This window comes from Streptomyces sp. NPDC057137, from assembly GCF_042670825.1.
Lineage (GTDB): Bacteria > Actinomycetota > Actinomycetes > Streptomycetales > Streptomycetaceae > Streptomyces.
In genome coordinates this window covers 1-51814 of the sequence record NZ_JBHUUW010000057.1, presented here as the reverse complement: position 1 = coordinate 51814, position 51814 = coordinate 1, and the positions used below count along the sequence as shown (strand labels likewise).

The window sequence follows — 51814 nt, the reverse complement described above, 5'->3', positions numbered from 1 at the left end:
TGCTCAGGCGGGCCGTCCGGCGTACCGGGAGACCGACCCCTCGTCAGCCCCCGGAGCGGGGGCGCCAGCGGCGCCACCACGGGCGGCCCTGGGGGGCGGCGCCGCTGCTCCACGGTGTCCACGGGAACGACAGCAACGCGAGGGCGCGGCTGCTCCGGGGCGGCTGAGGTGGCGGTTCGGGTACGTGGGGCAGGGACGTCGTCGCCGGGACCGCCGGGATCGACACCGCGTCCGGGCGGGGGACCGCGCTCACCTCTATACGGCACGGGCGGCCGTTCAGTGGGATCTCGACGCGCTGCTCGGCCAGATAGCGACTGCGCGCCACGCGCGTCTCCCGCCGCAGGCCCTCCTGCTCCCACACCACCAGGACCAGGACCGCGGGCTCGGGCCAGCGGAACCGTAGCTCCGCCGTGCCGGGAGCTGCGCGTCGAGCCGTCAACTCCTCAACCGCACCCGGCCGTTCGACCAGCACGCTCGGACCGGCCACCGCCCTGTCGCCGAGCACGCTGACCGCCGTCATCCGGACCCGGGTCCGTACCTCGGGCAGCACGCTCACCGGGCCGTCACCCGGCTCCGACCGCGCGGCCGGAGTCCCTGACACATCGTCACCCGACGCGATGGGCAGGCCCGGCCACTCCACCAGACGGCCGTTCCCGCGCGCCGGCGGACGCCAGTCGACAGTCACCGTGCCGTCCTCAAGGCGCCGTACGGTCACGTCCTCCACCGGCGACGGCCACTCCACGGACGTCGCCGCGACCCGCAGACCCGGCGACCACACCAACTCCCCGCCCTCGCCCGGCAGATCGGGCACCGCCGGATAGCCGCAGGAGATCTCGTACAGATACGTTCCCGGCCGCAGCGGGCGGTCCACGAACCCCTTCCGCCCGGCCGGCACCAGCAGCCCGTCCACCGGCACACCGTCCGTCGGCTGCTCGGCGACCTCCGACCGCCCCGCCCGGCGCGCCGTCGAGCGCACCGCCCTGAAGCCCGTGGCCGCCGGGTGCGCACGCCACTCCAGCCGTACGCCGTCGGGCACCGGCACCGCGCGGACCTCCTCCACGTCCGGCACCAGCAGGACGGCACCCGTGACGCGCGGGACGCCCGCCAACTGCCCCCGCCGCAGAGGCAGTACGGCGTACCGCACCCGCCTGCCGATGGGGGCGTCCAGGTCGAGCACCGAGAGCGAGGTGTCCGGGTACGGCACCTCCACGGCCTGCTCCGGGGCGCCGTCCACGAAGCGCAGCACCCGGTACGACACCGGGCCCCCGAGCCGGGAGGTGTCACGCGGCAGCCGCGCGGCCGTCCACGTCAGCGTGACGGCCCGCCGCTGGACGCTCACCCGCACCGTCGAATCGGTGGGCGTCCGCGCGTCGGGCGAGTGCAGCTCGTCCGCGAGCAGTGTCGCGGCGCCGAGCAGCCCCGCCATCGCCCCTTCGTCGTCGGCCGCCCGCCGAACGGCCGCCAGCCAGGACACCGTCGCGGCGCGCAGCTCACCGAGCCCCCCGAGCCGCCGCGCCTCGTCCATCAGCCGGTCCACGGCCGCCGCCCGCTCGGTCAGCCGGGTCAGGAAGTTCGCGAGCACATGGTCGCGCGGCTGCGGCGGCAGGAGGTCCGCGATCCGCAGTGCCTCCCGCAGCCGCTCACCGGGCCAGACCTCGTTGATCGACTCGGCCGCGACCCGGACCGGCCCCTTGCTGGGAAAGTCCGCCGCGACGGCGGACGCCAGAGGCGCGGCGTCCCCGCTGTGCACACCGAGCGCCTCCGCCGCCTCGGCGGTCGGCCCCCCGTCCCGGTCCCTCAGCTCCCGGCACACCTGCCACAGCACGATGCGGCGCGGCCCCATCGGGTCGTCGCGTACGACGGTCTCCATGGTGTCCATCAGGGCCGCCGCCGTACCGCCACGCGGATCGGAGGACGTACGCCACCGCTCGGCCGTCTCCTGAATGTGGCGCAGGTCCACCCGTGTCCACGCCCGCCCCCGGGCGGGGAACCACAGGCCGTCCAGGATCCGGAACCCGTCGTCCGTCGCCGCCTTCGGCAGCGTCGCGAACACACTCGTCCCCGCCTCGACGGCCGGTCCCCGCAGCAGATCTGCGGCATGCCGGAACCCCAACCGGCCCATCACCGAGTCCAGTTCGGCGAATCCGCGCATACCGGGGAACTGCGGCAGGACGGGCAGCGGCAGCCGCCGCCCGTCCGTACCGTCGCTCGCACCCTCCGTACCGTCGCCAACGCCTTCCGCCCGTGCGCCGGGCCGCCACCGCTCCACGCCGTGGGTCCTCTCGTTCGTCGCGGCTCTCCGGCCGCCCGGTTCAGCGGGGCGAGGTGTAGAAGTAGATCCGGATGATCGCCGAGTTCGCCGGCTCGCCGAGATCGTGGAAGTCGTCCGTTGCCGTCTTCTTGGAGAACATCCCCGGACGGGCCTTGCTGAGCAGCGAGTTGACGCGGTGCGCGTACTCCGTACCGCCCTGGCTGCCGCCGAAGGTCAGGACCAGCGCCGCCGTGCGCCCCGGCCACTTCTTCGTGCCCTTGTTGATCTGGGCGACGATGTCCTTGCTCTCACCGCCCTTCACCCGGATCTGCTGCGGCTTCAGCTCGACCGACCTCGGCCCGGCGGGGGACGGAGTCGGCGAGGGCGACGGGGAAGGGGAGCTGGACGGCGACGGCTTGGCGGCGGGGCGGGCGGCCAGCGGGTCCGGCCGGTCCGCCATCGACACCAGGGCGAGCACCAGCACGAGGTCGGCGAAGAGCCAGCCGGCCAGCATGACGACGCCGGGCCGCCCGCCGCGCCGTACGCGTCCGGCCAGTTGGCCCACCCGGCGTACGGGACGGCTCACGGACCCACCTCGTCCTGCGGCGGATACGACGGACGCGCCGGACCCTGCCCCGGGATGCCGGGCGTGGTCCGTGTGGTCGGCGCGTCAGGTACGGATCCCGCCCCGCCGCCGTGGGAACTTCCGTTCGCCGCGCCGCTGTTCGCCCCGCCGTTCGCACCGTTCGCACCGTTCGCGCCGGTCAGCAACAGCCGCTCCGTAGGCGTGTCGTACTCGAAACCCGCCCCGGACGCGCGCCCGCCCGCGAGCGTCGGCGCGGACGCCGGGTCGGGCGTCACGCCGTGCTCCGAGTCCGGCGCCGCCACGGGCCCCACACCGCTGCCGTTCTGAGGGGCCGTCAGCCCGAGCAGCCCGGCGTCCAACCGGGCCGCCGCGTCCTGCCAGTGCGCCGCCGCCGCGTCCCAGCGCTCCGTGGCCTCCCGCATCCCGTCGACGGCGTCGTTCGTGCGCCCGGTGCTGTCCACCAGTGCCTTCGACGCGCGCTCCGTGGCCTGCGCCACCGACTCCGACTTCGTGGCCAGCGTCTGCTGCGCGGCGGCGAGCGCCTTCAGCGACGCCTCCACCGTGTCGCCCGCCGACTTGACGCGGTCGGCGATCCGGCCTGCCGCGGCCTGGTTCTCCGTGCCCGCCTTCGCGGTCGCCGCCTGCCCGTCCCGTACGGCCGCCTCGATACGGTCCGCGGCCGTCCCGAGCTTCGGCAGCTCGCCCGTCAGCGCGAGGGCGGCCTTCTCCAGCGAGGTGGTCGCGTCCTCCAGCGCCTTCGCCGAGTTGACCAGCGAGTTGTGACTGCGGTCGGCGCGGGACGCCAGCGACTCCATCCGGGTGGCGGCCTTGCTGAGACCGGCCGTGAACTGCTGCGGAGAAGCCGCGCGATGAGGTACGAGGGACAGCTGGATCCGGGTCAGCAGGGACGCCAGCCGGCCGAGCAGATACTCCTGCTCCCCGTTCAGCTTCGCCTCCACACGGTCCGCCCGCGAACGGGCGCGCGCGTGCCACACCGAGAGCACCACCAGAAGGCTGATCAGCACGACCGCCATCAGCGCCACGTTCTCGAACCGGCCCGACGACGAGAGATGACCGCCGAAGCCCGTCTGCCACAGCTGGAGGAACGGCCGGGTCGCCTCCTTGGGATTCTCCTGGCTCAACTCCCCGTACGCGCGGACCGCTTCCCGCAGCCCGAACCAGGTGATGAGCAGCGGGACGAACACCAGCACGCCCAGCGCGGCCTCCAAGAAGCCCTCGCGGACGGGCCGTTGGCGCATCTCGTCGCGCACCGTGCGTACGAGCGCCCCGGCGCCTGCCTTGGCCGCGAGCGCCACCCGGAGCTGCGCGAGGAGGGGTGCGCGACGGGCCGGTGGCGGCTGGGCGAGGCTCTCCGGGCGTACGTACGCCTGCACGAGATCCACGTCGGCCCACCGGTCCAGACGTGTCCCCTGCTCCAGGTCATGAGCGAGGTCGATGAATTCCGCACTGCGCAGTTCGAAGGCGGGCTCGGCGGCGAGGATCCTCAGTTCCGCCGCCAGTTTCTTCTGTTGTGGGTCCGCCTGCGCCGTGTTGGGTGATACCTGTGCCAACCCTGTTTCCCCCTGAATCGGGTGTTCCCCGTGACCGTGCGCCGTCGTGCGGCCCGGTCGCCCGCCTCGCCGTGACCGTATGGGGGACGTCCCCGAGATCACGTTGGTTCCAGGCCGAGTTGAGGATCCCACATACGGCACTTCCGCCATGCCACGATCCCCCAGGTACCCGCCGTTGACACGGACACGGGGCGGATCTACGTTCTGACAGAAAGCGCTTGCTCCAACTGGTCCGAAGGGGAGTGTTGACGACGTCCCGCACCGGCTCATCCGCAGACACGGACACAGGTGGAACGACCGGCTTCGCCGGGCTGCCCGGCGCCGTCGCCGTGTCGCACCTGACCGTGTACGACTGGGAGGCCGCCGACGGCCTCTCCGGTGGCACCCCACATCTGCATCTGACCTGCTCCGAGGGGTACGTCGTGACTGCCGGGCGCGGCGCCGTGCAGACGCTCACCGCCGAGGGATTCGCCAGCACCCCGCTGGAGCCCGGCGCCCTGGTGTGGTTCACCCCCGGCACCATTCACCGCCTCGTCAACGAGGACGGTCTGCGGATCGTCGTACTGATGCAGAACAACGGACTGCCCGAGGCCGGGGACGCCGTGCTGACCCTGCCGCCGGAACACCTGACCGACCCCGAGACGTACGGGCGCCTCGTACGCGTCCCCGAAGGCACCGAGGCCGAGCAGGCGGCGTTCGCCCGGCGGCGGCGGGATCTGGCGGTCGAGGGGTTCGCGGCGCTCCGCGCGGCGTGGGACGCCGGGGACGAGAAGCCGCTGCTGGACTTCCACCGGGCGGCGGGCGCACTGGTCCGGCCGAGGCTCGACGAGTGGCGGGCGCGCTGGGAGTCCGGCGCGGCGGAGGCCGCGCGGCAGACCGGCGTCCAGCTCGACCGGCTCGCCGAGGGGGACACGTCGCATCTCGCCGACGCGCGAGTGCGTGCCCGACTGCCGGAAGCGCGCGGGAAGTTCGGGATGTGCGGACGGCTCGACACGTACACAGTGTGAGGCGGCAGAGCGGTGCGCCGGTCGGACCGGCGCACCGCCTCGCGTCGAATCAGTCGGCGTAGACCTCCAGTTCGGAGAGCTGTGCGGCCGGCCAGCCGGTGTTGCCGGTGACGGTCACCCGTACGTAACGGGTCGCCGTCCCGGGCAGGGCGACGGTGGCGGTGTTGGCGCTCGACGGGTTGAAGGTGACACCCGCCGATGCCTTGAGCGAGGTGTAGGTCGAGTTGTTGGTGCTGCCCAAGACGCTGAGGGTCTGCGTACGGGTCTGCCACGCCGCGGCGGGCGGCAGCTTCAGCACCAGGCGGTCGACGTTCTTCGCCGCTCCGAGGTCCACGGTGATGGACTGCGGGAACGAGTTGTTGGCGCTCTCCCAGTAGGTGTTGGCGTTGCCGTCCACGGCGTTGCCGGGGCCGTACGTCTGCGCCTGGCCGGTCGCGGTGACCGGACGGCCCTGAGCGAGGTTGCCCTCGTCACCCGGCGGGTCGGTCGGGGGATCGGTCGGCGGGTCCGTCGGGTCCTCGGGGTCCACCGGCCCACCGGGCACACCGCCGTTGGTCCACTGGGGTGCGGGCCACACACCGGTGCAGGCGGGCGGGTTGGAGTACCAGCCGGAGTTGCCGCTGCCCACCTGGGTGATCTGGAATCCGGCACCCACACAGTTGTGGATCTTGTTGGACTGGGCGATGTTGGTGGCCTTGACGTTCTCGAACGTGGCCTTGCCCGGTGCCTGGATCTGCAGCGCGTAGGTACCAGCACCGTCGATCTTGATGTTCTTGAAGTTCAGCCCGTTCGTCGCACCCTCGATCAGATGGATCGCGGCGTAGGAGCTGTCGAGTATCTCGGTGTCGGTGATGTTGATCGTGGCGTTGTTGATGGGCTCGTTGAGCCCGCTGAACCACACCGCGCCGACGCCGAACTGCCAGTTGAAGTCGTTGTTCCCGGCCCGGATCAGTGTGTTGCGCGCGGCGGTGTGGGTGCCCGAGACCGCCGTGCCCTGACCGGAGTTGACGCCTGGATAGCGGTTGGCGATGTGCAGGCCGCCGCCGTTGGTGATGGTGTCCGACATGACGTTGTCGGAGATGGTGATGTCCTTGCCGCCGTACGTGACGATGTTGTTCGCCAGGATCGGCAGGATCACCGTGTTGAAGGTGAACTTGTTGTTGACGTTCGGGATGTTCTCCGCCCACATGGCCAGACCGTCGTCACCGGTGTTGCGGACGAAGGTGTTGGTGACGGTGGAGTTCGTGACGCCGTAGTGGAAGTTCACCCCGTCGGCCGTCTGGTCCAGGATGCGGCTGTTCTTGATGGTGAGGTTGTTCATCGGACCGTCCACCCAGACACCGCACTTGGTGTGCTGCATCCAGATGTTGTCGATGACGGAGTTGGACAGCGCCCCACCGATGGCGTTGACCTGGTCGTTGTCCACACGCTCACGGATGTCGCCGATGATGGCGAAGTCCTTGAGGGTGACGTTGCTGCTGCCGCCCTGGTTCGCGTACTTGCCGTAGACCCCGACCGCCTTGCTGCGGTCGGTGGGGTGACGGCCCTTCAGGACGCTGTACCAGGGTCCGGCTCCGGCGAGTGTCACCTTGTCGACCACGATGTGGTCCTGGATCTCGAAGTTGCCCTGCGGGATGTAGACGGCTCTGTTCTGCGCCTGCCCGGCGGCCACCGCCGCCTGGAACTTGGCGGTCGAGTCGGCGGCGCCCGTCGGGTCGGCGCCGAAGTCGGCCACGACGTCGAGTGCGCCCGAGGGTTTGCCGATCGGAGCGGCCACCTGCTCGAAGTCGGCGAGGTCGATGGTGAACGTCGGTGACTGCGCGGTCGACGACACCTGGAGCCGGACCTTGGTGCCGGTCGCCAGGGTCGAGCCGAACATGGTGCGCGTCTCGTCGTAGAAGTGGTGGGGGTTGGTGTCGCCGGGGTTGTTGTTGAACGGGTAACCGCCGTAGTACCAGCCGTACTTGGAGGTCACGGGCACGTTCTTGAGCTGGGTGCCGTTGACCCGCACATCGATCCCGGCGTCCCGGCCGGTCCCCGCGGAGTTGTCGGGCAGCGAGTAGCGGAAGGTCATGGCGTTGGCCGGCTTGGTGAGGGTGAACTCCACGTACTCACCGACCGCGTCGAGCGTCACGGCCTGCCGTCCGGAGGCTTCCGAGGGAAGCGATCCGTACAGCCGGTTGGGGCCGATCAGGGTGCCGTTGGTGGCGGCGTACTCGGCCTCGTGCTCCACGAAGGGCACGGTGGCGCCACGGCCGGGGATACCGACGGGTGAGGGGGCGGGGACTCCGGCGGCCACGGCTGCCGGGGCGGCGGACATGACGACGACGGCGGCCGTCCCGGCCACCGCCGTCGCGAGAGCCAGGGAGGCGGAGAGTGAGGCGGATACGCCGCGGCGGAACAGGCGGCGTCTTGGGGGAGGTGTCACAGACATACGTCCTTGCGGCTCGTGGGGACTCTGCGGACGCGAAAAGGCTAGAAGTGGTTCCGCAGGAAGTCTATGAATCTGCGCAAGAAATGAATGCCTGGTTAGAATTCTTATGCGCCCTACACTGCTGGATTCCCGCCATATATACGCAAGTTGGCCTCTGCGGTGATCATGTGTCACCCCAACTCCGTTGATCGCGAAGGTGTTTCGAGGGACCTCCGGCCGCCTTCCGGGCGCAAAACTCTCTCTGATCACAGCAAGAAGCGTTGCCGTGCCAGACGTCCACAGCAGCCCCTTGCGCACCTCTTGTGAGCCCTCCGCGATCGGCTCTACGATTCTTGACACGGGACATGAAACGATTCAATCAAAGGGGCGGGCATGGGCATGGGCTGGACACGCAGAGGTCTCCTGGGCACCTCGGTGGGCGCGGGCGCCGGGATCGTCTCGCTCGCCGCGGGCCCGGTGGCCTCGGCCGCCACACCCGGAAAGGGCGACAAGCCCCGGCACGGCCGAGGCGGCGGGCTGCGCGTCGTCGCCGCGAAGGTGGAGTACGCGGAACACGTCCTCGGCACCGACAACCCTGCCCCCCTCCTCGCCTGGGAGCTGACCGCCGACGGCCACGGCGCCGGGCAGCGCGCGTACCAGATCAGGGCCGCCACCGACCCGCGCGACCTCGCCAAGGGGCGCGAACTCCTCTGGGACACCGGCAAGGTGACCTCCGACCGCAGCGTCGCCGTCCCCTACGCCGGGCCCGCGCTGCCGCCCCGTACCCGCTGCCACTGGCAGGTCCGCGTCTGGGACGGTGACGGCGACGTCTCGCCCTGGAGCACGGCCGGCTGGTGGGAGACCGCGCTCGGCGACGAGAAGTGGGGCGCCCGGTGGATCGGCGCCGACGCCGGCGCCACCCCCCTCGGCCTCGAAGGCGCCTCCTGGATCTGGTCCAAGGGCGCGACCACCGGCGACGCCCCCGCCGGACCACGGTGGTTCCGCGCAGCCCTCGACCTCCCTACCGGTATCGGCGTCGAAAGCGCCACCTTCGTCGCCACCGCCGACGACGACTTCACCCTCCACCTCGACGGCGCCCAGGTGGCCCACGCGCCCCAGCAGCAGGACGGCTGGCGCACCGGCAGGACCGCCGATGTGACCGAAGCGGTCAAGGCGGCCGGGCAGCGCGTCGTCCTCGCCGCCGTCGCCACCAACCGAGGCGGCGCCTCCGTCAACCCGGGCGGATTCATCGCCCGCCTCGTCGTGAAGACCACCGACGGCCAGACCCGGGAACTCGTCACCGCCGACAACTGGCTGACCTCCGAGACCGAACAACAGGGCTGGCAGCGGCCGGACTTCGACGACAGCGGCTGGACCGCCGCCACCGTCCTCGCCCCGTACGGCGAAGGCCCCTGGGGCGACGACGTGTCCGTCTCCCGGCCCGAGGCCCCCGCGCCGCTGCTGCGCCGCGAGTTCGCCGTACGCAAGCCCGTCACCCGCGCCCGCCTCTACATCAGCGGACTCGCCTACTACGTCGCCGAGTTGAACGGCCAACCCATCGGCGAGCAGGTGCTCGACCCGGCCTTCACCGACTACGACGAGACCGTCATGTACGCCGTGCACGACGTGACATCCCTCCTGCGCCGCGGCGACAACGCCATCGGCGTCACCCTCGGCCGCGGCTTCTACGGCATGACCACCCCCAACGTCTGGAACTGGCACCAACCGCCCTGGCACGGCGAACCCCGCCTGCTGTGCCGCCTGGAGGCCGAACACTCGGACGGCACCCGTACCACCGTCGTCTCCGACACCGACTGGCGCATGACCGAGGGCCCCACCCTCACCAACTCCCTCTACGCCGGAGAGACATACGACGCGCGCCTCGCCCCCAAGGACTGGACCCGGCCGGGCTTCGACGACCGCGCCTGGCGAGCCCCGGGCACCCAGCAGGCACCGAAGGGCGCCCTGCGCGCCCAGCCGCACGACCCCATCGAGATCATCGACACCATCACACCCACCAAGATCAGCGAACTGCGTCCCGGTGTGTACGTGGTCGACATGGGCCGGACCACCGCCGGCTGGACCCGACTGACCGTCAACGCACCTGCGGGCACAGTGGTTTCACTCATCCACGGCGAGAAACTCAAGGCCGACGGCAGTGTCCACGCCGAGACCGGACATGTACCGGGCCGCTTCCAGCGCGACGAGTACATCTGCGCGGGCGGCGGAAAGCCCGAGGTGTGGGAGCCGTCGTTCTCGTACAAGGGCTTCCGCTACGTACAGATCGAGGGCCTGCCCGCCCGCCCCGAGCCGTCCGACGTGCTCGGCCGGATCGTCCACACCAAGGTCGACGAGGTCAGCGCGTTCTCCTGCTCCGAGCCCTTCTACGAGACGCTCGACAAGGCGATGCGCCGCACCCTCCTGAACAACCTGCACGGCATCCCGACCGACACCCCCATGTACGAGAAGAACGGCTGGACCGGCGACGCCCAACTCGGGGCGCCCACCCTCGCGTACGACTTCGGCGTCCACCGCTTCCTCGGCAAGTGGCTGGACGACCTGAAAGACAGTCAGAACACCGACGGACAACTGCCGGTGATCGTCCCGAGCGGCGGCTGGGGCTACGGCGACCTCGGCCCGTCACCCGAGTGGACCACCGTCTACCCGTTCCTGGTGCGCGAGATGTACCGGGTGTACGGCGACGACCGGATCGCCCGGCAGCACTGGCCCGTCCTCACCCGCTACCTGGACTGGGAACTGGACCGCCTCGTGGACGGCCTCGCCATCACCGCCCTCGGCGACTACCTGCCGCCCGGCTACGGCGGCAACCCGCCCGAGGACACCCGCCTGACGGCCACCGCCTATCTGCACCGGGCGCTGGTGGGCACCGCCGAGATGGGTGAGCTGCTGGGCCACGACGACGTGGCGAAGCGCTACCGCACGGCGGCCAACGGGCTCAAGGACGCCCTGAACGCGGAATTCCTCAACGACGCCGGGCACTACAGCACCGCGAAGGACCCGGACTACCGGCAGACCTCCAACGCGATCCCGCTCGCCTTCGGCCTCGTCCCCGCCGGCGCCCGCGCCTCCGTCGTGGACAGCCTCGTCGCCGACATCACCGAGCGCGGCAACCACCTCAACACCGGCGCGCTCGGCACCAGCGTGCTGCTGCGCGTCCTGTCCGCGCACGGCCACCCGGACGTCGCCCACGCCATCGCCACCCAGCGCAGCTACCCGAGTTGGGGCTACTGGTTCGACAACGGCGCCGACACCATGTGGGAGATGTGGCACCTCGACTCCCGCTCCCGCGACCACTACTTCCAGGGCACCGTCACACAGTGGCTGTACGAGAACGTCGCCGGCCTGCGCCCCGGCGACGACGGCTACCGCACCTTCACCGTCCGCCCCGACGCCCGCACCGGAGTCAGCTGGGCGCGCACCTCGATCCGTACGGTACGCGGACCGGCCTCCGTCGCCTGGTCCAAGGTCGGCCGTGACCTGCGGCTGACGGTCAAGGTGCCGGTCGGATCGAGCGCGGAGGTCCATGTGCCGGCCGAGCGGAGGGACAAGGTGACGGCACCGAAGGCCGCGACGTTCGTCCGCACGGAGCCGGGCTTCCAGATCTACCGCGCGCCCCACGGCGCGTGGGACTTCGTGGCCCGGGGCTGATCCGGAGAGCCGGTCGTCCTCAGTCGCCGGGTTGTCGAGCCGGCGCGGCGATTGAGGACAGAACACTCAGCAGGCCCGCCGACCGAGGGCGGAACGCCCGGCCCGTCCGGCGACCCAGGCCTAGGGGGTGTCTTGCCGATCTTGCCGGGCTCGCGGTCCCTGGCACGCACGCTCTCCCCCGTAGCCCCCGAGGGGGGCACGGGAGGTGCCCCCTCCGTTGTCGGTGGAGTCGGGGAGGCACGGCTCCCGCCATGCCTCCCTCCTCCGCCTTGCGATCGCACGCACCAACGTGACACCAGGCCGCTGCGCGGCGGGCGCTCCCTGATCCGGCCTGATCGACAAGACACCCCCTAGGCCCTGTCCGGGCGCCGCCCGAGGGCCCCGGACCGCACGGTCCGGGACCCTCCAAGCGTGGTGACGGAGCGTCAGCTCCGGTGCCCGCCGCCGGCGCGCGGCATCGAGGACTCCCGTACCACCAACTCCGGCTGGAGCACGATCCGTTGATGCCGGTGATTGGCCGCCGACTCGCCGGTCTCCTCGATCAGCAGCTCCGCCGCGAGCCGCCCCATCTGCGAGGCCGGCTGGCGCACCGATGTGAGCGGCACAGCCGCCGCCGACGCGAACTCGATGTCGTCGTACCCCACGAGCGCCATCTCGTCCGGCACGGCCACCCCCGCCCCGTACATCGACTGAAGCACCCCCAGAGCCAGCAGGTCGTTCGCGCAGAACACCGCGCTCGGCCTGCTGTGCAGCCCCAGCAGCCGCGCCCCGGAGTCACGCCCCGCCGACACGTCCAGCCGCTCCGCCTCCACCACCCGCAGCCGGTCGGCCGGCAGCCCGGCCTCCTCCAGCGCCAGCAGCGCGCCCGCCCGCCGGTCGCGGCACTGCGCGAGATGCAGCGGCCCCGACACGTACGCGATGTCGGTGTGCCCCTGGGCGAGGAGGTGACGTACGGCCAGCGCCCCGCCGGTCACATCGTCCACGGACACCGAACAGCCCTCGCTGCTCGGTACCACTCGGTCCACGAAGACGAACGGGATGTCCTGCCGTCGGAAGCCCTCCAGATTCCGGCCCGTCTCGTCCGTCGGTGTGATCAGCACACCGCGCACCCGCTGCTCGCTGAACAGCCCCAGATACTCGGCCTCCTCGCTGCTGCTCTGCGCGCTGTTGCAGAGCATCACACCGAGTCCCGACTGCCGGGCCACCCGTTCGGCGCCGGTGGCGACGTCCACGAAGAACGGGTTCGCCATGTCGAGCACCAGCAGCGCGATGATCCGGCTGCGGCCCGCCCGCAGATGGCGGGCCGACTCACTCCGTACGTAGCCCAGACGCTCGATGGTGGACAGCACCCTCGCCCGCGTCTCCTCGGCCACGGAGTCCGGCCGGTTGATCACGTTCGACACCGTGCCGACGGAGACGCCCGCCACCCGGGCGACGTCCTTGATACCCACCGATTGCGCCATCAGTCAGTGACCTCCACCAGCTCCAGACCGCTCAGACCGCCCAGCGCGCGCAGCTCCGGAATGATGTCGCCGGTGGCGAGCGCCCAGTGGTGCCCCACTCCGCTCGCACTCCACGCGTCGGTCCACTCGCCCGGGTCGCGGCCGAAGTCGACACGCGATGTGGTGTTGCCGATTTCCAGCAGCGGGCCTTCGACCACTTTACCCACCGCGGCGACCAGCCTGTAGCGACCGTCCCTGGACTGGCCGAGTCCCACGAGCGTCACCGGCCCCTGCCGGACGTCGCACTCGACGGACACACCCCAGCCGCGTTTGCCGTGGTAGACGCCGAGGCCGCGCAGCACCGGCCGACGCGCGCAGACCGTCAGGTTGGCGGGCCCGTCATGGCCCATCTCCACCACGCCGTCGCGGAAATTCAGCGCCTGCAGCTCGGTGAAGGTGCCGCCCGCGCCCAGCCGGTCCGTGATCAGCATGGCCAGTGATGTGCGCAGCTCGTACTCCCCGCAGGTGGGCACCCCACGCGCCGTCAGCAACGAGGAGCCGAGGATCATGCCCGCGCCGAGCCGTTCATGGATCTCACCCTCCAGACCCCGGTGGTAGTACGCCAGCGAGTCGAGACCGAAGTCGTCCACCAGCCGGTCGAGCCCGACGGACACCCGGGCGGCCCACACCAGGTCCTCCTCGACCACGGAGTCCGCGATCTCGAACGCCGCGCGTGTCTCGGCCAGCTTCGCCGTCACCGCCGCGTCGTCGGCCTTCATGGCCCGTACGCGCAGATCGTCGAACTCCAGGACCTCCACATGGCCGCCGAGGTTCGCCGGCACCATCGTCAGGTCGGTCGACACGTCGTACATGCCGGGATACAGATGGCCCATCAGACCGTGCCGGCCCGTGCGCAGCACGCCGCGTACCCCGGCCGCCCTGATCCACCGGCCGATGCGCTCCCACGCCCGCTCGTCCTCCAGATACCCGGAGACGGAACGGAACGGCACTCCGACGCGCTCGAAGGCGTTCGCCATCTCCGGCAGGGGACAGGCGCCGCAGTACGCCAGCCACTCACCGGTGCCGAACGTCGCGTGGTCCATCGCCTCGGTCGGCTGGAGATTGATGAGCAGCACCGGCGCGCCGCTGCGCTGGGCGACGGGCACGAGCATGGTCGCCGTCATGTAGGTGGTGAGGAAGCCGACGATCAGATCGCAGTCGGCGGCGCGCAGCTTCTCGGCGGCGGCCGCCCCCTCCTCGGCGTCGGAGATGAATCCGACATCGACGACCTCGGCGTCGAACGCGGTCAGACGGTCCGTCACCCGCCCTGCGGAGCGCTCGAGTTGGGGGAGGAGGTCGGGGAACTGCGGCCAGTACGCGCCGAGCCCGCCGGAGACGAGGCCGATCCGGGTACGGCGAGGGTTGGTCGGTGCGTCCATGGCGTTGCTCCCACTCTCCTGAGTGCGTCGTGCGGCGTGCGTCCTGCTATGACTGGTTGTTGCCTCAGTCGAGATGGAAGATCTCGGTCAGCGGCACCATCGCGTCGTCCGGCCCGGCGCCGTCCATCGCCTCGAAGTACGGCGCCATCTCCGCCTGCCAGCGGGTGTTGACGTCCGTGGCGGCCATCGCCTCCCGCGCGGCGGCGAAGTCGTCGGTCACCAGATAGCCGACCAACAGCCCGTCGTCGCGCAGGAAGAGTGAGTAGTCGCGCCAGCCGGCGGCCGTGAGCGCCGCGAGCATTCGGGCCTGTCTGCCAACTGACCTCGTCCGCCCGCAGGGCGGGCCGGGCGGCGTCTGGTGCGTGCGATCTCAAGGCGGAGGATCATTCTCGTACTGGACGTACTTGGATGACGCCGACAACGCAGAGAGCGTGCGTGCCAGGCGCCGCCCGGCAGAGGTCAGTTGGCAGACAGGCCCGGGCCAGACGGCCGTATGACGTTCGCGGTACTCGGCGAGCCGCTCCTGCCTGACCTTCAGCAGAAAGCACACGCGGTCCATCACGGCCTCAGAAGTCGAAGTCGCCGATGTTCTTCGCGTCGAAGACCGTCGGCGGGCCGAGGATGATCTCCCCGTCCTTGCCGACCGTGTACTCACCCAGGTCGCCGGCCTTGAACTTCTCGCCCTCGGCGCCGGTGATCTGGCCGGACGCCAGCGCCGCCGCAGCGTACGTACCGAGGTAGCCGAGCTTCTTCGGGTCCCACAGCGAGAACTGGTCGAGCGTGCCGTTCTCGATGTACTTGCGCATCTGGTTGGGCGTGCCGAGGCCGTTGAGGACGACCTTCCCCTTGTAGGAGGAGTCGCCGATGTAGCGGGCTGCCGCCGCGATGCCGACGGTCGTGGGCGAGATGATCCCCTTGAGGTTCGGGTACGCCTTGAGGAGCCCCTGCGTCTCCTGGAAGGACTTCTGGTCCTGGTCGTCCCCGTACGCGACCTTGACCAGCTTCATGTCCTTGTACTCGGGCTTCGTCAGCTCGTCCTTCATGAACTCGATCCAGGTGTTCTGGTTCGTCGCGTTCTGCGTCGCCGACAGGATCGCGATCTCGCCCTTGTTGCCGAGCTGCTCGGCGATGTTGCGGACCTGGCTGCGGCCGATCTCCTCCGAGCTGGCCTGGTTGATGAAGAGCTGACGGCAGTCCTTGGCGGTGTCGGAGTCGTACGCGACCACCTTGATGTCCTGCTTCATCGCCTGCTTGAGCGGCCCGCACACCGCGTTGGGGTCGTTCGCCGCGATGAGGATCGCGTCCTGCTTCTGCTGGATGAGGGTGTTGATGTACGACACCTGCGAGGACGCCTTCGCGTTGGAGGGCCCGACCTCCTTGCCGGTGGCGTCGATCTCCCCGGCCGCCGCGATGCCGGCGTCGTCCACGATCTTCTCGTACGGGTTGTTGATCTGCTTGGGCAGGAAGGCGATCTTCAGGCCCTTCTTGAGCGGGGCGTCCGGATTCGCCTTGGCGTCACCCGACTTGGCGGGGGCGTCGTCCTTGACGGAGTCCTTCGTGGTGCCCGAGCAGCCGGACACGGCGAGCGTCAGGGCGCAGAGCGCGGCGGATGCGGTGACGACGCCGCGGCGTCGGGTGCGGGCCTGCGACAGCATGGTGAATGCCTTTCGGGAGGGTCGGAAACGGAGAAGTCGGAGGGTGACAGGGACCGTTACGTCAGAGCGCGGCGGAGACCGGGACGGATTCCTCGGCAGCCGTACGCCGATGTCGGCGCTCCGCGAGCACGGCGATGATCCGGGGAGTCAGCACGGAGGCGACGAGCAGCAGACCGGTGACGATCACCTGGATCTCGTTGGAGATGTCGTTGAGGGTCAGCAGATTCGTGAGGAGCCCGATCAGCAGCACACCCGCGACGGCGCCGCCGAGCGTGCCCTTCCCGCCGTCGAAGTCGACACCGCCGAGCAACACCGAGGCGATGACGACCAGTTCGAGTCCGAGTCCGTTGTCGGCGCGCGCGCTGCCGTAGCGCAGGGTGTAGACGATCCCGGCGAACGAGGCGACGAGGCCGGACACCACGAACAGCACCAGCTTGAGCCGCTTGACCCGGATGCCCGCGAACCACGCGGCGTCCTCCTGGGCGCCGATCGCGAACAGCGAACGGCCGAAGCCCGTGCAGTGCAGGGCCACCGCCGTGATGACGGCGAGCACCGCGAACAGCGCCACCGGATACGGGATGAAGGTGCCGGGCACCGTCTCCGTGTACGCCGCGTACTGGGAGTACGTCTCCGGGAAGTCGGCCACCGCCTCGTCGCCGAGGATGACCGACGCCAGTCCCCGGTAGAGCGTGAGCGTGCCGATGGTGACGGCCAGCGAGGGCAGCCCGACCCGGGTGACGAGCCAGCCGTTCAGCAGCCCACCGACCGCGCCCGCCAACAGGCAGATGGGCACGATCAGTTCGAAGGCGAAGCCCGCCTGCCAGAGTGAGCCCGCGAGCGCGCTGGACAGCCCCAGCATCGAGGCGACGGAGAGGTCGACCTGCCCGGCGACCACCAGCAGCGTCATCGGCAGCGCGATGAGCGCGATCTCGGAGACATCACCGAGAGCGGCCGAGAGGTTGTCCGTGTTGGCGAACCCGTCCGTGGTGCCGGTGCCCGCCAGGAAGACCGCGATCAGCAGGATGCCGACGGCCGTGTCCCAGCGCAGATACTTCGTCAGTGCGGTCTTCCCGGTGCTTCTGCTGCTCCCGGTGTTGCCGGTGCTCCCGGTCATCGTCGGCTCCTCTTCCTGAGCGCGCTGGTCGTACGCACCTGCAAGATGCGGTCGGTGGTGATGGCCGCGAGCAACAGCACGCCGGTGATGGCCTGTTGCCAGAAGGAGTCGACCTTGAGGACGACCAGTGCGCTGCCGATGGTGGTGAGCAGCAGCGCGCCGAGCGCCGCGCCCCAGACGGTGCCCGTGCCGCCGGTGATGGCGACGCCACCGACGACGACGGCGCTGACGACGGTCAGCTCCCAGCCGTTGGCCGCGTCCGCCACGACGGTGCCGAAGCGGGCGAGCCACAGCGCCCCGGCGAAGCCGGCGATAGCGCCGGAGAACGCGTAGGCGGCCAGGATCCGGCGCCGTACGGGAATCCCCGCCAGCCGCGCGGCGTCCGGGCTCGACCCGATCGCGTACAGCTCACGTCCACTGCGGTACGTACGCAGGAAGTAGCCGGTCGCGGCGAGTACGGCGGCGGAGATCAGCGGCAGATACGGAATCCCGAGGACGCTGCCGGAGCCGAGCGAGAGCACACCGTCGGGGACGTTCACGGCGTTGATCTGCTCGCCGTGCGCCCAGGCGTGGTCGATGCCCTGGATGATGTAGAGCATGCCGAGCGTCACGACCAGCGCGGGCACCCGGCCGAAGCTGACGAGTGCGCCGCTGACCAGGCCGCAGACGGTGCCGAGCGCGATACCGAGCAGGACGACGGTGAGCGCGCTGTGGTCGGTGCCGGAGACGAAGTGGCCGCAGGCGAACGCCGTGAGACCCACGACCGAGCCGACCGACAGATCGATGTTGCGCGTCATTACGACGACGGACTGACCGACGGCGAGCAGCACCAGGATCGAGGAGTTGAGGAGCAGGTCCTTGACACCCTGGTCGTCGAGGAAGCCGGGGTTGGCGAGCCAGGTGCCGAGGATCAGCAGCGCGAGCGCGCCGCCGATCGCGATCTCCCGGGCGCGGAAGACGGCGTCGACGAACGACCGGGCCGACCGGCCGTCGTCGGCAGAGGCCCCCGGGGTGCCCGGCGTGTCCGGCCTGTCCGGGGTGGGCTTGTCGAGTGTGGTGGTCATGGCGTCGGCTCCTTTGCCGCCGTACGTCCTGTGCGGTCTGTATCCGGCGTACGTCCGGTGGCCGCGGCCATCACGCTCTCCTCCGTCGCCCGCTCACGCGGTATCTCGGCGGTGAGCCGTCCCTCGTGCATGACGAGGATCCGGTCGGCCATGCGCAGCACCTCGGGGAGATCGGACGAGACCATCAGGACGGCGAGCCCGTCCGCGGCCAGTGACGACAGCAGCCGGTGGACCTCGGCCTTCGTACCGACGTCGATGCCGCGCGTGGGCTCGTCGACGATCAGTACGGCCGGGTCGGTGGCCAGCCACTTCGCAAGGACGACCTTCTGCTGATTGCCGCCGGACAGGACGGACACCGGATCGCCGAGCTTGTTGTACTTCAGCTGGAGCTTCACCGCCCAGTCGGCGGCGCGCCCGTGTTCGAGCGCGCGGCTGACCAGTCCCCGGCGGCGCACGCTGCGCAGTCCCGTCAGACCGATGTTCCGCTCGATGGACATCTCCATCACCAGACCGCGCAGCCGCCGGTCCTCGGGTACGAGCGCGAGCCCGGCGTCCATCGCGGCCGTCGGTGAACCGGCGGGCAGCACACGCCCGTCGACCCTCACCTCACCCGCGTCGGCCCGGTCCACCCCGAAGACGGCCTGCGCGACCTCGCTGCGCCCCGCGCCCACCAGCCCGGCCAGGGCGACGATCTCACCGCGCCGCACCTCGAACGAGACGTCCCGGAAGACGCCTTCCCGGGTCAGCCGGTTCACGGACAGCACGGTCGAGCCGGGTTCGGCCGCCGCCTTGGGGTACAGATCGTCCAGATCGCGGCCGACCATACGGCGCACGAGGTCGTCCTCGGTGAGCCCGTCGAGCGACTCGGATGCGACGTGCCGGCCGTCGCGCAGGGTGGTGACGTGCGAGCAGAGGCCGAAGATCTCCTCCAGCCGGTGCGAGATGAACAGCACCGCCGCGCCCTCCGCCCGCAACGTCCGTACGACGGAGAACAGCCGGGCGGTCTCGCCGCCGGTGAGCGCGGCCGTCGGCTCGTCCATGATCAGGACGCGCGCGTCGAAGGAGAGAGCCTTGGCGATCTCGACGATCTGCTGGTCGGCGATGGACAGCCCGCGCGCGGGCCGCTGCGGATCGAGCGCGACCCCGAGCCTGCTCATCAGGCCGGCGGTCGCGCGGTGGACGGCCTTGCGGTCGATACGCCCGGCCGAACGCCGGGGCTGGCGGCCCATGAAGATGTTCTCGGCGATGGAGAGATCGGGGAAGAGCGTCGGCTCCTGATAGATGACGGCGATCCCGGCGTCCCTGGCGTCGGCGGGCCCGTGGAAGACGACGGGTTCACCGGCGAGGAGGAGATCTCCCTCGTCGGGGCGGTGGACTCCGGCGAGAGTCTTGATCAGGGTGGACTTGCCCGCACCGTTCTCACCGGCCAGGGCGTGGATCTCACCGGACCGCAGCTCCAGGGAGACGTCGTGCAGGGCCCGTACGGCTCCGAAGGATTTGGAGACTCCCCTCAGCGCCAGGACAGGGGCCGGGCCCTTGTCGGGCTTTTCCATGGCGGGCTCCTCGGCGGGGCTGGTGTGGTCGGTCGGGGGCATTCGTCATTCATGGTCGGTCGAGGTCGTTCATGAAAGGATTCAACTTTTCCGGAAGCTAGACGGGCCGAGCGCTTCGCGTCAATGGGCGTGCACCGGAAAACCTCGTCTTCTCCGCGTGCGGTGCCGGTCGGTCCGGTGTCGGCAAGTCGGGGCCTTGACACGCCGGTTGGCCCGGCTCATCATCGCCCTTGATGAATCGATTCATGGTCTGCTCATGGTCTGCTGAATGGAGCGTTGAGAGATGACGAGCCGAACCGACATCTCCGCCGTGAAGGCGGCCCTCGCGGCTCAGGCCGTCGAGACGCCGTCCTGGGCGTACGGCAACAGCGGGACCCGGTTCAAGGTCTTCGCCCGGCCCGGTGTCCCGCGTACTCCCGAGGAGAAGCTGGACGACGCGGCCCGCGTGCACGCCCACACCGGCGTCGCGCCGACCGTCGCGCTCCACATCCCCTGGGACAAGGTCGACGACTACGGCGCACTGGCCGCGTACGCCGCGGAGCGTGGCGTACGGCTCGGCACCGTCAACGCCAACGTCTTCCAGGACGACGACTACAAGCTCGGCAGCGTCTGCCACCCGGACGCGGCGGTGCGCCGCAAGGCGCTCGGCCATCTCATGGAGTGCGTCGACATCATGGACGCGACGGGGTCACGCGACCTCAAGCTCTGGTTCTCCGACGGCACCAACTACCCCGGCCAGGACGACATCCGCGCCCGCCAGGACCGCCTCTCCGAGGCGCTGGCGGCCGTGTACGAACGGCTCGGCGACGACCAGCGGATGCTGGTGGAGTACAAACTGTTCGAGCCCGCCTTCTACGCCACCGACGTCCCCGACTGGGGCACGGCCTACGCCCACTGCCTGCGCCTCGGCGAGAAGGCCCAGGTCGTGGTCGACACCGGCCACCACGCGCCCGGCACGAACATCGAGTTCATCGTCGCGATCCTGCTGCGGGAGGGGAAGCTCGGCGGGTTCGACTTCAACTCCCGCTTCTACGCGGACGACGACCTGATGGCCGGCGCGGCCGACCCGTTCCAGCTCTTCCGGATCATGTACGAGGTCATCCGGGGCGGCGGGTTCACGGCGGACATCGCCTTCATGCTCGACCAGTGCCACAACATCGAGGAGAAGGTCCCCGCGGTCATCCGCTCGGTGATGAACGTCCAGGAGGCGACGGCGAAGGCCCTGCTGGTCGATGCCGAGGCCTTGGCCGACGCCCAACGGGACGGCGACGTCCTGGCGGCGAACGCGGCCCTGATGGACGCCTACAACACGGACGTACGCCCCCTGGTGGCCGAGGTCCGCACCGAACTGGGCGCGGACGCGGACCCGGTGGCGGCGTACCACGCGTCGGGCTACGGGAAGAAGATCGTGGCGGAGCGGGTGGGCGGGGAGCAGGCGGGGTGGGGCGCGTAATCGCCTTCCCTATCCGCCCGTACCGAATGCGGAGATGTCGGCCTCTGGTCCGTCGTTGCCGATCTCCCAATCGCCGCCGGTGCGGGCGTTCTTGGGCTTGAGGGTGAAGGCGACCTTGTGGGTGTGGGCGGTGCCGCTGCTCCTGTCGGCGTCGGCGGAGATCACCCAGGCTTTGACACCACCGTTGACGCGGGTGTCGTGCCGCAGCTCGACGGCGAACTCCATCTGGATCTCGCCGACATCGAAGCGGAGGTCCTGACCGGCGCCGGTCGCGGCGGCGGCCATGAGCTGGTCGCGGACGGCCTGCACGGCTTGGGTGAGGTCGATGCGGGGGAGGGGGGCGGGGGTCATGAGGGGTCCTCTTCGGGTGGTGACGCGCGGCGAATGGACAGGAGTTCATCGCCCTTGAGGCGTAGGGCTCCGCCGATGATCCGGATGTCAATCCCGGGAACCCAGGTCAGATCCGAGAGGTCCGCGGTGACGGGTTCGCTGGACTCCAGCTCCAGGAGCAGGTGCCGCAGATTGGGGAAAAGCTCCCTGAGCCGCGTGGCGTCGGTGTCCCTGCTGAGACCTACGGAGAGGCTGAGCTGGACCACGGATGGGAGAACCGGCATTTCGGTGGGCAAGCCCAGTGGACCCGACACATTCGAATCGCTGACCGTGCCGAGCGTGAGCGCTCGGAGGTTCGTGACAGCGCCGAGTCCGGACAGCGCCTGCGAGGGATGTACGCCATACAGGCTGAGTCTGCCCAGGCCGAGGTTCTTGAGCTCGCTGTAGTCGTTGACCCGACGACATGACATGAGGCTCAGCTTCGTCAGCGAGGTGGCCTTCTCGGCGAACGCCTTAAGATCCGTCAGCCGGTTGTTGTGGATGACGGTGACCCGTTCGGCGCGCGTTCTTCCGACGGCAGTCGCCACATCACGAGGACTCAAGTCCCCATGAAACGTCACCTCGGGCACAGTACCCACCAGATGCAGAGCGGCAAGTTGCTCTGCTGAGTGCACGGCGAGGGACAAATCAGTGAGGACCACTCGGGCGAGGACGAGTTCGGCGAAGATGGCCGCGTCGAAGGACGACCAGCTGGCTGCGAGTTCGGCTCTTACGACGTCCGCCGGGTGCTCCGCGAACCCACGAAGCAACTCCAACGCGTGGTCGCCGCCGATCAGTCCGGCGGTGACCACGACGGCCGCTGCCTCTTGATCCGAGAGACCTTCGGGGCCCGGCAGCAGATCCAGCACGAGCGGGCCGGCATCGGCCAACCGGTGGGCTTCGTCGTAGTTCCTGGGCGGGACCAATGCGTGGGCTCGCCGCTCGACCTCCGTGCGGACCGACGGATCGAGGCTTGTCGCGTGCTCCAGACTCGCGGCGGCCAGCAAGTGGATGCGCGCCATGATGTTGTGAGAGGTCTCGGAAACGGCGTCCCCCAACGCCATGAGCTTGGTGAGCAAGGCCGCCCGTTCACTGTCCCGGGCGTGGCCGACGGCCATCCGGACGATGTCTTCCCACTGCGCCTCATGGGCATGTGAGGCGATCATGTTGATGTCCTGTGCCTCGACGGCCGCCCGCGCCCCCAGGTAGTCCAGAAACGTCCGATGAATGAAGTCCACCGTGCGCGCCGTCGGGGCGCGCAGGAGCCCGCTTCGGTGCAGCAGGAACCGGAAGACCTGTGGAGCGTCCTCGGGCGTCGCCACCTGCGGCATGGCCGGCAGAAGCCGGGCGATCAGCCCAATCACTTCATCCTGTTCCGCCTCCGCGATCTCGTTGCGGATCATCCAGTAGGCGATCTCCTGAAGGATCTTCTGCTGCTCTTCCTCGGCAACCGTCAGACCTTCCGGCGCCCCGATCGCCCGTTCGTGGTCGCGCCGTACGAGGAGCATCGTCAGCGCCGCGCCGTACAGCTTCATCCTGTTGTCCGGCAGGAACCCGCGCCGGTCGCGGTGCAGGGCGCAGATCATCGCGCACATGAGGGGGTTGGTGGCGAGCCGGGCCAAGTCCTGTTTCCGGGGCAGCGTGGACAGCAACTGCTGCTCGTACGCGTGGAGTTCACTTCGTTCGGAGTCGCGCCGGGTGATCGAGCGCGCTGCGGTGTGCCAACGGTGTACGAACGCTGTGACGTCCCGCCGGTTCATCGGCAGCAACTGGAACTCGGTGAACTCCCTGCGGCTCAGCCACTTGTCATCGACGGCCGTCGGCCTGGTGGTCACCACGACGGCCGTGTGCGGATAGGCGGCGAGCAGCTTGGCGAGCCACTCTTTCGTTCGCGCCCGGTCAGCCTCCGGCATCTCGTCCACGCCGTCCACGAGAAGGAGCCCGCGTCCGTCCGTGAGCACCGCCTCCATCCATCCGGCGGGCGGACTCAGCGGATGCCCTGCCGCGCTGAGGAAGTCCCCCGGCGCGGGCAGTGCCGCACCGCGCACCAGTGTGCGCAGCGGCAGGACGACGGGGATCCGTCCACCGAGGTGGGCGAGTTGGTCAGGGAACGAATCCCGCGCGGCGTTCACGGCCAGCCACTGCACGAGAGTGGTCTTGCCGGATCCGGCCGCGCCCCGCAGCAGCACACGCTGCCGGTCGCGCAGGGCGGACTCGACCCTGCCCCGCTCGGGGGTCGCGCCTTCCCCGCCCTCTCCGTGGACGAGTTCGAGACTGAGATAGGCGGAGTCGAGGGGCCACCGCTCGTCTTCGGACCGGCTGAAGTCGAGGCCGAAGATGCGCAGTTCGCCGAACGTCTCCGTGACATAGGCGCGGTACCGATCCTCGAACGAGGCCGAGTGGTCAGGGGTTTGGCGCAGCGTGGCCAAGCGCAAGGGGTTGCCGAGATAGGCACTACAGATGCCGACGAAATCGGGCAGTTCAGGCAGTCTTTCCAGGGGCAGGGCAGTGAGACGACTGTGCTGCCAGCCCGAGAGGTCTTTGGTGACCACGCCGATGAGGTGTCTGCCGGAGAAGAGCGGCGCGCCGGACATCCCGGCCCACGGCGACTCCCCGTCTTCGCGCGCGGCCGGAGGGGTGCCGCCCCCCTCCACGACGTACTCGTCCCGCATCCTGCCCGAGCCCGGCTTGATCGTGCCGACGAACTGCTCGGTGTCCAGCTTCTGGCCGTCGTACCGCGTTACTTGGGGAAAACCGAGGGCGTAGCAGTTCAGCAGCGGAGTGGGACCGTCGATACGGGCGAACAGGCTGGCTTGAAACGCCTCTGCGGCATCGGCCGTCACCAGGTCTTCTTCCGCGAGCAGCAATGCCACGTCGTCCCCGGACCTCCTACCGGCCCACAAGGTCCGGCAGCGGATACGCCCACGCCCGTCCGGCACCACCACCGTCGTCTCCGTGCCCACGTCCAAGAGATGCCGCGCGGTAAGGACAACGCGTGCGGAGAGTAGATACCCGCTTCCCTGCGTAACCCCGAACACGGCGGCGATGCGTTCCCTGATGGTCCCTGGTCCTCCCGATCAACAACGGCGCCCCGACCTGCCGCCGTCCCCCAAGGCCCATGCTATGACGGCCGGTTGTCCACACGACCCCATCTGGAAGACTCAGCCCGTGATCCAATTCCGGTTCGGGCTGACACCCGTGAAGGACATCCACCCCTGGGGCGGCGACACCCCCTCCCTCTCCTGGTTCAGCCTCACCGACGGCTGGTACGACCTGGTGGCCGACGGCCACCACCTCCTCCGCTACCCCGACGGCACGTACGTCGACTACTACGTGGTCCGCCTCTGGGAAGACCTGCTCGACACCCTCCCCGCAGCCCTGGAGCCCGTACCGCAAGACCTGCTGCCGTTCATCGCCGGTGACCACTCCACCTGGCTCCCCACGGACTCCCCGGACACGGAATCGGCTGCCAACTGGTACGGCCAACACAGCCTCGACATGGGGTACTTGCAGTCCGCGCCCGACATCCGCTGGTGGCGGACCGTAAGCGAGTCCGGCGACGACCTCATGACCGTCATCTGGACCCACGCCCAGGACGTGGACGACGGCCGTGTCACCCTCCCCACCACCGACTTCATCGCCGCCGTGACCGACCTCCACCGCGACGTCTTCGCCGCCATGGAGGAGCGCGTCACCACCCTGGAGACCACCGGACCGCCCCCCGGCGTCGCGATCGACCTCCCGCACCTCCGCCACGAACAGCAGGACCGCGCGACCTGGCTCCGCCGCGCACTGGAGCGCACCTGCGCGACCGACTGGGCGGCCGTACGAGCCGGAGCCCGCCTCCTCGTACCCGTACCGCCCCCGTAGCCTCGTCCCCATGCCCGACGACCCCCACGGCCCGCGCGTGCTCATCCTCGGCGGCACCACCGAAGCCCGTCGCCTCGCCGACGCGCTTGCCGCCGACGCCCCCCACGTGCACGTCACCACCTCCCTCGCCGGGCGCGTCGCGAACCCGGCCACGCCCCTCGCCGGGGACGTGCGCGTCGGCGGATTCGGTGGGCCCGACGCGCTCGCCGCGTGGCTCCGTGCGCACCGTATCGACGTCCTCGTGGACGCCACGCACCCCTTCGCCGCCACCATCAGCGCCCACGCCGCCGAGGCGGCAGCCGCCTCCGGTACCGACCACTTCGCCCTGCGCCGCCCCGGCTGGCCGGCCCACCCACGGGACCGTCGTCACCCCGCCCGCTCGCTCGCGGACGCCGCCGCGCAGCTCCCGGCGTTCGGCGGGGGCAGGCGCGTCTTCCTCACCACCGGGCGTCAGGGCCTCGCCGCCTTCGCCGGGCCCGAGCTGGACGGGCTGCACTTCCTCGTACGTACGGTGGAAACGCCCGAGCCGCCCCTGCCCCGCAGCACGCACATCCTGCTCGACCGGGGGCCGTACACCCTCGAAGGCGAGACCGCGCTCCTGCTCGAACACCGCGTCGACGTACTCGTCACCAAGGACAGCGGCGGCCCGGCCACCGCCGCGAAACTCACCGCCGCGCGCGAACTCGGACTCCCCGTGGTCATGGTCGAACGGCCGCCCGCACCCGAGGGCGTACCGGAGGTCCCCGACGTACCGGCCGCGCTCGCCCGGCTCGGGCTCAGTCCCGCCGCAGCAGATACGTGTCCATGATCCAGCCCTTGCGCGCGCGGGCCTCCGCCCGTAGCTCCACGATCCGGTCCGCGACCTCCGAGAGTCGCCCCGAGACCAGGATCTCGTCCGCCGTACCGACGTACGCGCCCCAGTGGATGACCGGGTCCTCCGCCAGGTAGTGGCGGAACGACTGGTGGCCGTCCAGCATCACCACCACGTCGTCCACCCCCTCCGGCCACGCCTCCGCCAGCCGCCGGCCCGTGGTGATCTGCACCGGGCGCGCCACCCGGTTCAGCCCCGTGCGGTGCTTGGCGAGCAGCGCCGAGACGCTGCTGATGCCGGGGATCACCTCGTGCTCGAAGCCGACCGTGCCGCGCGCCAGGATCTCGTCCAGGATGCCGAGCGTGGAGTCGTACAGCGCGGGATCGCCCCACACCAGGAATGCCCCGACCTGGTCCTCGCCCAGCTCGTCGGTGATCATCCGCTCGTAGATGTCGGCGCGGCGGGTGCGCCAGTCGCCGACCGCGGGGGAGTAGTCGGCGCCGCCGGCCGTCCGGTCCCGGTCCGGATCGCGCGCCTCGACCAGCCGGTACTCCCGGCCGTCCGCGATGTGCTCCGCGAGGATGTCGTGCCGCAGCCGGATCAGGTCCGCCTTCGCTTCGCCCTTGTCGAGGAGGAAGAAGACGTCCACCCTGTTCAGCGCCTTGACCGCCTGGAGGGTCAGCTGATCCGGGTCGCCCGCGCCGATGCCGATCACATAGATCTGTCTCACCGGCCCGAGTCTGCCTCATGGCACCGGAGCAACCCCAACCACCGTCACAATTGCCCATCGATACATCGGATGTCTCCGCAGGTCTTACGTTCGCCGCAGGTCACGGCATATGCTCCGGCCATGCGTGTCGCCCTCTTCGTCACCTGCGTCAACGACGCGGTGTATCCGTCCACCGGGATCGCGACCGTGCGGCTCCTCGAACGCCTCGGAGTGGAGGTCGACTTCCCCGAGGCGCAGACCTGTTGCGGACAGCCGCAGTTCAACACCGGCTACCGCAAGGAGACCGAGCCGCTCGTACGCCGTACGGCCGCCGCCTTCGAGGGGTACGACTACGTGGTGACCCCCTCGGGATCCTGTGCCGCCATGGTCCGGCAGCACTACCCGAAGATCGGCGACGCCTCGGCCGCCTCCCTCGCCACCCGCACCTACGAGCTCACCGAATTCCTCGTCGACGTCCTCGAAGTGACCGACGTCGGCGCGTACTTCCCGCATACGGTGACCTACCACCCGTCCTGCCACGGCCTGCGCCTCCTCGGCCTCGGCGACAGACCCCGCCGCCTCCTGGAAGCCGTCGACGGACTGGAGCTGCGCGAGCTGCCCGGCGCCGACGAATGCTGCGGATTCGGCGGCACCTTTGCCGTGAAGAACTCCGATGTATCCACGGCCATGGGCCAGGACAAGGTCAGCAACGCCGTCTCCACCGGCGCCGAGGTCCTGTGCGGCGCCGACAACTCCTGCCTGATGCACATCGGGGGCGTTCTGCGCCGCGAGGAAGCACCGCTGCGCGCCCTGCATCTCGCCGACATCCTGGCGAGTACCCGAGAGGAGCCCCTCGTATGAGCGGGACGTTCGTCGGTATGCCGTCCTTCCCGCAGGCGGCCAAGGAGGCCGTGCACAACAAGACGCTGCGCGGCAATCTGCGCCACGCCACCCACACCATCCGCGACAAGCGTGCCAAGGCCGTGGCCGAACTCGCCGACTGGGCCGAGCTGCGCGAGGCCGGCAAGCAGATCAAGGACCACACGCTCCGCCATCTCGACCGCTACCTCGTCCAGTTGGAGGAACGGGTGACGGCGGCGGGCGGCACCGTCCACTGGGCGGCCGACGCCGACGAGGCCAACCGGATCGTCGCCGACCTGGTCAAGGCCACCGGCGAGACCGAGGTCGTCAAGGTCAAGTCGATGGCCACCCAGGAGATCGGTCTCAACGAGGCGCTGGAGGCCGAGGGCATCGCGGCGTACGAGACCGACCTCGCCGAACTGATCGTCCAGCTCGGCGACGACCGGCCCTCCCACATCCTCGTCCCCGCCATCCACCGCAACCGCGGCGAGATCCGCGACATCTTCCGCGAGAAGATGGCCGACTGGGGCCGGGCCGCGCCCGACGGACTCACCGACATCCCGGCGGACCTCGCCGAGGCGGCCAGGCTCCACCTCCGGGAGAAGTTCCTGCGCGCCAAGGTCGGTATCTCCGGCGCCAACTTCATGGTCGCCGAGACCGGCACGCTCGTCGTCTTCGAATCCGAGGGCAACGGCCGGATGTGTCTGACGCTGCCCGAGACGCTGATCTCCGTGGTGGGCATCGAAAAGGTGGTGCCGAGCTGGCGGGATCTGGAGGTGTTCCTCCAGACGCTGCCGCGCTCGTCGACGGCCGAGCGGATGAATCCGTACACCTCGACCTGGACGGGCACCGCCGACGGCGACGGACCGCAGACCTTCCACCTCGTCCTCCTCGACAACGGCCGCACCGACACCCTCGCCGACGAGGTCGGCCGCCAGGCGCTGCGCTGCATCCGCTGCTCGGCGTGCCTCAACGTCTGCCCGGTGTACGAGCGGGCCGGCGGGCACGCGTACGGCTCCGTCTATCCGGGGCCGATCGGCGCGATCCTCAGCCCCCAACTCCGGGGCACCCAGAGCGAGATCGATGCCTCACTGCCGTACGCCTCGTCGCTGTGCGGCGCCTGCTACGAGGTGTGCCCGGTCGCCATCGACATTCCCGAGGTGCTGGTGCATCTGCGGGAGCGAGTCGCCGATCAGGGCGGCAAGGGACACCGGCTGGAGAAGGCCGCGATGAAGGCGGCGGGGTGGGTGCTCGACCATCCCGGCGTACTGGGGGCGGGGGAGCGGGTCGCGTCGAAGACGCGCAGGCTGCACCCGTCGAAGCTGCCCGGCGCGGGGGCGTGGACGCGGAGCAGGGAACTGCCGGAGATGCCGGCGGAGCCGTTCCGCGACTGGTGGAAGAAGAACCGGAAGCCTAAGTCGGGCAGGCCGACGAAATCGGACGCGACACCGAAGCCGGACGGGACGCCGAAGCCGGACGGGACGCCGAAGCCGGGCGTGCCGCGGAAGTCCGACGGGACACCGAAGTCGGACGGGCCACCGAAGTCGGACGGGACAGCAAAGCCGGGCGGGACACCGACGCCGGACGGGAAGAAGCCCTGATGAGCACCACAGCTGACGCCACCGGATCGGGCGGCTCGCGGGAGCGCATCCTCGCCCGGGTCCGCGCCGCCGTCGCCGACGCGCCCGACGCTCCCGAGGTCACGCGCGACTACCTCGACACGCACACCCCCGACGCCGGCATGGTCGACCTGCTGGCCGAGAACCTCATCGACTATCGCGCCCTCGTCCACCGCACCGACGCAGCCGGGCTCTCGGACCTCCTGATGCGCCTGCTCGCCGAGCACGGCTCCCGCACGGTGCTCGTACCGCCCGGCCTGCCGCCTGAATGGCTCGCCGCCGCCGATCCGACCCGGATCCACGACCGGGAGGCTTCCACCGCACGGGAGTTGGACGACGTCGACAGCGTCGTCACCGGCTGCGCCGTGGCCATCGCGGAGACCGGCACGATCGTCCTGGACGGGAGCCCCGACCAGGGCCGGCGCCGTATCTCCCTCGTACCGGACCACCACATCGTCGTGGTCCGGGCGCCGGAGCAGGTCGTCGCCTCCGTACCGCAGGCGATGCCCCGGCTCGACCCGACCCGCCCGCTGACCTGGATCTCGGGCCCTTCCGCCACCAGTGACATCGAGCTGGACCGGGTCGAGGGTGTGCACGGCCCGCGCACGCTGGAAGTCGTCCTGGTGGAAGACTGACCGCCCGTCACGCGTCGGGCACCCAACTGCCGTGGAATCCCAGGGGCACCCGGCCCGGCAGATGAATACGCGCGACCGGCCGTCCGGTGAAGTCCTGGGCCGACAGGATGACGAGGTCGGACGCGCCGCGTTCCGGGTTGTGGACGTAGGCCAGCGTGTAGCCGTCGTCCTCCGACTCCGCAGACGCCGACGCCGTACGGGACGGAACGAAGACAGCTTCCGAGGTCGCCGCGCCCCTCGGGAAGCGGTGCACCTGGCTGGTGCCCCGGAACAGGTCGTGCTTGATCAGCTCGTTCCTGAAGGACCCGTCCGGCGGCACGCCGTCGACCGTGCCGTAAGCCCGCCACATGTCGGCGGCCGAGGCGGAGTACGCGTACCGGTGGCGGTGCGCGACCAGCGACTCGTTGACGCGCGGGAACTCCTGCGGCCGGTCGTCGAGTCGCTGGTGGCGGACACTTCCGTGGGCCAGATCGATGGTCCAGCGGTCGAGGCTGGGCGTCCCGTCCGACGACGGGCCGCCGTTGTTGCGGCCCTCGACGTACATGGGGGCGGGCATGGACGTGAAGTCCACGACGATCCCGTTGCCCTCGTCGTAGGCGTTGAGAGTGTGCGAGTAGTAGAGCGGGTCGACCTCGAACCAGCGCACCGGGCCGCCGCTGCGGCGCATGACACCGACCCGCATCGGGTGCCGCTTGTTCCACTTGTACGGCACGGTGTCACCGGCCTCGGCCCCGGCCATGTCGAACGTGATCGGGACGTCCACGATCACGACATGACGCTCCGTCAGGGCGAAGTCGTGCATCATCGGCGCGTCCGCGACCGGGATCTTCGTCACGCGAACCACCCGGCCGGTGTGGTCGATCACGAGATGCCGCACATGGTCCCAGGTCGGGTAGTACGAGATGGCGTGCAGCTCGTCGGCCTTCGCGTCGTACTTGGTGTGCGCCGTGAACGCGCCTTCGAGCGTGGAGCGGAAGTCGTACGGGCGCACCGTGTTGAGGTCACCGTCGAGTTCGTACGGCAGCGGCCCGCTCTCCTGGAGGGCGAGGATGCGGCCCTTGTACGGGATGACGTGGGTGTTGGCGGGGAAGTCGTCGGGCGGCACCTCGCCCGGGTACGGCTCGCCCAGCTTCTCGGCCACGGAGGCGGAGCGGACCCAGCGGTTTCGGTACCACTCGGCGCGACCGTTACGCAGCCGGACGCCGTGCACCATGCCGTCGCCCTGCATCCAGTGGTGGGCCCGCGGATCCTCCAGCCCGAGCACGTTCGGGCCGAGCCGCAGATAGCGGCCGTTCAGCTCGCGGGGGACGCGGCCCGTCACCGGCAGGCCGAAGGCCGTCAGCTCCTCCGTGACCGGCGCGAATGGGCCCTGGAGGAACGGGTACGAGACCCCGCCCCGCCCGCCGCCCTGCCCGCCGCCCTGCCCGCCGGCCGTCCCACCGGCCGTCCCACCGGCCGTCGCGCCGGTGAGGCCGCGGGCGGCGGCGTGGGCGATGCCGGCCTGGCCGCCCGCGCCGTACACCCCCACCACACTGCCCGCCGCCGCGACGGCCGCGCCCTGCAATACCCTGCGCCGTGTGTGACCACTCATCGCACTTCCCCGTGTTTCGCATGCCTTCGACAACCCCGACGGGCTTGTCGGTCTCAGTAGGGAAGATCTTGCTGCGGATACTCGCGCAGGTCAGGAGGGCTGAGGCCCGAGTCAGGGTGTAGCTGACCGGTCTGTGTCGGAGTGTCGCTCACCACCCTTCGGGTGTCCTCAGGGGCGGTCGGACCCCGTCAGGCGCGGCGCCTCGACGGCGGCGTCGACCGGGGCGTTCTCGATCCGTTCAGCCAGGTCACGGGCCCAGGAGGCCAGGCCGGGGACATCGATCCCGTACGGCGCCTCGTACCCGGAGATCCGCTCGGCGCCGCGCAGCAGCAACCGCGCCCCGCCCGTCGGATTGCCCCGGGCGGCGTGCGTCAGCCCCACCGCGAGCTGCGCCATCCCGCGCCACAGTGCCTCCTCCTCGCCGGGCCCCGACTTCCATGCGTCCTCGAACACCTCGTGCGCGTGGAACGGCATCCCCGCGTCGAGCAGCCGCTGAGCCTCCCGCAGCGTCTCGCCGGGCGCCCGCACCACCCCCTCGGGCTGCCGCTCGACCCCGGGCGCCCCGTAAGGCAACGGCCGCCCCAGCCCATCCCGCGGCCGCGCGTTCCGCGCCCGCCCTTCGAAGTCTCGATCCCGCGGGTTCTCGGTCATGCCCCGATTGTCTCCCGGCTGTCTCCCACCCCTCCCGCCCCTTGGGCGGCCCGGCGCCGGTCCGGGGTGGGGTAATGTTCTCCACTGTGGCCGCCGGGGAGATCTCCCGGACGGCGGAACAGCGGGACGTGGCGCAGCTTGGTAGCGCACTTGACTGGGGGTCAAGGGGTCGCAGGTTCAAATCCTGTCGTCCCGACTCGTGAGAGTCGCAGATCAGGGCCGGTTTCGGAGAAATCCGAAACCGGCCCTTGATCTTTTTTGGGGCAGCTTCGCCGGCAGGGCGCGTTGGAGAACAATCGTCCGCAGAATCGCCGGTTTGGCCAACCGGCGATTCCGAGGTTTATTCACTTCCTCGCTTCCTCGTATTCCACGCACCGATTTCCAAGCACCGACCGTTTCCGTGATCCGCTGCGATGGGTGCGGAAGGCCCGGTCATTTACCACTGGCGGCACGGAAGGCCGGGGCCCTCGGTCTCTGTCTGGCTGGTGTTGGCCCAGACCGGGGCGTGCTGTTGGTCAGCTCGCCTGCGTTACCACCGCCGTCGTTGGCCCCTTGATGTCAGGCGGCCGAGCCCGCCTCTGGAGCTTCGGATGGTGTTTCGTCTCGGTGGCGGCTTTTGCTGGTGGTTACGTTTCCTGGAGCTTGGTGAGGATCCACTGGCCGAGTTCTGTGGTCATGACGGTGTGGCCTTCGTTGGTGCTCGCGCATTTGAAGTCGTGGAGGTCGCTGTAGTCGCCGTCGACCTTGCTGTAAAGGTTGTCGTGGTTGTCGATGTCGGCCGACGCGATGGCGCTGATGGTGGGGACGAAGGTGGAGGTGTTGTAGGTCAGCTCCGCCTGCTTCTTGTCGATGAGGCGGGCCAGCATGGCGGCCATGCCGAAGTTGCCGGCGCCGTCCAGCAGGGGGGCCTCGGGGAACAGGCCGCCCGGGGCGCCGTCGATGTCGGGGAAGTTGCTGGTGGTGACCAGGACCGGTGCCGCGCCCGCCTTGTGCAGCTCGGCGACGGTCTGCCGTCCCTTGTTCTGGGTGTTGAGACGGGTGCCGTTCAGCTGCGGGCCGCTGCTGGTCATGGCGGAGTCGCCGGCGGGGATGTTGTTCCCGGCGCCGGTGCCCGTTCCGTTGGCGACACCAAGGAGCCGGGGGATCTGGGGCCAGCTGCCCATTCGCTCAAGTGCTTCCAGGAAGTCGGTGCGTGCCTGGTCCTGGCCGTCGGCGACGTCGAGGGAGACGTTGGCGGTCGCGGTGTGCCAGCGCAGCAGCTGCCGGGCGGCCGGGCTGTTGACCATGGTGGAGAAGCTGCTCAGGAGCGGGCCGTCGATGGGGCGGCTGCCCCAGTGTTCCTTCACGAAGTGGGCGAACGCCTGGACTCCGATGGGCAGCCACGCGCCGCGGTGCGGGGTGTCGTAGGAGAGGTAGGTGGAGGTCTCGTGCCGCTCTTTCTGGCGTTCCATCTTGGCCAGGGCGTAGCGGGTGACCAGTCCTCCCATGCTGAAGCCGCCCACCGTCAGCGGGGCCGAGCCCTCACGGTCGGCGATCGCCCGCCTGATGCACTCGGTCGCCGCGCCTGCGTTGTCGAGGATGGACGCGGAGCGCTCCTCGAAGCCCAGGAGGACGACGTCGAAGCCGGCCTCACGCAGCGTGGAGATGAACGGGTACTGCCCGTTCTCCAGGCCCTCGTACAGCGCGTGGGGGTCGCTGGGACCGAGGGAGAAGCCGTCGGCGAGGATCACCGGCCGCTTGACGCTCGTCTGCTTCGGTGAGCTGTAGAACACCCACGCGGTCCCGCCCCGGAGCGGCCATGCGGTGTTCCAGGGGGTCGCTTTCGGGGATGCGGGTCGATCTCCCGGAAGGGGGCCCCAGATACTGACAACAGGCTTGGACATGCTTCGACGTCTCCTTGGTCTCGCGGCTGGTCATGCCGACCACGGCCATCGTCCCGACGCCGGCACCCGAAGATCTCCTGAATCAGGCGGCATCACTCTTCCGGGGACGAAACCGCCTTTGCCACCGCCCTGTTACCCGCCGCGCCAAGCGCGCCTCAAGTACGTGGGCTCAGCCCCTGACCGGAAGCCGGGCCAACTCAGCCGCTCAGTCTCAGTTCTGAGGTCGGGTAGCCGGATCACGTTGCCGTGAACGGGCCCCGCGATCCGGCTACCCGACCACAAGTCCTTGGGGGTGAGCGCCTATCGGCGCACGCGGAGTCCTAGCTCTGCTCGGCTGCCTCTTCCATCTTCTTGCGAAGGCTCAAGGGCCGCATGTCCGTCCACACCTCATTGATGTGCGCCAGGCAGTCGGCCTTGGAACCGGTCTTGCCTTCCGTGCGCCATCCGGCCGGGATTTCCTGCTCTGCCGGCCAGAGGCTGTACTGCTCCTCGTGGTTGACGAGCACCTGGTAGGTGCGGTTGTCCTCTTCTTCGTTCCAGCTCATGTCGGTTCACCTTTGGTCGCTGGTCGGTTGGAAACCGTTGAACGAGGAAGACGACGTTCCGTCACGCAGCACTGGCTTCGGCGGGCGACGATGCTCTTGGCCTCGGCCGGCGGAAGCACGGTCCCCGTCATAGCCCGCCTGGTCCAGGTTGACGAGGACACCGTCCGCGACGTGATCCACAAGGTCAACGAGATCGGGCTCGCATCCCTGAACTCTCGCTGGGCGGGAGGCCGTCGCCGCCTTTTCGATCGTGACGACGAGGACTTCGTCGTCCGGACGTCATCGGACGGGAGGCCCTGCGGTGCTTACTCGCCCGCCGCGGGATCTCCTTCCAGCACACGAAGACCTGGAAGGATTCCCCGGAGGCGGACTTCGACGCCAAGCCGGCCCGGATCGAGTACGCGATCAACGAGCGGCCGGACCACACCTTCGCGTTCGACGAGTTCGGAGCCGTGGGAATCCACACCTGGGCCGCCCGGACAGCACAAGCCGCGGGCCGGAACGTGACGGAGCCCGGGAGCATGTCCAGCTCCCGGGCTCCAGCTTGCCACCCATTTGCGCACACCGGCGGCGTTTAAGAACCGCGGGTCATGTTGAGATCGACGTGTTCTGCCTTTGAACTACAGCGCCACGAGAGAGGCGCCGGGGGGACTTGAACCCCCATCCGTCGATGTTCGCCCACGCTCGGTCGATCCGGTGTTCGGCGGCGAATACTGAGACTGGAGCGAGAATCTGAGTTTCACGGGGCCGCCTCTGCCAGGCTTGGGCCACCCCCGCACGTGGTGCGGGGAGAGGGATTCGAACCCCCAACTGACACCCCTTCATCAGCTTCAACATCAGTTTCAGCTTGCGCTCATCGCGCACCCTCCGCTCGCGACGGAGGGCGTATGTGGGGGCTACCGGAAGAGGTAGCCGAATACCGCGTCGCCGACCCGCTGGTCGGTGACCTCGGTGCTGTTCGCCTCCTCGCGGGCGAACTTGACGGACTGCTGGAGCTTCTCGACGCGGTCAAGGAGCTCGTTGACCCGCCGGGCGGGCAGCGCGCCGGAGAACTTCACCGTGGTCCAGTAACCGACCGGGACGTCCTCGTAGTACACCTCGACCTGCGCCGGGTGCTTCTCCGTGGCCTCGGCCTTCACGTGATTGCGCGGAACCTTCTTCGTGCGGATGGTCCGCACCGGGTCCGTCTTCCACGAGTCCGTCGAGGGGTCCAGGTTCCACGACTCGGAGGCGTCGAGCACCGGCAGCTTGCGCACGAAGGTGTGCAGGTCGGTGAGTTGCTTCTCCAGGAACAACAGGTACGGGACGGGCACCTGGGGCAACAGCACCGTACCGTCGACCACCACGTCCGCGACCGCGGACCGGTTCGCCCAGTCCTTCGTCGCGGTCACGTCGAAGAGCCGCGTCAGCGTCCCGGCGGTCGCCCGCAGAGCGTCCTCGGCCTTGATCTGCACCCGCGTGGACTCGGGCGGCAGTTGCTCGCCCTCCTCGTCCTTGGGCTGGTAGGTCCGGGAGATGCCGGCCAGCAGGGCGGGCTTCTGCACGTCCTGGTGAGCCTGGGTGAGCTCCTGGAGGGCCTTGGACTTGACGCCCTTTTCGACTGCGATGATCTGATTCAACTTCGGCACACGGCGAACCTAACAACCCCGCGCCGCACACACATCCGATTAAACGCCTGCCCCGTCCCTTCCGGCCGAGAGGGCGGTGCGGCGAGTGTGAGCCCGGACCGGGCCAAGGACGGCCACCCGGCTTTGACGAGGACACCGACAAGAAGCGCAGCACCCTACGCGACCCGACAGTAGACGCTTTGGCCCTGGCGCCGGGCGCTGCCGACGAGAGCGGCCAGATCACCCAGGATCACGTCAGCAACCTCCGTGTCGATGGCCTCGCCGTCCTCCGCGCGCTGCGCGGCCCACGAAGTCGCGACGTCGCGCAACTTGGAGGGCTCGGCGTCGGCAAGTGCGGCAGACAGGCGAGGCGAGATCGCGAAGACGACGCACCCGCCTTCATCCTGATGCCTGACCGCTCACGTCCAAGATCGACCGGACAGGTTCTAGGGCCGGGGGGACAGGGGCGTCAGCGCCCAGCTCAGTCTCCCGCGAGAAGCCGTCAACGCGCTGGCAGCGGGTCAGGAAGTCGAGATCGGCGAGTTCGTACCCGCCATGTCGGCGTCCCTCGCCGAACTGCGGGAATGCTGCGGCGCTTCGGCGCTGAGATTCGCCGTGTGGCCGAAACCCAGGCCGACGGGGCTCCAATCGACGTCATCAACGCCCTTCATGACCAGTTGGCCGAAGCTGAACGACTCCGCGGAGAGTTGGTCTTCCTGGTCCTGGACAGTATTGAAGAGGCTCAACAGAAGCGTGCCTGGAGCCGGTTCGCTCCGGTCAAGCTTCGATGGCGCACATTGACCCGCCTGGACGACCTCGGCCTGGGGGTCACCGGCCAGCTGATGGAGCAGCCAACAGGGCTTCGGGCGCCCCGCGAGGTGCCGCAGATCCACCGAACGGTGGAGGCGCGAATCAACCCAAGCTCAGACGCCACGGTCGATGTGGCGGGGTGCGGTGCGTCCGTAACTTCGCGGTATGACCGCATTGGAAGTACGGAATCTGCACAAGCGCTACGGGCGGCACGTTGCCGTCGATGACGTCTCTTTCGCCGTTGAAGAGGGGGAGATCTTCGGCATCATCGGGCCCAACGGCGCCGGCAAGACGACAACCGTCGAGAGCATCGCCGGCCTGCGAACGCCCGATTCGGGCTCGATCTCTGTGCTGGGACTCGACCCGGTCAAGGACCGGGCGGAGGTGCGTGAGCGGCTCGGCGTGCAGCTGCAGGAGAGCAGCTTCCCAGACGCGATCAAGGTCGCCGAAGCCCTCGAACTCTACGGCTCCTTCTACCGGAACCCCGCCGACTGGCGCGAGCTCATGGAGCTCCTTGGTCTCACCGAGAAGCGCAGCACGCAGTACAAGGCTCTCTCGGGCGGGCAGAAGCAGCGGCTTTCGATCGCGCTCGCTCTGGTCGGCAATCCGAAGGTCGCGATTCTCGACGAGCTCACGACGGGACTGGACCCGCAGGCGAGGCGCGACACCTGGAGCCTCATTGAGCGGGTTCGTGACTCGGGCGTCACGATCCTCCTTGTCACGCACTTCATGGATGAAGCGGAGCGCCTCGGCGACCGGATCGCCGTCATCGATGGTGGCCGGGTTGCCGCAGTGGATACGCCCGCAGGGCTGATCGCGCAGTCGAGCGCGGTGCGGCAGGTCCGGTTCCGCGTGAGTCAACCGCTGGACAGGAGTGTCCTGACCGGGCTTCCCGACGTGACCGATGTCGAGATCACCGGGGGCCGCTGGCTGGTCACCGGCAGGGGACAGCTTCTGAGCAGCGTCGCAGGGGCTCTCGCCAGGGCGCAGGTCGTGGCGGAGGATCTCCGCGTCGACCAGCGCAACCTCGACGACGCGTTCGTGGCCTTTACGGGACGCGCCCCGAAGTCCCCGTCAACCCTCCGAGAAGAGGGTTGACTGATGCGTGCACTCCTGAAGATGGTCAAGGTCGAGACAAAACTCTTCCTTCGAGACTCTGCCACCGTCGTCTTCGGTGTGCTGTTCCCGACGGGACTCCTGCTCGGGCTGGGTGCCGTCCCGGCGCTCAGAGAGTTGTCGCCGGAGACCGGCGGGCTCCGGTCCATCGACATCTGGGCGCCGACGGCACTGGTGTTCGGGATGGTGATGATCGCCGTGCAGCACGTCCCGGCGGTAATCGCGACGTACCGAGAGCGCGGCATCCTGCGCAGGCTGTCGACCACTCCTGCGCATCCGCGCAGTGTCCTGCTCGCGCAGATGATTGTCGCGTTCGCCTCCGTGGTCGTCTCCGCGGCACTCATGATCTTCCTCGCGTGGGCGGTGCTGGACATCGCGCCGCCCGAGCGGCCCCTGGAGTTCGTCGTCGCCTGCATTGTCGGCTATGCGGCGCTGCTCGGGCTCGGCATGATCTCCGCGGCCGTGGCCCGCACGAGCAGTGCCGCGAACCAGATCGGTACCTTCCTGTTCGTTGCGCTGATGTTCTTCGGCGGAGCCTTCCTGCCCCGTGTCCTCATGCCCGACGTGCTGCGCGAGGCCGGCGAGTTCATACCGCCCGGGCTGCAGGCTCTCACCGCGGCGTGGTCCGCCGAGGCGGGCGAGATCACCGCCACCGCCGGTGGGCAGCCCTTCTGGCTGCAGATTGCCGTGATGGCGGGTATCGCGGTGATCGCGAGCGCGCTCGCCGCTAAGCTCTTCCGCTGGGAGTAGATGTCGATGATGCGGGATGCCGGGGCCGGTGAGCGCCCGAGCTTCGGGACGTACGAATCCACCGTCGCGGAAGAGGCGGAGATCGCGAATCGCTCCCGGTTGGCCTGGAAAGAGGAGCAGTTACGGGTCTGGGACCTGCTGCAGCTGTTCACACCGTGGCTGCTGCTGACGATCTCGACAGCGATCTATTTCTCGTGGGTACTTCCGGCCTCCGGTGAACGCTTCTGGCCCGAGGGCGCATCCGTCCTCGGGCTGGTCGCGGTCCCGGTGCCGTGGGTGTTGTTCGGTCACACGCTGCCCATCAAGAGGAGGACGCTCCGGCCCGTGTCGGCGGGCATCTTCTTCGTCGGGCTGCTGGCGCTGTGCGCCACCCTCATGACGTACTCCGATATCTTCCTCGTCTTCACCGTCGCGGGCTTCTTCCACGCGTACTTGCTCAGGCCGTGGCCGTTGGGGGTGCTCGGAGTCCTGGCCACCTCCGTGACCCTCAACGGCTCGGCGATGCGCGTGTGGGCCGATCCGACCCCGGACATGCTCGCGGAGTTCATCCTGATCGTCGCCGTGCAGACCGCGGCGATCGGGGTGGGCATCCTGCTGACGGCGCGCAGCGAACCGGAGGAACTCAAGCGGGAGGAACTCGTCGAGCGGCTTGAGGTGGCACTGCACGAGAACGCCGGGCTCCATGCGCAACTGGTCGCCCAGGCCCGTGAATCCGGGGCGCAGGACGAGCGGCAGCGATTGGCCGGCGAGATCCACGACACGCTGGCCCAGGGTCTCGCCGGCATCATCACGCAGCTTCAGGCAGCGGAGCGTTCCGCGAGTGTGCGGGGCGGGACGGAAGAGCACGTCGCGCGTGCACTTCGGCTCGCGCGCAGCAGTCTGACCGAGGCCAGACGGTCCGTGCGGGCGCTCGCTCCCCAGGAACTCGGGCGGGCCCACCTCCCCGACGCGCTGCGCACGTTGACCGAGCGATGGTCGCAGGACCACGGGATCAGCGCGCAGTTGGAGGTCACCGGCACCCGAGAGCCACTGAGCCCGGCGATCGAGGTGTCGCTCTTCCGGGTCGCGCAGGAGTCGCTGACCAACGTGGCGAAGCACGCGGAGGCCTCGCGCGTCGGTGTCACGCTGTCGTACACGGGCACCGAGGTGCTGTTGGACGTGCGGGATGATGGACGCGGGTTCGCGAAAGGGGTCGGCACCGGCTTCGGCCTGACGAGCATGCGCCAGCGCATCAGAGGGGTCGGCGGTCACATCGAGGTGCAGAGCGCACCGGGTGAAGGAACATCCGTCAGTGCGCGCGTTCCGGCGATCGCCCCCGGGGGCACGAGAGCAAAGGGGGAGACCGACCGATGATTCGACTGGTGATTGTCGACGACCATCCGATCGTGAGGGGCGGTCTTCGCGACACCTTTGCGGACGCCGAGGACATCGTTGTGGTCGGTGAGGCCGGGGACGGCGCCGAGGGCATCGAGCGTGCGAAGGTGCTGGCGGCGGATGTTGTGCTCATGGACCTTCGGATGCCCGGGATGGACGGCGTCGCCGCGACCGCGGCCCTGCGCGCGTGGGCCCCGAGTACCCGAGTGCTGATCCTGACCACCTTCGACAGCGAGAGCGACGTACTGCCGGCGATCGAGGCGGGTGCGATCGGATATCTCCTGAAGGATGCTCTGCCCGACGAACTGACGCGAGCCGTCCGTGCGGCCGCGCGTGGAGAGTCGGTCCTCGCGCCGTCGGTGACGCAGCACCTTATGGGTCAGGTTCGGAGGCCCGGCGCCGGCACACTGACCGATCGAGAGAAGGAGGTGCTGCAACTGGTCGCGAACGGCAGTTCGAATCGAGAGGCCGCTACGGCGTTGTTCATCGGCGAAGCGAGCATCAAGACCCATCTGCAGCACATCTACGACAAGCTCGGCGTTCGTGATCGAGCCTCGGCGGTGGCCGAGGGCTACCGCCGCCGCCTGCTCACGTGACGCCCCCGCTGCCGGCCACCGCGCGGCAGGACCGTCGCGAGCGGCATCGCGATCGGAATGGACGACGACGTTCGCCAGGTCGCGGTAATGCGGCCTTCTCCTGCCCCGACCTGACCTGACCTGCCCCGACCTGACCACCTTCACCCGCCTGGACGACCTCGGCCTGGAGGCCACCGCCCTCTGCGGTACGGTCCCCGGCTCCGCCCTGGGGGCCAAGGGGCCACGGGCCGGCATCGGGTCCATCGGCAGCCGCAGCACTTCCCACCTCCCGCTCACGGCGATCGCCCGCGCGTGGGACCCAGCGGGAACCTCCGGCCGGGTCTCCGAGTCGCGCGGCCGGCCTCGGCGTCGTACACACGAGTCATAAGGAGGACACGGCGGGCACGTCCGCGACATCGGCTCTCATCGCCCCGCGCCCCACGGACGCGGGGCGAAGCCGATGATGTGGGCCGGCCCCTCCGCCGCACCCTCCAGACAGGAGACCGACATGACGTCCGTACTGATCACCGGCGCCTCCAGGGGCATCGGCAGGGCCATCGCGATCGAACTTGCCGCGCGTGGCCACCGGGTCGTCGCCACTGCTCGTCGGCCCGAGGACCTCGACGATCTCCCCGTCGACCAGCGTCTGCGCCTCGATGTCACCGATCAGAAGAGTGTCGACGAGGCCGTCCGGGAGGCGGGAGAGATCGACGTGCTCGTCAGCAACGCCGGTGCGACGATCCGCGCGCCCCTGGAGAGCGTGCCCATCTCCGAGGTCGAAGCCCTCTTCCAGCTCAACACCTTCGGCCCCCTGCGCGTGGTGCAGGGTGTGCTGCCCGCCATGCGCGAACGAAGCGCGGGCCGACTGGTCTTTGTCTCCAGCGTCCAGGGCCGGCTCGTCGTGCCGATCATCGGTCCCTACGCCGCCAGCAAGTGGGCGATGGAGGCGTTCGCCGAGACGCTGGCCGTCGAGGCGGGCCACTTCGGCGTCAAGGTGAGCATCCTCCAGCCGAGCACTGTCTCCTCCGGGGGAGCCGAGCGCGCCAAGTCGTTCTTCACGGAGAACGACCCCTACACGCCGCTGTTCAAGCAGTTCGGCCCTCTGCGCGGCACGTCGATCTTCGAGCCCGTCACCCCCGAGGAGGTGGCCGCCGCGGTCGCCGACACCATCGAACAGCCCGACCCTCCGCTGCGCGTCCCTGTGGGTGCGCCCGCCAGGACCGCTCTGGAGGCCCGCAAGGCAGCACCGGAGGACGCTCCCTTCGTCCCGCTGACGCTCGACTGGTAGCCGCATCGCGCGCCGCCGGAGCCGGCCCTCAGGTGATCACCACCCCACGGCCCTCTCCTTCTTCGACGGCCTGGAACTGGTCGAGCCGGGCGTCACCCAGGTCCACAAATGGCGGCCGGACGCCGAGCAGCGGCATGTCCTCGACAGCGACATTGCGATGTACGGCGCGGTGGCACGTAAACCTTGACCGATCGGCGACGGACGGATCCGGTCGTTCACCGAAGCGGGTCACCGGCCGACGTGGCCCGGGTCACCGGCCGAGGTGCTGAGGGCGGCCGGATGGTCGGGCAGGGTCACGGTGCTGCTGACTCTCTCTCCCAGCTTGAGCATTCCGTTCAGGAACAGGGGACGCGACAGCAGGGCGTTGCGGAGGCGTATGCCGGTGGCGGTGCCGGGGGCGAGGAACTTCCCGGTGCGGTCGCCGCCCGCCTGGCAGCCCTTGGCGTACTTGCGGAGCCTGCTTTCGTATCGCGTGAAGGCCGTCCGGTGGTCGCCCCGGGCTCGGGCGAGTTCGCCGGCCAGCACATAGGCGGCGACCACCGCGGTCCCCGAGCCCATGCCGCCGATGGTGGCCCCGCAGGCGGCGTCACCGACGAGACAGACTCGCCCCGTCGACCAGGTGTGCACGTCCGCCCGGCTGATGGAGTCGAAGTACAGGTCGGGGGCCTGGCGCAGGGAGGCGAGCAGGCGGGGCACCTCCCAGCCGAGCCCGGAGAACGCGTCGTCGATCAGACGTTTCTGCTGGTCGAGGTCGTGGCGGTCGTAGGACAGTTCCGGCGAGGCGAAGGCGAAGAACGCCCCTGCCTGGGCCGGGTCCCGGTGGTCGACGCCGACGGAGGCGAGGCGCCCCGGCACGTTGTATCCGACCGATCCCCTGTACCCGACCGATCCCTTTGCCAGGCCCAGATCATTGGGCAGCCGCCAGGTGGCGGCGTAGTACCCGAGGTGGCTCACGTAGTCCTCCTCCGGGCCGAAGGCAAGACGACGGACGTTGGAGTGCAGCCCGTCCGCGCCGATGACCAGGTCGAAGTCGCGTGAGACGCCGCGTTGGAAGTCGACCCGTACGCCGGAGGGCGTCTCGGTCAGGTTGGTGATCGAGTCGCCGAAGACGTACTCGGTACGGGGGAGGCTGTGCTCGTACAGCACTGCGGCCAGGTCGCCGCGCAACACCTCCATCTCGCCCCCGGCGAACTCGGCCGGCAGCTGCAGCAGCGTCCGTCCGCGTTCGTCGACGAAGCGCATCGGGCTGCCGCCGGTCTGGAGGTCGCGCAGTGCGGGGAGCAGGCCCATGCGCTCCAGCACGGTCAGGTGGGTCTCGCCGCGGAAGTCGACGGCCTGGCCTCCCTGGCGCAGGGCGGGGGCCAGTTCGACGACGGTGGGCCTGAAGCCGAGGCGCCCCAGCCAGAAGGCCAGCGCTGGGCCGGCGATGCTCGCGCCGGAGATGAGGACGTTCTTGGTCATGGCATTCCTCCACTCAGAAACTGTGTCCTTGGGACACTATTAATTACTGTGTACCTTAGACGCAGTTGTCTCGGCAAGGGGCCGGGGCCGGGGGCAGGTTCAGGGCGCGGGGCGCGAGGCAGGAGGAGCGACGGACATGGATGGCGAGCACGCCGAACTGGTGCGGCTGCTGTGGGGCCCACACCCCAAGCCCGCGCGGGGCCCCCGGCCGACACTCGACCTGGACCGCATCGCGCGGGCGGGTATCGAGATCGCCGACTCGGAGGGGCTGGGCGAGGTCTCCATGCAGCGCGTCGCCGCGCGGCTGGGCGTGACGAAGATGGCGCTGTACCGGTACGTGCCCGGCAAGGCGGAGCTGGTCGCGCTGATGGTGGAGACCGCGATCGGCCCCTGCCCGCCGTCGGCGGAGGGGCGGCCCGTCGGCTGGCGGGAGCAACTGGAGGAATGGGCGCGCCAGTTGCTCACCCTCTTTCTCCAGCACTCCTGGGTGCTGGCCGCCACGGTCGGCCCGCGCGTCCAGGGACCGGGGGAACTGTCCTGGCTGGAGCGTGCCGTCTCCGCACTGGACGGCACGGGGCTGAACGGTGCCGAACGCATGGACGCGGCTGTCCTGTTGGTCGGTCACGTACGGGGCATCACCCAGCAGGCCCACGCGGCAGGCGGCCCCGCGGGCAACCCGGAGGCACAACTGGGCGCCATCCTGGGCGACTTGATGCGGTCGCACGGTGAGTCGTTTCCCGCACTCACCGCGGCCTTCGCGTCGGCGGTCGAGTCCGACGGCCAGGATCAGGCGTGGGAGTTCGGCCTGCAGCGCATCCTGGACGGGTTGGCCGCACTCATCGACCAGCGGCGTGTCGACCACCGGCGTGCGGGCTGACCGCGGCCTGGATCATGTCCTCCCGGTGGGAGGGTGCTCAGGGTTCACGGACGAAGTGAGCACAGCCCGAACATTCATCGAGATAGCGGTGCCGGCACTCGACGGTGTGCTCCAAGAAGGTGATTGCCTGCTGTCTGCGGGCGACCTCACTTTCGAGTGCGGCGATCTTCGCCCTCACAACTGCCTGTGCGGCTCGCTTCTTCGGCGCCATGGCCGCGATGACTTCCGGCAACGAGAGCCCGACGTGCCGCAGCTTCAGGACGGTGCGTGCCTGCTCCAGCGCCTTGTCGTCGTACACGCGGTAGCCGTTGCTGTCGCGGCGCACGGTGAGCGCGCCGACATCCTCCCAGTGCCGCAGTACGTGAGCTTCGACGCCCAGCTCTGCTGCAACTGCTCCGATCGTCCGCATCACACACGCCTTGCCTTCATGTCGACCTGAACCCCTAGCGTCTCGATCATGCCTGACACCACTCGCCCCACGGGCACTCATCGGAGTCCATCGATCCTGGTCACCGGCGCGACCGGCAACCTCGGCCGTGAGGTCGTCGACCGCCTCCAGGCACATGGAGCGCGCGTACGGTGCCTTGTGCGCCACCTACCCCATCTACCCGGCTCGCGCTCGGCGGTCGAGTCGGCGGTCGTGTCAGTGATCGGCGACCTCACGGACCGTACGGCCGTCCGTGCCGCGCTCGTGGGTGTCGACGCCGTCTTTCTCATCTGGCCACTGCTCGATGCCGCTGCTGCCCACGGACTGGTCGCGGAACTCGTCGCGGCGGCGCCCCGTGTCGTCTACATGTCCTCGACAGCCATCGACGACGAAGCGGCCCGGCAGAGTGATCCCATCGTTCAGGTGCACGCCGACATGGAAGCCCTGCTCCGTGACGCCGGGCTGCGCCCCGTGGTGCTGCGCAGCGACACACTGGCCTCCAACGCCCGTGGCTGGGCGGCACAGTTGCGGGCGGGCGACGTGGTCGCGGGCCCAAACGTCGCGCGCACGGCCGTCGTCGACGAACGCGACGTCGCCGATGCAGCGGCAGCCGTACTGCTCGCGTCGCACCATGACCAACTGAGCCTCGAACCATACGTGTTGACGGGACCCGAAGTGCTCGGCCGCGCCGACCAGGTCGCTCGACTCGGTGCCGCGCTCCGGCGCGGTCTGAGCTTCGAGCCACTGCCCGCCGATCTCGCGCGATCACGCATGCTCGCGGACGGTCGTCCCGAGCGACTGGTGGAGGCGCTGCTGGCTGCCTCGGTGTGCCGACCGGAGTCACGTCGCATCACCGATCACGTCGAGCGCCTCACCGGACGACCGGCGGGCACGTTCGCGAAGTGGGCCGTCGACCACGTGGCCGAGTTCAGCTGAGGGGCGGCGTCCCCGTCATGTGGTTGATTCGGTGGGCTGTTCTGAGAGCTGTTCCGAGGGCTGCTCCAATGGCTCCTCCGAGGTTTGCTCCGAGGTTTGCTCCGACGGCGTGAGCGAGGTGTCGGGACCGATCTCGGGAGGCGGATCTGACACCTCGCTCCCCGGTACGCCGCTTTGTGAGGGTGTGATCGATGGGCTCCGCTGTTGCTGATCCACGTCGCTGGACGAGATCGTCGCCCCGAGAACCAGCACACCGAGAACGGCTGCCACCGCCACCGACCCGATCAGAAGGCGTGAGACTTTCCACGGCCGCGCGGGCGGAACAGGCGCGGGACCGCCGCCGCTCGCGCCTGCCAGGGGTGCGTGTCCACCGCCGTCGTGGCCGGCCGCCCCGCGCACGGGAGCGGAAACCGGCGTGACGACGGGCGTGGCACCCGTGGAGCCGGTGGAACCTGCCGACCTTGGGCCGAGCTCCGAGGCCACGATGTCCGCAGGCGGGCCCAGCCGCTTCAGTACGGCGCGGACCGCGTCGGCATGTACGACGTCTGCTTCTTCCAGACCGGCGTCTATGTGCTCGACGATCTCCTGTCGTAGCTCCGCGCGGCGTTCGGTCGTGAGGAATACGGAAGCATTGTCGAGACGACCCAGGTACTCCTCGACAAGCCGATCTCCTGTTGAGGTCACTGCTGCTTCCTCTCGCTGTCCAGAAGGCTGTCGACAGTGGTTTTGAAGGCGCCCCACTCTCCCGTGAAGTCCGTCAACGCCGCCCGCCCCGTGGCCGTCAGCGTGTAGTACCGGCGCGGTGGCCCGGTGTCGGACTCTTTCCAGACAGTGTTCACCCACCCCTCCTTCCGAAGCCGTGACAGCAGCGGGTAGATGGTGCCCTCGCTGGTCGCGAGCCCATGGGCATCACACAACTCCCGTACCAGTTCGAAGGCGTACTTCTCGTGGTCGCGAAGAAGCGCCAGAACGCAGAACTGCAGGACCCCACGCCGGAGTTGGCTCACTCCGGAGTGTGCTCCACCAAGTACCATGCAGCACAAGGTACCTGCCGAGAGACGTTACCGCCAGACCGGGCCTCCGTGCCGCGCCTGGTCGGAAAAGCCCGCCCCATCACGCACTTGTGTCACAGATCATCGACAGCGCCAACCGAACAGGCGGGTTCCCCTGTCTTGCGGGGCGGAGGGCGGCCAGCCCCCGCCCGTTGCCTGCGTCAGCCGAGGAGACAGCTGCCATGTCCGAGACTTCAACTTCCTTGATCCGGCGTCTTCGTGGCCGGCCCATGGCACTCGCCGCAGCCGGTACGGCCCTTGCCCTCGCCGCCCCGATCCCGGCGTCGGCGTCGGCAGCCGCTCCCGACCCGGTCTCGGTCCTGAAGTACACCGCCAAGGAGCGCAAGGAAGCCCTCGCCTACTGGACGACCGCCCGCATCAAGGCCGTGGGCAAGTCCGTGGACCTCGGCCCGAGCGGACCGAAGGCCAAGCCGTACAAGGGTGTCGCGCTGAAGACCGTGGGTCGGCTCTTCTTCGTCAACGCGAAAGGCGCCGACACCTGGTGCAGCGCCACCGCCGTGAAGAGCGCCAACCGCTCCGCGGTGATGACCGCCGCCCACTGTGTGCGGATGGGCTCCTCTCCCGGCAACACCAACACCACGATGGTGTTCGTCCCCGGCTACAACAAGGGCAAGAAGCCGTACGGCGTCTTCGCGGTCCGCACCGCCGCGACTCCGCGCGCCTGGGTGAACGACTCCACCAACGACATGGCCGCGCTGGTCGTCGACACCGACAAGAGCGGCAAGAAGCTGACCGACGTCGTGGGCGGCCAGCCCATCGCCTTCAACCGCCCCGTCGGCGGCACCGTCTCCGCCCTGGGCTACTCCGCCACCAGCCCGCAGCTCGGCGAGGAACTCCTGCGCTGCGTCGGCAAGACGAAGAAGGAGCACGGCACGCAGGTCATCCCCTGCGACCTGACGGGCGGCTCCAGCGGCGGCCCCTGGCTGGCCGACTTCAGCGCCACCACCGGCAAGGGCACCCTGGTCTCGGTCAACGCCGCGCTGGACTCCCTGGTCCCGACGAAGATGTACGGCGAGTTGCTGGGGGCCACGGCCAAGAAGGTGTACGACCGCGCCCAGAACGGCTAGACACCCCCTAGGGGGCGTCTTGCCGATCTTGCCGGGCTCGCGGTCCCTGGCACGCACGCTCGCCGCGTTGTCGTCGGTCGGCATGGCTCCGCCATGCCTCCCTCCTCCGCCTTGCGATCGCACGCACCAGACCCCGCTCCCTGATCCGGCCTGATCGACAAGACACCCCCTAGGCCCTGTCCGGGCGGATACGACGGCCCTCAGGGGCGTAGTGCCTGAACTGCCAGCAGCAGCAGCCAGGTCCAGCCGATGGTGACCGAGACGCGCTGGATCAGACCGCCGTAGGGGGACATGCGCCCGCCGCTGGTGAACGCGGTGCTCGACAGGGCCATCGTCGCGATGAAGAGCACTCCGGAGGCGATCGAGTAGACGGCCCAGCCGGGTGAGCCGGCCGGGGAGAGTACGAAACAGGCCGCGGCGAGGGCGAGGAATCCGATGGAGGAGAGGAGGTCGTGCAGCGCCCCCGCGCGGGTGTGGCGTTCGAGTTGGTCGGGGGTGCCGGGCGGGTAGCCGCGTACCGGGTCCGTCCTGAAGAGGCCCGCGCCCAGCAGGCCGATCGCCCACACCCCGATCAGCGGCGCGCCCCAGCGGGAGTCCTCCTCTCTCCACAATCCGACGGCGAAGGCCGACGACAGCAGGCCCGCGAGGAGGAAGCCGGCCGTCTGTGCCCATCCCGCAGGGCCGAGCGCGAGTGAACTGACGGGGTGGCGGAGGGGCGAGTAGCCCGCGCGTGTGGCGCCCGCCAGCAGATACGTCACGGTGAAGAGGGGGCCGGCGGCCACCCCGCAGGCCAGCAGCGGTTGATTGCCCATCCTGTCAACATAGGTTGACATTGCGAGCTTGTCAACGCGGGTTGACGTGAGGTCATCGGTCCGGCCTCACGTGAGTAGCCTGCTCAACCGGACGGCTTGCCGTTCGGCTGTTCCCGGCGGGTTGCGGGGGCGCTCGGGGTCGTCGAAGGACAGAAGGAACAGCCATACGAGCGCGAGGAGCCTGCGGCAGTCCTGGAGGCGAACGCGTTCCTGGGCGGTCAGGTCGAACTCGGCCAGGAACGACACGACATCGAGGGGCCGGTCGACCCAACTGGCCACGTGCTCGGTGATCTCCGCCAGTTCGAAGGCGCGGTCGCTGAGGCCGGAGTCCTCGAAGTCGACGATCCGCACGCGGGAGCCGTCCCACAGGTAGTTGGCGAGATTGCCGTCACCAGGTCCGAAGACCCGAGGGACATCCGGCTGGGTGGCGGCTCTCTCCAGGCCCGAGCGGGCCAGCCACTCCAGCCCCCGGTCCATCGCCCCGCCCACCTCGTCACCGACCCGCGGGCGAGCGGCCGGCACCCAGCGGTGGATGTGGGCGATGAGCTGCTGCTGCCTGCCCGGTCTGACCGGGATCTCGGCCAGTACGTCCGCGGGCACAGCCGCGTACAGCTCACTCAACGCGGCTGCCAGAGGCTTGAGTTGCTGACCGGTGAGTGACGTTCCCCGCAGTTGTTCGCCCGGCAGCCGGGACATCACCACGACCGGCTCGGCGGCCGCGATGTCCGCGCTGCGGGGGACGGGCGCCAGCCCCGGCGCGTACCTCGCGAGCAGCGTCAGCGCCCGCCACTCCCGCTCACACTGCTCGCGGCTCTCGGCTCGGAACCGCTTGGTCACGGCGTCGGCTCCCAGCTCCACAGCGTGTGTGCTCCACGGGACAGAACTCATGGGACGCGATCCTGCCAGGCAGGCGGGCAGGCGGGCAGGCGGGCAGGCACGCGGGCAGGCGAGGTGTGCCGACCGCGTCTCGGATCGACGCCAGAAGTCTCAACTCCCTTTCGTAGTGCGACGTATGCCGATAGATTCGCCGACCCCCCACTTTCTGCACATACGCACAGCCTGAGGGGACATCACATGATTCGCCTACGAACCGCTCTCGCCGCCGCGGCGGCCGTCGCTCTCCTTCCGCTCACCGCCGCCTGCGGCGACAGCGACCAAGGAACCGCCGAACGGGCCGCCACCGGGGAGCAGGCCGACGCGGCCCCGGCCGACGAAGACCCGGCCACAGAAGAGGAACCGGCGGAAGAGGAGCCGGCGGAGGACACCGAGCTCGCGGTCGGTGACGGCTTTCGCTACAAGGACGGCGTCAAGATCACCGTCACGAAGGTCAGCGAGCTGAGGGCGTCCGACTTCGGCGAGTACGACACCAAGCCCGAGGCCGACCGGACCGGCTTCCGCGTCTCGTGGGACATCACCAACGGGGCCAAGAAGCCGATGGACCTCGACGCGTGGGGCTTTGACGCGCAGGGTGCCTCCACCGGCGGTACGACGGAATCGATCTCCGCCGAGAACGGATCCCGGATGATGGCCGGCCGCCTCGCCCCGGGGAAGACCGGCAGGTTCACCGCCGAATACGCGCTGGCCAAGAGCGACGGTCGCGACATCGTGTTCACCATGACCCGCATGGACGAGAACGCCGACATCCTGGCCGAGGACCCGCACTGGACCGGCTCCATCAAGTAGCACCCCTCCAGCACTCCTCCGAGTGGCGCTCCCCAACCGGCCCCGCCACGGCAGCTCCGTGCAAGGTTCTCGCAAGGGTCCGTCGAGGCGAACGTGGCTGAGTCACGGCGATGGCTGACCCTGGTGGGGCGCAAGAAGATACTCGCGGTGATCCACACCGTGACGTACGGGAAACGACTGCCCGGCGGGCCCCCGGTTGTCTGTGCCGCCCGTTACGGGCGGCGGCCGAAGAACTCCACCTCCGCCAGGGCGATCCGGCGGTCCTTCCCCGTGCCGTACGCCGAGTTGACGATGAGCTTGGCCCGTACGGTGTCCGAGCCGCGCAGGTCGAAGGTCTGCTCGCCAGCCTGGTCCCGCAGCCGGATCGCCCGGCTGGTCAACTTGCCGTCCTGCGAGGTCAGTTGCACGGTGACGCGCGCCGGGCGGGCCTGGGTGAGGAATTCGTCCTTGCGGGCCGATGTCCCCGAGAACACCAGCAGCTTCATCACCCGCACCGGCTCGGCGAAGTCGCACTCCAGGAACTCCCCGACGCCGTCTCCGGTCGCCTCGGGCGCCCAGTAGCGGTTGTTGAACCCATCGACAGCCGCACCGCCCGGATGGCCCGACTGCGCGCTGGACGCGCGGCATTCCGTCGGCGGCACCGACTCGGGCTTCCCCGTCTCCTCCTTCGCGAGGCCGAAGAGACCGGACATGTGGGGGAGCGCGAACCAGATTCCCACCGCCAGCAGGATCAGCACGATCGGCAGCCCGACCCGTGGCCTCCATCCGCGTCGCGGCCGGGTGCCCGCGACGGGTGACTGCCGGGGTTCGCGGCTGAGGATCCGGCGCCACCAGGGCGGGCGGATCGCAGGGGGAGGGCCCGGGTCCAGGAGGAGGGCGCAGCGGGAGCAGAGGGTGCGGTCCGGGGTGTTCTCCGTGCGGCAGTGGGGGCAGACGATCGGCGGCCCGGTGGTGGCGGGCGTCGTGGGCGGCTCGGCGGCGCGCGCCCGCGCGTCCGAGTCCGGCCACGCGTCCGGTCCCGGGGCGGGGTCCTCGCTGTCGCCGGGGCGTCTCGGGGCGGCGGCGGTTCGGCGCCGGTCTGCATTCGCCAGAACCGGCCGTCGGTGTCGGGGCGGACGACGGCGCGGGCGAAGGTCACCCGGGCGTACGGCTCGAAGTTGTCCGGCTCGACGAGCTCGACGTCGAGGACGTCGGTGT

Annotated in this window: 44 protein-coding genes, 1 tRNA gene and 3 pseudogenes; 20 read left to right on the top strand and 28 right to left on the bottom strand. The window is 69.6% G+C overall.

All coding sequences use genetic code 11. The annotated features are described in order from the left end of the window. Positions 1-43: 43 nt before the first annotated feature. From ACFT9I_RS31710 to ACFT9I_RS31700, 3 genes are read right to left on the bottom strand one after another with little or no spacing between them, the layout of a single operon-like run. Entirely contained in the window at positions 44-2269 is a 2226-nt protein-coding gene (locus ACFT9I_RS31710; protein ID WP_382569953.1) for a hypothetical protein, read from the bottom strand. A gap of 43 nt (positions 2270-2312) precedes the next feature. Then, positions 2313-2837 (bottom strand): hypothetical protein, encoded by a 525-nt coding sequence (locus tag ACFT9I_RS31705; protein WP_382569951.1) that lies wholly within the window; start codon positions 2835-2837, stop codon positions 2313-2315. Further along, entirely contained in the window at positions 2834-4408 is a 1575-nt protein-coding gene (locus ACFT9I_RS31700) for a hypothetical protein (RefSeq protein ID WP_382569949.1), read from the bottom strand. Before ACFT9I_RS31700 ends, ACFT9I_RS31705 begins: the two co-directional genes overlap by 4 nt. A 245-nt stretch (positions 4409-4653) precedes the next feature. Between ACFT9I_RS31700 and ACFT9I_RS31695 the strand changes: the two genes are divergently transcribed. Continuing rightward, on the top strand, positions 4654-5415 hold the full coding sequence (locus tag ACFT9I_RS31695; protein WP_382569947.1) for a cupin domain-containing protein: 762 nt from the start codon (positions 4654-4656) through the stop codon (positions 5413-5415). 49 nt (positions 5416-5464) lie between these two features. Here the strand turns inward: ACFT9I_RS31695 and ACFT9I_RS31690 are convergent, their stop codons facing one another. Further along, the gene (locus ACFT9I_RS31690) at positions 5465-7843 is read right to left on the bottom strand and encodes a discoidin domain-containing protein (protein ID WP_382569945.1); all 2379 of its coding nucleotides are present in this window, start codon (positions 7841-7843) and stop codon (positions 5465-5467) included. 384 nt (positions 7844-8227) lie between these two features. Between ACFT9I_RS31690 and ACFT9I_RS31685 the strand changes: the two genes are divergently transcribed. Further along, positions 8228-11497 (top strand): family 78 glycoside hydrolase catalytic domain, encoded by a 3270-nt coding sequence (locus ACFT9I_RS31685; protein WP_382569943.1) that lies wholly within the window; start codon positions 8228-8230, stop codon positions 11495-11497. Positions 11498-11922: 425 nt separating this feature from the next. On the opposite strand, the gene ACFT9I_RS31680 is transcribed toward ACFT9I_RS31685, so the two are convergent. The 8 genes and pseudogenes from ACFT9I_RS31680 to ACFT9I_RS31645 all read right to left on the bottom strand — a co-directional run bounded on the left by ACFT9I_RS31680 (position 11923) and on the right by ACFT9I_RS31645 (position 19764). Further along, a complete protein-coding gene (locus tag ACFT9I_RS31680) occupies positions 11923-12960 on the bottom strand; it encodes a LacI family DNA-binding transcriptional regulator (protein ID WP_382569942.1) in 1038 nt (345 codons plus the stop codon). Continuing rightward, complete coding sequence (locus ACFT9I_RS31675) at positions 12960-14378, bottom strand: arabinose isomerase (protein ID WP_382569940.1); 1419 nt, start codon at positions 14376-14378, stop codon at positions 12960-12962. The genes ACFT9I_RS31680 and ACFT9I_RS31675 overlap by 1 nt, the downstream gene beginning before the upstream one ends. Positions 14379-14442: 64 nt before the next feature. Next, positions 14443-14682: pseudogene (locus ACFT9I_RS31670) on the bottom strand (L-rhamnose mutarotase); the annotation flags it as partial. A gap of 66 nt (positions 14683-14748) precedes the next feature. After that, a complete protein-coding gene (locus tag ACFT9I_RS31665; protein ID WP_382569957.1) occupies positions 14749-14937 on the bottom strand; it encodes an L-rhamnose mutarotase in 189 nt (62 codons plus the stop codon). 7 nt (positions 14938-14944) lie between these two features. Continuing rightward, positions 14945-16033: a rhamnose ABC transporter substrate-binding protein gene (rhaS, locus tag ACFT9I_RS31660; RefSeq protein WP_382569938.1), complete on the bottom strand. Its 1089-nt coding sequence runs from the start codon at positions 16031-16033 to the stop codon at positions 14945-14947. Between the two features lie 61 nt (positions 16034-16094). After that, the gene (locus ACFT9I_RS31655; protein WP_382569936.1) at positions 16095-17147 is read right to left on the bottom strand and encodes an ABC transporter permease; all 1053 of its coding nucleotides are present in this window, start codon (positions 17145-17147) and stop codon (positions 16095-16097) included. Next, a complete protein-coding gene (locus tag ACFT9I_RS31650) occupies positions 17144-18211 on the bottom strand; it encodes an ABC transporter permease (RefSeq protein ID WP_382569934.1) in 1068 nt (355 codons plus the stop codon). The genes ACFT9I_RS31655 and ACFT9I_RS31650 overlap by 4 nt, the downstream gene beginning before the upstream one ends. Continuing rightward, entirely contained in the window at positions 18208-19764 is a 1557-nt protein-coding gene (locus ACFT9I_RS31645; RefSeq protein ID WP_382569955.1) for a sugar ABC transporter ATP-binding protein, read from the bottom strand. The genes ACFT9I_RS31650 and ACFT9I_RS31645 overlap by 4 nt, the downstream gene beginning before the upstream one ends. Before the next feature lie 283 nt (positions 19765-20047). Here ACFT9I_RS31645 and rhaI point away from each other — a divergent pair, with 283 nt between their 5' ends. Beyond that, positions 20048-21217, top strand: a complete 1170-nt coding sequence (rhaI, locus tag ACFT9I_RS31640) for an L-rhamnose isomerase (protein WP_382569933.1) — start codon at positions 20048-20050, stop codon at positions 21215-21217. A gap of 9 nt (positions 21218-21226) precedes the next feature. Here the strand turns inward: rhaI and ACFT9I_RS31635 are convergent, their stop codons facing one another. After that, on the bottom strand, positions 21227-21568 hold the full coding sequence (locus ACFT9I_RS31635; RefSeq protein ID WP_382569931.1) for a trypco2 family protein: 342 nt from the start codon (positions 21566-21568) through the stop codon (positions 21227-21229). Next, complete coding sequence (locus tag ACFT9I_RS31630; protein ID WP_382569929.1) at positions 21565-24459, bottom strand: NACHT domain-containing protein; 2895 nt, start codon at positions 24457-24459, stop codon at positions 21565-21567. Before ACFT9I_RS31630 ends, ACFT9I_RS31635 begins: the two co-directional genes overlap by 4 nt. Before the next feature lie 295 nt (positions 24460-24754). On the opposite strand from ACFT9I_RS31630, the gene ACFT9I_RS31625 reads away from it, so the two are divergent. Continuing rightward, on the top strand, positions 24755-25456 hold the full coding sequence (locus ACFT9I_RS31625; protein ID WP_382569928.1) for a DUF5984 family protein: 702 nt from the start codon (positions 24755-24757) through the stop codon (positions 25454-25456). Positions 25457-25466: 10 nt separating this feature from the next. Beyond that, positions 25467-26264 (top strand): cobalt-precorrin-6A reductase, encoded by a 798-nt coding sequence (locus ACFT9I_RS31620; protein WP_382569926.1) that lies wholly within the window; start codon positions 25467-25469, stop codon positions 26262-26264. Here ACFT9I_RS31620 and cobF read toward each other — a convergent pair. Next, positions 26233-26997, bottom strand: coding sequence for a precorrin-6A synthase (deacetylating) (gene cobF / locus ACFT9I_RS31615; RefSeq protein WP_382569924.1), 765 nt, complete (start codon positions 26995-26997; stop codon positions 26233-26235). The genes ACFT9I_RS31620 and cobF overlap by 32 nt on opposite strands. Positions 26998-27117: 120 nt before the next feature. Here cobF and ACFT9I_RS31610 point away from each other — a divergent pair, with 120 nt between their 5' ends. Genes ACFT9I_RS31610 through ACFT9I_RS31600 form a run of 3 tightly spaced genes read left to right on the top strand, consistent with a single transcriptional unit; the run spans position 27118 to position 30091 of the window. Next, positions 27118-27837, top strand: coding sequence for a (Fe-S)-binding protein (locus tag ACFT9I_RS31610; protein WP_354609294.1), 720 nt, complete (start codon positions 27118-27120; stop codon positions 27835-27837). After that, positions 27834-29438 carry a LutB/LldF family L-lactate oxidation iron-sulfur protein gene (locus ACFT9I_RS31605; protein ID WP_382569922.1) on the top strand — a complete coding sequence of 535 codons (1605 nt, stop codon included), beginning with the start codon at positions 27834-27836 and terminating at the stop codon, positions 29436-29438. The genes ACFT9I_RS31610 and ACFT9I_RS31605 overlap by 4 nt, the downstream gene beginning before the upstream one ends. Continuing rightward, positions 29438-30091, top strand: a complete 654-nt coding sequence (locus ACFT9I_RS31600) for a lactate utilization protein C (RefSeq protein WP_382569920.1) — start codon at positions 29438-29440, stop codon at positions 30089-30091. Before ACFT9I_RS31605 ends, ACFT9I_RS31600 begins: the two co-directional genes overlap by 1 nt. Positions 30092-30098: 7 nt before the next feature. Here the strand turns inward: ACFT9I_RS31600 and ACFT9I_RS31595 are convergent, their stop codons facing one another. Together ACFT9I_RS31595 and ACFT9I_RS31590 are read right to left on the bottom strand one after the other, a co-directional pair. Then, entirely contained in the window at positions 30099-31682 is a 1584-nt protein-coding gene (locus tag ACFT9I_RS31595; protein ID WP_382569918.1) for a carotenoid oxygenase family protein, read from the bottom strand. A gap of 168 nt (positions 31683-31850) precedes the next feature. Continuing rightward, entirely contained in the window at positions 31851-32333 is a 483-nt protein-coding gene (locus ACFT9I_RS31590; protein ID WP_382569916.1) for a DUF309 domain-containing protein, read from the bottom strand. A gap of 122 nt (positions 32334-32455) precedes the next feature. Between ACFT9I_RS31590 and ACFT9I_RS31585 the strand changes: the two genes are divergently transcribed. Beyond that, positions 32456-32529: transfer RNA gene (locus ACFT9I_RS31585), tRNA-Pro, on the top strand. Positions 32530-32959: 430 nt separating this feature from the next. Here ACFT9I_RS31585 and ACFT9I_RS31580 read toward each other — a convergent pair. Both ACFT9I_RS31580 and ACFT9I_RS31575 read right to left on the bottom strand, forming a co-directional pair. After that, positions 32960-34105, bottom strand: coding sequence for an esterase/lipase family protein (locus tag ACFT9I_RS31580; RefSeq protein ID WP_382569914.1), 1146 nt, complete (start codon positions 34103-34105; stop codon positions 32960-32962). Between the two features lie 431 nt (positions 34106-34536). After that, positions 34537-34761 carry an MbtH family protein gene (locus ACFT9I_RS31575; protein ID WP_382569912.1) on the bottom strand — a complete coding sequence of 75 codons (225 nt, stop codon included), beginning with the start codon at positions 34759-34761 and terminating at the stop codon, positions 34537-34539. A 90-nt stretch (positions 34762-34851) separates the two neighbouring features. Here ACFT9I_RS31575 and ACFT9I_RS31570 point away from each other — a divergent pair. Then, positions 34852-35243 (top strand): annotated as a pseudogene (locus tag ACFT9I_RS31570) (helix-turn-helix domain-containing protein); the annotation flags it as partial. 414 nt (positions 35244-35657) lie between these two features. Here ACFT9I_RS31570 and ACFT9I_RS31565 read toward each other — a convergent pair. Together ACFT9I_RS31565 and ACFT9I_RS31560 are read right to left on the bottom strand one after the other, a co-directional pair. After that, positions 35658-36389 carry a hypothetical protein gene (locus tag ACFT9I_RS31565; protein WP_250966525.1) on the bottom strand — a complete coding sequence of 244 codons (732 nt, stop codon included), beginning with the start codon at positions 36387-36389 and terminating at the stop codon, positions 35658-35660. A 500-nt stretch (positions 36390-36889) separates the two neighbouring features. Continuing rightward, positions 36890-37114: a hypothetical protein gene (locus ACFT9I_RS31560; protein ID WP_382569910.1), complete on the bottom strand. Its 225-nt coding sequence runs from the start codon at positions 37112-37114 to the stop codon at positions 36890-36892. 229 nt (positions 37115-37343) lie between these two features. Between ACFT9I_RS31560 and ACFT9I_RS31555 the strand changes: the two genes are divergently transcribed. From ACFT9I_RS31555 to ACFT9I_RS31530, 6 genes and pseudogenes are all read left to right on the top strand, one after another. Continuing rightward, a complete protein-coding gene (locus ACFT9I_RS31555) occupies positions 37344-38276 on the top strand; it encodes an ABC transporter ATP-binding protein (protein WP_382569908.1) in 933 nt (310 codons plus the stop codon). A 3-nt stretch (positions 38277-38279) separates the two neighbouring features. Continuing rightward, the gene (locus tag ACFT9I_RS31550; protein WP_382569906.1) at positions 38280-39044 is read left to right on the top strand and encodes an ABC transporter permease; all 765 of its coding nucleotides are present in this window, start codon (positions 38280-38282) and stop codon (positions 39042-39044) included. Continuing rightward, complete coding sequence (locus ACFT9I_RS31545; protein ID WP_382569905.1) at positions 39045-40397, top strand: sensor histidine kinase; 1353 nt, start codon at positions 39045-39047, stop codon at positions 40395-40397. After that, positions 40394-41014: a response regulator gene (locus ACFT9I_RS31540; protein WP_382569903.1), complete on the top strand. Its 621-nt coding sequence runs from the start codon at positions 40394-40396 to the stop codon at positions 41012-41014. Before ACFT9I_RS31545 ends, ACFT9I_RS31540 begins: the two co-directional genes overlap by 4 nt. Before the next feature lie 487 nt (positions 41015-41501). Further along, positions 41502-42281, top strand: a complete 780-nt coding sequence (locus tag ACFT9I_RS31535; RefSeq protein ID WP_382569901.1) for an SDR family oxidoreductase — start codon at positions 41502-41504, stop codon at positions 42279-42281. A gap of 46 nt (positions 42282-42327) precedes the next feature. After that, a pseudogene (locus ACFT9I_RS31530) lies at positions 42328-42468 on the top strand (SAM-dependent methyltransferase); the annotation flags it as partial. 41 nt (positions 42469-42509) lie between these two features. Here the strand turns inward: ACFT9I_RS31530 and ACFT9I_RS31525 are convergent. Then, positions 42510-43742 (bottom strand): FAD-dependent monooxygenase, encoded by a 1233-nt coding sequence (locus ACFT9I_RS31525; protein WP_382569899.1) that lies wholly within the window; start codon positions 43740-43742, stop codon positions 42510-42512. A 136-nt stretch (positions 43743-43878) separates the two neighbouring features. On the opposite strand from ACFT9I_RS31525, the gene ACFT9I_RS31520 reads away from it, so the two are divergent. Continuing rightward, a complete protein-coding gene (locus ACFT9I_RS31520) occupies positions 43879-44619 on the top strand; it encodes a TetR/AcrR family transcriptional regulator (RefSeq protein WP_382569897.1) in 741 nt (246 codons plus the stop codon). 37 nt (positions 44620-44656) lie between these two features. Here the strand turns inward: ACFT9I_RS31520 and ACFT9I_RS31515 are convergent, their stop codons facing one another. Continuing rightward, complete coding sequence (locus ACFT9I_RS31515) at positions 44657-45028, bottom strand: MerR family transcriptional regulator (protein WP_382569895.1); 372 nt, start codon at positions 45026-45028, stop codon at positions 44657-44659. 48 nt (positions 45029-45076) lie between these two features. Here ACFT9I_RS31515 and ACFT9I_RS31510 point away from each other — a divergent pair, with 48 nt between their 5' ends. Beyond that, positions 45077-45982: an SDR family oxidoreductase gene (locus tag ACFT9I_RS31510; RefSeq protein ID WP_382569893.1), complete on the top strand. Its 906-nt coding sequence runs from the start codon at positions 45077-45079 to the stop codon at positions 45980-45982. Positions 45983-45997: 15 nt separating this feature from the next. Here ACFT9I_RS31510 and ACFT9I_RS31505 read toward each other — a convergent pair whose 3' ends face one another. Together ACFT9I_RS31505 and ACFT9I_RS31500 are read right to left on the bottom strand one after the other, a co-directional pair. Further along, the gene (locus tag ACFT9I_RS31505; RefSeq protein WP_382569891.1) at positions 45998-46666 is read right to left on the bottom strand and encodes an HAAS signaling domain-containing protein; all 669 of its coding nucleotides are present in this window, start codon (positions 46664-46666) and stop codon (positions 45998-46000) included. Beyond that, on the bottom strand, positions 46663-47016 hold the full coding sequence (locus ACFT9I_RS31500; protein WP_382569889.1) for a PadR family transcriptional regulator: 354 nt from the start codon (positions 47014-47016) through the stop codon (positions 46663-46665). Before ACFT9I_RS31500 ends, ACFT9I_RS31505 begins: the two co-directional genes overlap by 4 nt. A gap of 200 nt (positions 47017-47216) precedes the next feature. On the opposite strand from ACFT9I_RS31500, the gene ACFT9I_RS31495 reads away from it, so the two are divergent. Next, positions 47217-48122, top strand: a complete 906-nt coding sequence (locus tag ACFT9I_RS31495) for a trypsin-like serine peptidase (protein WP_382569887.1) — start codon at positions 47217-47219, stop codon at positions 48120-48122. Positions 48123-48322: 200 nt separating this feature from the next. On the opposite strand, the gene ACFT9I_RS31490 is transcribed toward ACFT9I_RS31495, so the two are convergent. Together ACFT9I_RS31490 and ACFT9I_RS31485 are read right to left on the bottom strand one after the other, a co-directional pair. Next, entirely contained in the window at positions 48323-48934 is a 612-nt protein-coding gene (locus ACFT9I_RS31490; protein ID WP_382569886.1) for a DUF998 domain-containing protein, read from the bottom strand. Positions 48935-49000: 66 nt separating this feature from the next. Further along, positions 49001-49822 carry a phosphotransferase family protein gene (locus ACFT9I_RS31485; protein ID WP_382569884.1) on the bottom strand — a complete coding sequence of 274 codons (822 nt, stop codon included), beginning with the start codon at positions 49820-49822 and terminating at the stop codon, positions 49001-49003. A gap of 186 nt (positions 49823-50008) precedes the next feature. Between ACFT9I_RS31485 and ACFT9I_RS31480 the strand changes: the two genes are divergently transcribed. Then, complete coding sequence (locus ACFT9I_RS31480) at positions 50009-50617, top strand: hypothetical protein (RefSeq protein WP_382569883.1); 609 nt, start codon at positions 50009-50011, stop codon at positions 50615-50617. Between the two features lie 212 nt (positions 50618-50829). Here ACFT9I_RS31480 and ACFT9I_RS31475 read toward each other — a convergent pair whose 3' ends face one another. Continuing rightward, the gene (locus ACFT9I_RS31475) at positions 50830-51354 is read right to left on the bottom strand and encodes a discoidin domain-containing protein (RefSeq protein WP_382569881.1); all 525 of its coding nucleotides are present in this window, start codon (positions 51352-51354) and stop codon (positions 50830-50832) included. Between the last annotated feature and the right edge of the window lie 460 nt (positions 51355-51814).

Coding starts and splice junctions, on each gene's coding strand:
- ACFT9I_RS31685 (WP_382569943.1), top strand. CDS start 8,228: ATGGGCTGGACACGCAGAGGTCTCCTGGGCACCTCGGTGGGCGCGGGC.
- ACFT9I_RS31680 (WP_382569942.1), bottom strand. CDS start 12,960: ATGGCGCAATCGGTGGGTATCAAGGACGTCGCCCGGGTGGCGGGCGTC.
- ACFT9I_RS31675 (WP_382569940.1), bottom strand. CDS start 14,378: ATGGACGCACCGACCAACCCTCGCCGTACCCGGATCGGCCTCGTCTCC.
- ACFT9I_RS31665 (WP_382569957.1), bottom strand. CDS start 14,937: ATGGACCGCGTGTGCTTTCTGCTGAAGGTCAGGCAGGAGCGGCTCGCC.
- rhaS (WP_382569938.1), bottom strand. CDS start 16,033: ATGCTGTCGCAGGCCCGCACCCGACGCCGCGGCGTCGTCACCGCATCC.
- ACFT9I_RS31655 (WP_382569936.1), bottom strand. CDS start 17,147: ATGACCGGGAGCACCGGCAACACCGGGAGCAGCAGAAGCACCGGGAAG.
- ACFT9I_RS31650 (WP_382569934.1), bottom strand. CDS start 18,211: ATGACCACCACACTCGACAAGCCCACCCCGGACAGGCCGGACACGCCG.
- ACFT9I_RS31645 (WP_382569955.1), bottom strand. CDS start 19,764: ATGGAAAAGCCCGACAAGGGCCCGGCCCCTGTCCTGGCGCTGAGGGGA.
- rhaI (WP_382569933.1), top strand. CDS start 20,048: ATGACGAGCCGAACCGACATCTCCGCCGTGAAGGCGGCCCTCGCGGCT.
- ACFT9I_RS31635 (WP_382569931.1), bottom strand. CDS start 21,568: ATGACCCCCGCCCCCCTCCCCCGCATCGACCTCACCCAAGCCGTGCAG.
- ACFT9I_RS31620 (WP_382569926.1), top strand. CDS start 25,467: ATGCCCGACGACCCCCACGGCCCGCGCGTGCTCATCCTCGGCGGCACC.
- ACFT9I_RS31610 (WP_354609294.1), top strand. CDS start 27,118: ATGCGTGTCGCCCTCTTCGTCACCTGCGTCAACGACGCGGTGTATCCG.
- ACFT9I_RS31605 (WP_382569922.1), top strand. CDS start 27,834: ATGAGCGGGACGTTCGTCGGTATGCCGTCCTTCCCGCAGGCGGCCAAG.
- ACFT9I_RS31600 (WP_382569920.1), top strand. CDS start 29,438: ATGAGCACCACAGCTGACGCCACCGGATCGGGCGGCTCGCGGGAGCGC.
- ACFT9I_RS31595 (WP_382569918.1), bottom strand. CDS start 31,682: ATGAGTGGTCACACACGGCGCAGGGTATTGCAGGGCGCGGCCGTCGCG.
- ACFT9I_RS31590 (WP_382569916.1), bottom strand. CDS start 32,333: ATGACCGAGAACCCGCGGGATCGAGACTTCGAAGGGCGGGCGCGGAAC.
- ACFT9I_RS31575 (WP_382569912.1), bottom strand. CDS start 34,761: ATGAGCTGGAACGAAGAAGAGGACAACCGCACCTACCAGGTGCTCGTC.
- ACFT9I_RS31555 (WP_382569908.1), top strand. CDS start 37,344: ATGACCGCATTGGAAGTACGGAATCTGCACAAGCGCTACGGGCGGCAC.
- ACFT9I_RS31550 (WP_382569906.1), top strand. CDS start 38,280: ATGCGTGCACTCCTGAAGATGGTCAAGGTCGAGACAAAACTCTTCCTT.
- ACFT9I_RS31545 (WP_382569905.1), top strand. CDS start 39,045: ATGTCGATGATGCGGGATGCCGGGGCCGGTGAGCGCCCGAGCTTCGGG.
- ACFT9I_RS31540 (WP_382569903.1), top strand. CDS start 40,394: ATGATTCGACTGGTGATTGTCGACGACCATCCGATCGTGAGGGGCGGT.
- ACFT9I_RS31535 (WP_382569901.1), top strand. CDS start 41,502: ATGACGTCCGTACTGATCACCGGCGCCTCCAGGGGCATCGGCAGGGCC.
- ACFT9I_RS31525 (WP_382569899.1), bottom strand. CDS start 43,742: ATGACCAAGAACGTCCTCATCTCCGGCGCGAGCATCGCCGGCCCAGCG.
- ACFT9I_RS31520 (WP_382569897.1), top strand. CDS start 43,879: ATGGATGGCGAGCACGCCGAACTGGTGCGGCTGCTGTGGGGCCCACAC.
- ACFT9I_RS31515 (WP_382569895.1), bottom strand. CDS start 45,028: ATGCGGACGATCGGAGCAGTTGCAGCAGAGCTGGGCGTCGAAGCTCAC.
- ACFT9I_RS31510 (WP_382569893.1), top strand. CDS start 45,077: ATGCCTGACACCACTCGCCCCACGGGCACTCATCGGAGTCCATCGATC.
- ACFT9I_RS31500 (WP_382569889.1), bottom strand. CDS start 47,016: ATGGTACTTGGTGGAGCACACTCCGGAGTGAGCCAACTCCGGCGTGGG.
- ACFT9I_RS31495 (WP_382569887.1), top strand. CDS start 47,217: ATGTCCGAGACTTCAACTTCCTTGATCCGGCGTCTTCGTGGCCGGCCC.
- ACFT9I_RS31490 (WP_382569886.1), bottom strand. CDS start 48,934: ATGGGCAATCAACCGCTGCTGGCCTGCGGGGTGGCCGCCGGCCCCCTC.
- ACFT9I_RS31485 (WP_382569884.1), bottom strand. CDS start 49,822: ATGAGTTCTGTCCCGTGGAGCACACACGCTGTGGAGCTGGGAGCCGAC.
- ACFT9I_RS31480 (WP_382569883.1), top strand. CDS start 50,009: ATGATTCGCCTACGAACCGCTCTCGCCGCCGCGGCGGCCGTCGCTCTC.